The sequence below is a fragment of the Acidimicrobiia bacterium genome (genome assembly GCA_029210695.1).
Taxonomy (GTDB): Bacteria; Actinomycetota; Acidimicrobiia; order Spongiisociales; family JAHEDJ01; genus JAHEDJ01.
Genome location: JARGFH010000020.1, coordinates 1 through 56,313, shown reverse-complemented (window position 1 = coordinate 56,313; position 56,313 = coordinate 1). Strand labels below are relative to the sequence as shown.

The following is a 56,313-nucleotide window of genomic DNA, read 5'->3' as shown; positions in this document are numbered from 1 at the left end:
TGCCGGTCGGACCACCCGTCTGCGATTCGCTCTTCGACGACGTCCATCATCGCCCTGGCAGTTTCGGACGGTGAATCGGCGATAGCGACGCCCTGGCAGACCGGGCACTTGACCCGACTGCCGATAGACCGGGCTCGATCTTCATCCGTACGGTCGCCCTGGACGAGACCGACCACGACAACGACCGCCAGGCCGATGGTCACCACGGCCGCCACGATTTTGCGGATCGAATCAGACACGGGTGTCGTCCGGCACGATCGACCGCTCGGGCTTCTTGACTGCGAATCCCCAGACTCCGGCCGCAGCCGCCAGGAACCCACCCACCCAGATCAACCAGATGAACGGGAACCAGTAGACCTCGAGGACCACGGTGGAAGGATCGATACTGCGGAGTGAGAGGTAGAGATCGCCGGTGAACATTGTGTCGACCTCCGGGGTGGCGATGGACTCGCGGGTGTTCCCGTACTGGTTGAGGCGTGGCTGGTACTTGCCGACGACCGACCCCTCCCGGGTCACGGTGATGTCTGCACCGGTGACAAACCGGCCGGGTTCCTGCCGGCTGAACGCCTCCTCATAGGTCACCTCGAATCCGGCGAAGTTGACGGTGTCGCCGGCGTCGATAGAAATCGTGGCCGTCTCCGACAAATTCGCAGAGAAGGCGATGCCCAGCGCCAGGATTGCGACACCCAGGTGGGAGATCTGCCCGCCCCAGTAGTGCGGGTCGCCACGCATGATCCGTACGGCAGCCTGTCTCCGTCCAATGCCGAGCTTGCCTGCCCGGATCCCGGCCGAGTTGTAGAGGTTGTGGATGATCACACCCATGACGAATACCGCGGTCAGGACACCGAGCAGCAGGAACGAATTCCCGTAGCCGAACACGACGGCCAGCGCCGCGGCACCGAGGGCCACCCGGAAAGGCCAGCGAATCCGCTCCCAGACGACTCGGGCACTCGCCGCCCGGTAGGGCGAGACCGGTCCGATCCCCATCGCCAGCAACAAGAGGAAGGACAGCGGGATCGCCATGCGATCGAAGAATGGACGTCCGACGCCCACCGTCGAGTTGGAGAACGCCTCGACGAAGAGCGGGTAGAGCGTCCCGGTCAGCACCATGAACGCGAACACCGTCAGGAGAAGGTTGTTGAACAAGAACACCCCTTCCCGGCTGCTGAGCGAATCGAGCCGGGGCGAAGAGGCGATGGTGTGGGCGCGGGTGGCGAAGAGCCCGAGCGATCCCAGCAGCACGACCACCAGGAAGATCAACAGGGCCGGCCCGATGGCGGATTGAGAGAAGCTGTGGACCGAGACGATCACTCCGGAGCGGGTCAAGAAGGTACCGAGAATCGTGAGGGCGAAGGTGGTGATCACGAGGACGAAGTTCCACGATTGCAGCATCCCGCGCCTGGCCTGTACGACCGACGAGTGCAAGAAGGCCGTCGCTACCAGCCACGGCATGAAGGAGGCATTCTCAACCGGATCCCACGCCCAGTAACCGCCCCAGCCGAGCACTTCATACGACCAGAGCCCACCGAGCACGATGCCGGCGGTGAGGAACATCCAGGCGAACACCGTCCAATTACGGGTCCGGGTCAGCCAGTCCGCCCCGGTCGTCCGAAGGATGAGCGCCGAGATGGCAAACGCAAAGGGGACGCTCAGCCCGACATAGCCGACGTAGAGCGTTGGGGGATGCAGCGCCATGAGCCAGTGGTTCTGGAGCAGTGCGTTGGCACCGCGCCCTTCGATCGGGGAGGAGATCACGTTGGCGAGAATCGCGTTCTCGCCGGTCACGCAACCGACCCCGTCGCTGAACGTTTGTACGCAGCGGGCGAAGGGGTCGGAGATCGTGGCCATCAGCCCGAAGAAGTAGAGGGAGATGAGACCCATGATCGCCAGAGCACCGGCTGCGAGCCGGTCGCCGGTTTGGCTACGGAAGAACCGCGCGTACACGGCGAATGTGAAGCCGGCCAGAACCAGGCCCCACAACACGATCGATCCCTCCAGGGATGCCCATCCCGAAGCGAACTTGAAGAGAAACGGGGTGGTGGATGACGAGTTGTTGGCGATGTACTTGATCGAGAAGTCGTCGGTGAGGAGCCCGAGTTCCAGGAAGAATATTGCGCCGACGGCTCCGGACAAGAACAGGATGACGGGCAACCCCAGATACCCCTTGTTCGCCCGCTCCGGATCTCGCATGGCGATGAAACCCCGCACGGTGATACCGAGCGCTCCCACCACTGCGGCGAGGATCGAGAGATATCCGAGGGTCGCGTTCATTGTGCTGTGCCTTCCTCCATGGGGATCACCGTTTGAATGAGCCGTTTCAGCGGCGATTCAGGGTCGGTCCCCCGTTTCTCATTCCAGAGGATACGGGTATATCGGAAACACACCAACAGCGCAAAGTCCTCGCGCACCGGTGTCCTTGGGCCCTGCCTGGTGGAAACCAGCTCATGGAAACCTAGGAAGGTGATGAACGGGAGGCAGCAGGTGGTGGCAACCCGGGCGCGCGTTTCGGCGCCGGGGGCTGCGGGCGTACACTCGTCTGTCATGTCCACACCTCCCACAGTGCAGCTGCACGGCGTCGCCGTTCGATACGGCCGGGTTCCGGTATTGAAAGGCGTGGAACTGGCGGTGCCGTCCGGAGAAGCAGCCGGGATCGTCGGGCCGAATGGTTCCGGCAAGTCGACGCTGCTGCGGGTGCTGGCCACTTTGCTGCGACCGACGGAGGGGTCGGTGGCGGTGTTCGGTACCGAGATGGGCGAATCGACCGCTTATGCGATCCGGCGCCGGATCGCCCTCATCGGCCATCAGCCGGCGCTCTACCCGCAGTTGACCCTGCGTGAGAACCTCTCCTTCGTCGCCCGGTTGTCGGGTCATACAGACGAGCGGGTGGATGAGATGCTCGACGTGGTCGGGCTGGGTGGGGCGAAACACCGGCGGGCGGAGCAGTCGTCGCATGGGATGCAGCGACGCGTGGAGTTCGCCAGGGTGATTCTGACCAGGCCGGATCTACTGCTGCTCGACGAGGCCCACGCCGGACTAGATCGGGAAGCCGCGCAGCTGGTCGACGCCGTGGTCGACAACGTCCGTTCGCGCGGCGGCGCCGCCGTCTTCGTTTCGCACGAACTCGACCGCATGTTGCCGCTGGTGCAATCGACCTATGAGCTGACCGGTGGGACCGTGATCGCGGGGAGGTCACGATGAGCGGTCCATCGTTCTGGGGTCAGGCATACGAGATCGTTCTGAAGGATCTGCGGGTCGAGGGCCGAACCGGCGAGGTCCTGAACATCACCATCCCGTTTGGAGCGGTTGCACTGCTCCTCATTCCGCTGGCAATTGGAACCGACCGGCCCCTCATCGCCTCGATCGGACCCGGAATGTTCTGGGTCGTGACCCTGCTGTTCGGGATGCTGGTCACCTTTCGACAGTCGGCCACGGAAAGCGCGGCCAATCGCGAGATGATGGTGTTGCTCGGCGTTGACCCGGCCGCGCAGTTCGCAGGCAGGGTGGTGGCGAGCTTCCTCCTGTTGCTCGTGTTCGAAGGAGTGCTCGCTCCCGCCACCATCATCCTCTACAACCCGGACCCGGTAGACGGGTGGGCGATCCTGATCCTGGTCCTTGTGCTGATGGCCGTCGGCCTGGCGCTCATCGGCACGCTCGCCTCCGGTATCACCGCCGGTCTGCGCTCTCGCAACACGCTGGCACCGCTGCTGGTGGCACCACTGGCTCTCCCGTTGCTCGTCGGAGCATCACAGACGTATGAAGCGTTGGCGCAGAAGTCAAGTATCCTCACTCCCATCCTTCTGCTACTTGCCGTGGTACTCGGGCTGGCAGTGGTAGGTGTGCTGACCGCCCGATTTCTCGAGGAGGCCTCACGTTGAATAGACATCGAATACTCGGGTTGACCGCCCTGGCGGCGGTTCTGGTCGGCTTCTACTTCGGTGGCCAGGCGCCGCTCGATCAGTTGCAGGGCGAATACACCCGCATCATGTACGTCCACGTTCCTTCTGCGTGGCTTGCCTACCTCTCGTTTCTCGTGACGTTCGGCGCCTCGATCCTGTGGCTGGCGAGACGCAAGCCCGTTTACGATCGAATTGCCGAGTCGAGCGTTTCGGTCGGTGTGTTCTTTACCGCACTGGCGCTCATGACCGGCATGATCTGGGGTTACCCGGTGTGGGGGACGTTCTGGGACTGGGGCGACGCCCGCATGATGACGACCGCCCTCATGTTCTTTGTCTACCTCGGGTACCTGGCCTTGCGCCGCAGCATTCCCGACCCGGCCATGCGGGCGACGAGATCCGCGGTGCTGGGCATCGTCGCCTTCTTCCTCGTGCCGCTGTCGTACGTTTCGGTGATCATCGTGCGCACGCTGCACCAGGGGATCACGGTGGTGCGACCGGACTCTCCGATCGATGGGGAGATCCTGCTGGCGTTGCTCAGCAACGTCGGAGCCTTCACTGTGGTCTATCTCGCTTTCATGAGCGTCAAGACGGCCATTGCCAGGGGCGAGGAAGAACTCGAAGAACAGTCCGCCGCCGCTGATGCCACCCCCGCCGGTGCCGCTATCACGGCTCCCAATCTCGAGAAGGTGCGTGATGTCTAACGGATGGGTCGTTGTTGCCTACACAGTGGTGTACGGCTTCATGATCGGATATGCGGCGTTTTTGACGGTGCGCTTGCGTAGCGTCCGCCGCCGGGTGGAGGGCTGACATGACTCGATATCGCTGGTTCGTACTACCCGCCATCGGAGCGATCGTCGTGATCATCGGATGGATGGTGTTTCTCAGCCTCGGCGAGAACCTCGTCTACTACTTGACGCCCAACGAGGCGGTCGAGCAGAGGGCCCAATTCCCCGATGGTGAGCGGTTCCGACTCGGCGGTCAGGTCGAAGCCGGGACGCTGGTGGCCACCGCCGACGGAGTGGAGTTCACGGTGTCGGACGGCGCCCATGAAGTGCACGTCGTGCACGAGGGAGCTCCGCCGGAGCTGTTCCGCGAGGGCGTCGGTGCGATCGTCGAGGGCGCCTGGGACGGTGACGTATTCCGCAGCGACCAACTGGTCGTCAAACACGACGAGCAGTATCAAGCACCTGAGGACGAAGGCCACCCCTACGAGGTCCCGACGGACGCGTAGCGAGTCGCGGGTCGCGGGTCGCGGGTGGCCCCCTCTGCCTCGAGAGGGTCGCGAGTCGCGGGTCGCGTGTCGCGAGTGCCCATTGGGGGGTGGCGGGTCGTTTGATGTGTTCTCTCCTCACGGAGTGGGGGGAGTCCTGGAGGGAGCGGAGCGACTGGAGGGGAGGGGGGCTGTGCGTCGCGAGTGCCCTTCTGCCTCGAGCGGGTCGCGGGTCGCGTGTGGCGGGTGGCCCCTCTGCCTCGTGGATTCGGCATCTCCCCCGTTTCGGCGGGGGAGAAACGCGTTGGGGGTCGCGGGTTTGGGTTGACGTGTTCTCCCCTCACGGAGAGAGGGTCGCGTGTCGCGAGCTTCAGCGGGGGAGAAACGCGTGAGGGGGCGACTAGTAACTCGCGACTAGGAACTCGCGACTAGTTCCCCGGTTCCACGACTGCTCGCCAGTCCGGGTTGTCCGGGGCGTCTTCTTCCAGCGAGCGCAAGTAGGTCGCGATGCCCGTGATTTGCTCCAGGGTCAGTGGACCGCCGAAGTCGATCGAGTAGGCGCCCATCTGGGAGCCCGGGACGCCGACCGAGACGAGGCTGATGATCTGGGCGTCGGTGGCGGCTTCGAGGAACTGCTTCGAGTTCAACGACGGACCGATTTGTCCGTCCAGCCCGTTTTCGCCGTGGCAGGCGGCGCACTGGCCGACGAACAGTTCCTCGCCCTGCGCAGCCAGCTCCTCCGTCAGTAGCTGACGCGCCTCCTCACGGTTGGTGGGTTCCAGCAGCCGGTAGGCCGGGAAGGCCAGCACCAGGACGACCATCAGGGCCAGTCCGGCTTGCATCCACTTGACGGTCGATTGCTCGAGTTCCTGATCAACCGGTCGCTCACCCATGCGAGCTGTCCTCACACGATGGCCCTCGTACGGGTTCGTTGAGGGTCTCCACACCGATCGCCGGTCCGGATATCAGTGTTCCGGTGTCGACGTAGACGATGCCGTCGATCGTCTCGAACTCGTAGCGGTCCATTCCGCGCGGGGTCGGTCCTGAGCGGTACTCGCCCGCCCGGTTGAAGACCGATCCGTGGCACGGGCACTCGAATTGTCCGGACGAATCGCACCACGGCACCCGGCAACCGAGGTGCGGACACTTCTCGGAGAGGGCTACGACCTCACCGTCGATCCTGGTGAGGTAGGTTCTGGCGGCGCGGATGGATTCGACGGTGGCGTCCGGCACCGTGTCGGCTGCCTTTGTCTTGATGATCCCACCGAACCCTCCGGTGATCCGGGGCTGCAGGATGTCCCAGGTGGTCCAGCCCCCGGCGACGCCGATGAGGGCCGCTCCCCACTTCCAGGCCCTGGACAGGAATTCTCTCCGACCGATTCCGTTGCTCATAACTCTCCGTACCACTCTTGCCAGGGCCACACCCAACCCCAGTTGGGGCCGCGGAAGGCGAATCCGATAATCGTCAGGATTATCCACACGACCATGAAGATCGTGAAGGTCGCCACCGCCACCTTGCGGAAACGTGGCTCGATCGTAGAAGTCCTGTCGACGTATGGAAGCGCGAAGAGCCCGAGGACGATGGCGCCCGGAACCAGCACACCGGCCACCAGCGGGTGGAACAACGCCAGCAGTTCCTGGAGCGCCGCGAAATACCAGGGGGCTTTCTCCGGGTTCGGCGTCAGTGTGGGGTTGGCGATCTCACGTAGCGGGGCATCGAAGAAGATGGCGAGAACCAGAACGACGGCGATGACCACCAGCGCCGCCACGGCGTGGCGGACGAGCAGATGCGGCCAGACCATGACCGGCTCCTGCTCGCTCAGAACCTTGCGGTCGCCGCCGGGTGGCTTGCCGGGAACAACCCCGAGCACCCGTTGTCCGGCGATGATCTCAGGATTCTCCTGATCGGGTCTAGGCGTCGACATCAACACCCTCCTTCGCCGCGTCGAGCATGCTGTCTTTGCGCCATCTCCACAAATGGATCGTGATGAGGAGGACGACGGCCGTGGGTAGCACGGCGACATGCAGAACGTAGAACCGCAGCAGCGTCGACGATGCAACTACCGGCCCACCCAGCATCATCTCCTTGACGGTGTCTCCGATCAGCGGGACGAAGGCGGCCATCTCGGTGCCGACCGTGACAGCCCAGTAGGCGAGCTGGTCCCAGGGGAGCAGGTAGCCGGTGAAGGAAAGGAGCAGCGTGAGCACGAGGAGGATGACGCCGACACCCCAGTTGAATTCACGCGGTTTCTTGTAGGCGCCCCGGTAAAACACCCTTGCCATGTGCGCGGCGACGACCAGCACCATGAGGTGAGCCGACCAGCGGTGGACGTTACGGATGTACTGGCCGAAAGCCACCCGGGTCTGCAGGTTGAGGATGTCGCCGTAGGCCTGGGCAGGCGACGGGACGTAGAAGAACATCAGGTAGATGCCCGACACTAGAAGAGATCCGAACAGGACCAGCGACGCCACACCGAGATACCAGGAGTAGCGGAACGTGATCTCCTTTCGGCGCACCTTCACCGGATAGATGTGCAGGAAGAAGTTCGCCCAGTGTCCGGCCGCCTGATCGCGTTCAGTGGTTCGGTCGGTGGCACGCCAGATCGAACGACCAATGATGCTCTCGCGGATTCGTTGTCCCAACGTCATACCCGTGCTCCCAAGGTCGGCACTCCCACTCCGGTCCATAGCCCCATCGACAACGCATCCGTCGGGCATCGCTCTATGCACAGCGCGCAGCGGATGCAGCTCTGCTCGTTCAACATTAATGCCGTGCCACCCGCCTCGTCCGGGTGAATGTCCTCAGAAGGCACCAGCGAGATCAGGTCGAGCGGGCAGACGTCGGCGCACAGCGCGCACAGCACACAGATGTCCGTGTCGAGGAGGATGTTGGCGAAGCAGCGCAGACACCTCTGTGCCTCACACCTGGCCTCTTCGATGGTGAACCCTGTTTCGACTTCTGCCAGACCGATGCGCCGGTCGGTCGGCAGCGTGGGTACGGCGACCCGGGGGACCCGGTCGTAGACGTCGTCGAGACGGTGGAATTGGTCAAGCTGCACCATGGTTCCGGCATCTTGCTCGGCGAAGCTGCCACCGAATGCCTCGTGGATCTCACGGGCCGCGATCCGGCCGTCTGCTATCGCGTCGATGAGGGTGCGCGGGCCTCTGGCCGCGTCGCCACCGGCCCATACCATCGGAAGTGAAGTCGCCAGGCTGTCGTCACCCACCTGGATGGTCTTGCGAGGACTGAGCTCCGGACCATTCGCCCCCAGCGCCTCAACGTCGATGGCCTGGCCGATCGCCATGATGATTGTGTCGGCCTCTAGCGTCACTCGATCGGCGTCATCGAATTCAGGAGAGAAGCGGCCGTTCTCGTCGAATACGCGCGTGACCCCGATCGTCTCTATGCCGGTGACCTTGCCATCTGCGGTGAGGATCCGGGCGGGGCCGCGGCGGTTGACGAACTTGATGTCCTCGTGCTCCGCTTCTTCGACCTCGAACTCCGAGGCCGGCATTTCGTGTTTGGCCTCCAGGGACATGATGGTGATGTCCTGGGCGCCCGTCCGCGCAGCCGTTCGGGCAACGTCGAGGGCTTCGGTCATTGAAGAGCGCCCGTCCTCTTCGTCGTATTCAGCGTGGCGGCGGGCAATCTCATCGTATGTTGCAGCTCGCAGGGCGGTCCTGGCGGCATCCATCGCCACGTCGCCGCCACCGATCACGACGACCTTCTGGCCGACCTCGGTAGCAAAACCCTGGTTGGCGTTGATGAGATACTCGATCGCCTTCAAGACCCCGTCTGCGTCGTGGCCTTCGAGGTCGAGGCCGCGCCCCAGGGTCGCCCCAATAGCCACGAATACCGCATCGTGGCGTCGGCGGGCGTCGTCGAGTGTGATGCCTTCGCCGAGTTTCGTGTTCAAACGCACCTCAACACCCAGATCGGTGATGGCTTTGATCTCCGCCGCCAGAAGGGATCGATCCAGGCGGTACTCGGGGATCCCGAGCAGCATCATGCCGCCGAGTTGCCCGGTGGCTTCATACAGGGTGACGGCGTAGCCGAGACGGCGGAGGTCGTGGGCGGCAGCCAGGCCGGCCGGGCCCCCTCCGACGATACCGACGCTCTGTGGTCGCGACTCGAGTGGGGGAGCGGCGACCTGCTTGTAGGTGTCCATGCCCGCTTCCACACCGAATTGATCGGTGACGAACCGCTTGAGTGCCCGAATGGCAATGGGCTTGTCGATTTCGCCGCGGCGACAAGCGTCCTCGCAGGGAGCCGCACAAACCCGTCCGCAGACGGACGCAAACGGATTGGGGAGGCGAGCAGTCAGGTAGGCCAGTTCATCCTGTCCGTCTGCGATGGCGGCGACGTACATGCCGGCATTCGTGTTGACAGGACAGGCGGCGAGACAGGGGATGTTCTCGTCGAAGAAATGAAGTTTCTCCATACCAGATGCTCCGTCGTCGACACCCTACTGCGCCAGTCCCCGCACGCGGCCGGGGTGCGAAGGAGAGTAGCAAACCGACCCGACGGGACGTTTATTCGCCCCGGGCCGAACGGCTCGTACTTTGGGTCAAAGTGTCAGATTCCCGAAGACGGGCCATCGAGGTATCGCCAGTTCCTGTGCTCCGTGTGGCTGGCGATCGGCAATTGGACAACTGGCAATTGGCAATTGGCTCCCCAACCTCAGCAGCGTGAGATACCCAATGCCCAGCCCTCGAGAACCAGAACCTAAAACCTAGAACCCAGAACCTCTTTTTTTCCAGAACCTCTTCTACTCCTTGGCTCCACTGTTTACCCAGTAGATCAGGATGGCGATCTGTTCTTCGGGCAGGGGAGTCCCCGGCGGCATGAGGGCGCCATTGCGAAGCAGTCGCTGGATCATCGTGCTCTTATCGGCATCGCCCGGTACCACGGCCGGGCCGCTTCTTCCGCTGTTGATCGTTGAGCTGTAGGTGGATGCGTCCCACCCGCCGGCTGACCCGTGGCACGAAGCACAACTGGCCTGCAGAATCGGGAGCACATCCTTCGTCCAGGTGTAGTCGCCGGTTGCCTGTTCGTCGCCGACCGTCACCTCGGTGGTTGCTCCTCCGGCGATCCACTGTTCGATCAATGTGATCTGGGCATCCGGCAGCGCTCCGCCGGGTGGCATCAAGTTACCCTCGCCGAGGAGGCGCTGCATCAGGATACTCCCGTCGGGATCGCCGGGCACGACGGCCGCACCGCTGTCCCCGCTCTCGATGACCGACTCCATGGTGGCGGCATCCCACCCTCCGGACGTTCCGTGACAACCGGCGCACGATGCCTGGAATATCGGTGCAATGTCGCGTGCGTAGACGATCGTCTCAATCGCTCCGCGTCCGCCCAGCGAGCGGATGTGGTCGACGAGTCCCTGGATCTGATCGGCGGTGAGGACCTCGCCCCAGGCGATCATAGAAGTGGCAGCATGGCCGAGGTCGATGGCCTCGTGGAGTTGCTCATCCGTGAAGGAATCCTGGAAGTCTGCCGAGACCAATGAGGGTCCGACCAAGCCCGGTCCGCCCGCACCGTCCATGCCGTGGCATTGAGCGCAGAAAGCGGTGTACACCTGTGTACTCCCTCCTGCGACCGGCCCGCGGACGAGATCCGGCGGGAACTCTACCGGTGGGTCTGCCTGCCACGAACGGAGGAAGGCCACCAGGGCTTCGACCTCGTCCTCGGTGAGCGGTCCGCCCTCGCTCTCGAGGAACGGCGACATGCCCTGATCGGGTTGTCCCCTCGAGATGATCGCCCGCAGCGTGAGATCGTCGCGAGTCTCCAGATACAACGCTGTGCTGATCGGGGCGATGATATTGACCGGATCCGAGGGGTTCGGCCCGCCTTCCCCGAAATCGCCGTGGCAGGACGAACACAATCGGCCGAACAGTTGCTGACCGATGAGGATCGGGGTGCCGCGACTGGCTTCGAGGGTGTAGGTGGTGAGTGCGGTGAGTTGTTCCTCTGTGAGGACATCTCCCCACAGGGGCATCGAGCGGTGTTCTGCGCCGTCGGCGATGATGTTGTAGGCGGTCTCGATGTCGGGAGCGCTCGGCACGCGAACACCGTGACAGCTCGAGCAGTGCTGTGCAAACAGTTGCTCGCCTTGGGGAGCTGCAGATGGTTCGTAGACAAACAGGGCCAGTTCGGTGATCTGGTCTTCCGGCAGGACGTCCCGCCATTGGGTCATGTCGAGGTGGTTGCCGCCCTGGCGGATGATGGCCTCGAGTTCGTCTCGCCCGCCGTCCCAACTGATCGAGTTTCCGTGGCACTCCGAGCAATAGAGCGTATAGAGGCGCTGCCCGTCCGGAGCGAGTAGGAAGTTGAGGAGCGCGGTGCGGTCCGGACCAAAGAGGAACTCGGACCATTCGGGGATGTCGAGGCCGGTGTGGGGCGCATAGCCCGTGCCCAGGTTCAGGGCGTTCTGGAGTTCGAATGGGCTGGCGGCGGCGAGGTCACTCGAATCATGGCACGCGGCACAGTTGGCGGTGAAGATCGCCCCGCCCTGAGGCGACACCAGGAAACCTGCCAGGGCGTCGATTTCGTCGGTGGACAGGGTGGCCGCGAAGGCGGGCATTCCCTCGTGGCCACCTGCAATCGTCTCATGCAGATTGATCCCGATCGGGACATCGATGGAAGTGCCGTGGCACACGGAGCAATTCTCGGTGAAGAGAGCGGCGGCGTTGATGGCGCCGGTCACGTCGGCCGGTGCCGGGGTTTCCCGGATGGACTGGACGGTGAGAAACCCCATGGCTACCACGGCGACGCCGGTTGATGCCATCACCCAGTTGCGGCTACGGAAGTGTCGGAGCTTGGTCCTGTCCAGGTACGGCATGGCGAAGAGAACGGCGAATCCGAGGGCGGGCAGGAGGATGACGCCGACGAACTCGAGGTTGCCGGGGAAATACTTGAGCAGTTGGAAGAGCCAGAGGAAGTACCACTCGGGTCGAGGGGTGTATTCGGAATCCGATGGGTCGGCGCGTTCGTCCAGGGGCGCGCCACCGAAGTAGGCGAGACCGATTAGGACGATGAGGACGATGAGGGCAACCAGGACGTCCTTGAACACCGCATCCGGAAAGAACGGAATCCCTTTCTTCTTGTCCTTGGCGTACTCCTCTAGGTACTCGGCGCGATCCTCCGGTTTCATGCCTCGACCTCCACATCGGGCTCTTCAGCCGCCTCTTCAGCAGTGGGAGGTGCGCTGATACCGATCCGGACGACGAGGAACATATGGATCCCCAGGAGTATCAAGAGCACCGAGGGGAGCACCCATACATGAGTCCCGTAGAACCGGGTCAGGGTCACCGCCGACAGTTCTTCACCGCCGCGGGCGATCCGGAGGAGCCAGTCGCCGATGACGGGTGTGACCTCCAGCATTCGGGTACCAACGGTCGTGGCCCAGTAGGCCTTCTGATCCCACGGCAGCAGGTACCCGGTGAAACCGAAGGCCATCGTGACGGCGAGGAGGCCGAGTCCCGTGAACCAGGTGATCTCGCGGGGGAACTTGTAGGCGCCGTGGAAAACTACACGCAGCATGTGGAGTCCGGCCAGGACGACCATGGCGCTGGCCCCCCAGTGATGCAGACCTCTGATGAGCCAGCCGGCCGTGATTTCGTTCGTTATGAAGGCAACGCTGTTGTAGGCATCCTGCGGACTCGGCACGTAGTAGATGGTGAGAAGGATGCCGGTCAGAATCTGGTTCACCGTGACCAGGAGCGTGGCGCTACCCAGCGTGTACAACCAGTTGACCTTGGGGATATTGCGGAGGGCCAGCGCCTTCCATATCGGCTTCCATCCCATCCGCTCCTCGAACCAGGCGCTGACCTTCTCGATCATGCTTCGATCTTTCCCACAACGAAGAGCTGGCCGTCCTCAACGGAAAGCTCGTATTGGTCGAGAGCCCTGGGAGGTGGACCTGACACAACGGTGCCCGTCTTCGAGAAGACGGCGTTGTGGCACGGACAGAAGAACTCCTCCTCGTCGTCGACCCAACGCACCCGGCATCCCAGGTGTGTACAGACGTTGGACATGGCCGTGAAGTTGCGGCCGTCGTCGGTGGAGACGTAGAAGGCCAGCTCCTCGGCTTGTGTGACCCACCCGGTCTTGCGCTCAATGGTTGCTTTGAAGAGGGTGGGTTCCCCGATGGGGACTTTGCTGATCGGTCCGAGTGGGATTGCCTCGACGCCGAGACCACCGCGAGCTTTGGCGGGAGAAATGAGGTAGGCGACGGTCGGTATTCCCATCAGGGCGCCGATCCCACCGACGATCGAGGCGGTGGCGCGACTCAAAAACGTCCGACGGCTCATTCCTGCCACAGCGGCTCCCGATGTAGTTGAGTTGTTCCTCTCCGCCCCTCACCGTATTGCCACAGGTCACGGCGGTACAGGGTCCAACGGCCCTTGAAGTTGGGACTCCGGACCGTCGCCGATCATAGATCGAGCGGGCCGGCGAGGAGGTCGATTGCGAGGGAATCAAGGGAATGCCGGAGTACCGGCCCGTCTCGACCATCGATATTGGCGAGCTCAGGAATGAGGGTGTGCGGCTCCAATCCCAGGGCTCTTCGCGCAGAGCGGAGGATGTCCTCGTCCTGCCCGGGTGCGACTCGGTTGATGACAACGTATGGAATCGGCCCCTCCCAGTCGCGGACGAAGTGAGCGGCTCTGATGAGACTCATGGGGGAGGCGTTGCATACGACGATGGCCGCGTCGCTGGTGGCCAGGATCGTGTGATCCGGCCTCCACGGCCCGATATCTGCAACGGTGACCGGGAATGCGGCCAGGACGGCGTCGAGGAGTTCGGCGATTCCGGGTTTGACTGAGAGGTCGGTCCGGAGTGGGACGGGTCCACCGATCGCCGTCAGGTTCCGGCCGGCGGTGCGTGCCACGAGTCGATCCGTCGTGCGGATGGTGTCGACCGTGTCGATGAGGCTTGAGCCCGGTTCCAACCCCAGCCGGAAGGTGATTCCTGGGGCTTCGGTGTCGAGGTCGACGATGGCGGTCGAGGTGCGTTCGGCGATGGCGTGCGCGACGGAGACGGCGATTTCCGTTCGACCGGGAGCCCCTCTTGGGCCGGTGACCGAGATGAGCCGACCCCTGCTGACGGCTGCCAGGGTCTGAGCCGCCACTGATGAAGCCGTAGCCAGCAGGTCCTCCGGGGTGGTTGTGTCCGGCAATGCGACGTCGACGCCGCCACGACGAAGGAGTTCGTGTCCCGGTCCGTCGCCGGTTGGATAGATGCCGATGACGTGCGTTCCGCTCCGACGTATCGAACGGATGCGATTGGACGTTATCCACGAGGTTTCGGATCCAACCACCACGATGTCGAGGGGTGCGGCCCGCTCCAGGTCTTGTGGTTCATATGCCCTGCGCACGATCCGCACGATCGGGTCGCGTCTGGCTGCATCGACCAGCCTCGGCTCCCATTCCCGCGCCGAGAGGACCGTGGCCATACGTGGGCGGTTCATTCGGCGTTCTCGGATTTCATTCGGCGTCTTCGGATTTCATTCGGCGTTCTCGGATTTCATTCGGCGTTCTCGGATTTCATTCGGCGTCTTCGGATTTCATTCGGCGTCTTCGGATTTCATTCGGCGTCTTCGGATTTCATTCGGCGTCTTCGAATCCCGCCGCGACGATCTGGTGCAGGAGGACGAAACGGCTCCGATCACCTGTGAGTAGCACGACATGATCAGAACCAACGGCATGCACGAGGCCGGCGGGGGAGCGGCCGTCAAGGCACCAAAGGGTTGTGTGTTCTCGACGGTCTTCAGCGTCGATCAGGCGGTCTCTCAGCGAACGTCGGCGTAACCACGTTGCCCGGGCGGCCGCCTGTTCGGCCTCGACAACTCGTTCCCATTGCCGGCGAAGGTGCCGAGATACTTCGATGAGGTCGGGATGTCTCAACGGATCCATGTTGCGTATCCTTGGTCTAGTAGCGATAGAATACGATATTCAACAGTGCATGTGAGGCGATGAGTGAAGGTGAGTTTTCGCGAAGTCGACGCTGCTTGCCGGGGAGTCGCCTGCGGGAATACGCTTGGCGCCATGGATCGCATTGAGGTTGCTATTGCCAAAGAGTGGCTGTCGGTCGCCGATATCTGTGACTACATGGACGTGTCGACCTTCGTCGTGACCAGTGTGCTGCGTTCCGGCCGTCTTCCTGCCGTCAAGTTCGGGAGGGAATGGCGGGTGGCGCGCGTCGACTTCGAGAATTGGATCAATGAGTCGAGGGTCGCCGGTCGTGAGTCGCGAGTCACGAGTGCGAGCGGTGGCGAGACGCCTGCGGCTGTGTCGCCGGTGGACGAGTTCCGGTGGGACCCGATCTCGCCGGCGTAACCGGCGACCCGCGACCCGCGACTTCTCCACTAGCGTCGCGGTATGGAAACGTGGAATGTGATCGTGTGGAACGACGAGGTCAATCTGACCGCCTACGTTGCCTATGTGTTCAGGCGCCTTCTCAATCTGACCAGGAGCGATGCCACTTCGCTGATGCTCGACATCCACCGGCGCGGGAGGGCCACCGTGGCCGCCGGTGCACGCGAGCACGTTGAACTGACCTGCTTCCGGCTGCGGTTCCATGGCCTCGACGCAACGCTGGAGCGGGCATGAGTGAACCCTTTGCGCCGTGTGCGGGTGGGGTCCGGATGACGCTGGCCCCCTGGGAAGTCGAGTTGCTGTCACTCGTCCCGGCCTTGCTCGATTCCGTCGGCAAGTTCGACCCGGATCCGGCAGCCGCCCGCCTGTCTTTGCGGGCGTATCCATTGGATGACGAAGCCGACGCCGAGTTCTGCCGGCTTCTGGCGAGCGAACTGCAGCACGGTCGGGCGGCCGATCGATCCGCCTTCGCACTGACTGTGGAAGGAGGCGTCGAAGGCGTTGTGCTTTCCACCGCGGAGGCGGAGGCGTGGTTGCGGGTTTTGACCGAAGCGCGTCTCGTGCAAGCAGCGCGAGCAGAGCTACCCGGCGGTGTCGAGCAGGAATCGGACCAGGCGCTCTTCGACTATTTGTCGTGGCTGCAGGGTTCGCTGGTGGAGATTCTCGACGAGGTGTTGCCCTGACCACCATCCGCATTCACGACATCGCGCACGGAGGGGAGGCCGTCGGCCGCCTCGACGGAAAGGCTGTATTTGTGGACGGTGCTTTTCCAGGGGAAGTCGTCGACGTCGAAATCCTCGAAGAGCGCAACTCCTGGTCGCGAGCCGCACTTGTATCGATCGTGGAGCCTTCCGGAGATCGAATAGTCCCGGCCTGCCGGCACTTCGGTCGCTGCGGTGGGTGTCAGTGGCAGTATGCCGCCCGTGAGATCCAGGCGGTGTGGAAACGCGATGTTGTCATCGGTCAGCTGCGCCACCTCGGGAAGATCGACGATCCCGACGTTCGCCAGACGGTGACTCCCGGTCCGGCATTCGCCTATCGAAATCGAATGGACTTCCGCGTTCAGCAAGGTCGACCCGCTCTGCACCGTCGGCGCAGCCGCGAACTCGAGATGCTGGACGGGTGCCCGCTGCTGGCCGAACCACTCCGCGCCATGCTCGATGAAATGGGCGACCTCAGTCCGATGCATCGGGTCACTCTTCGGGCCGGGATCAACACGGGTGATCGGTTGGCAGTGGTGTCGGGTCCCGTCCCTGAGGCTGCACACCAGTGGTCGTTCCCGGTGTGCAGGGTCAGGCGGGGTCGCCCCGAACCGATTGGCGGCGCTCCCTTTCTCAGAGAGACGATTGGTGATACGACGTTCCGGGTCACGGCTTCCGCCTTTTTCCAGAACAACACTGCCGGGGCGGAAGTCCTGGTCGACCTGGTTGGTGCTGCCCTCGACGTTGCGCCTGCTGACACACTCCTCGATGCGTATGCCGGCGGCGGCCTTTTCAGCCTGACGGTGGGGCGGAGCGCAGGACGCGTGCTGGCGGTCGAGTCGGCAGGAATGGCCGTCGACGATCTCGTTCACAACCGCGGAACGGCCGGCATCGAGGTGGAGGTCGTGGCTTCGACGGTTGATGGAGGAATCAACCGGGGTGAGTGGACGGTGGTCGTCTGTGATCCACCCAGATCGGGTCTGGGGGCCGACGGCGTTGCCTCCATCACCAGGTCGACCCCGCGCACCATCGCATACGTTGCCTGTGATCCCGCCAGCCTGGCCCGTGATGCCCGGCTGCTCGGGGAGGTTGGCTACGACCTCGACTACGCGGTTCCGGTCGACATGTTCCCGCAGACATTCCACGTTGAAACGGTCGCCCGGTTCCAGCTGCGCTAGACACTTTCTCCGCAATGCTGTAGTGCGTTTTCGCGCTCTTGTATTGCTGGGAATCTCCTTGACCTTTTCTGCGCAATGCTGTGGTGCGTTTTCGCGCTCTTGTATTGCCGAGAAAACTGCTGTTGGCGACCGAGTGGAGGGTACGCTGGCACTGTGAAACTCGGGACTTCAGCCGGGGCGATTGTCTTCGCCCATCCGGTGGGCGTCTACTCACGTGCGAAGTTTGTCGTTGCGATGGTGCTGACGATGGTTCTCGGCCTCCCTCTGACTCCCGCGGTCGCCGCCAGCGGGACCCCGGGATCCGCGGTGATCGGCGTCTACGAGCCGGGCGGACTCTCAACAGAAGCCGAACTGGCGGTCGTCGGCGTGGCGGCAGAGCACGGTGCCCGATCGGTTGCGCTCCATCGTGGGACGATTCAGCTCACCGGCGTCTATCGATCCGGATTCGTCGTACAGGAGCCCGAGCCCGGCTACTTCATCCCCATGTCTTCGCTGGCGATCGACCCGGGCCGGTCCGCGCCGCTGATCGGCGGGGACGTCGCCGCCGCGCTGCGGGCGGGCACGGTCGTATTTGGTGAGACGTCTGCGAATCTGCGCGGCGCGCAGGTCGGCGACGATGTCGAATTCGTCGGATGGGACGGCTCGAGACAGCGGTTGGTCGTGGGCGCCATCGCCCCGGATGAGTCCATCTGGTGGAGCGAACTCGTCTTCTCAGAAGCCATCGCGGCGTCCTTTGGATTCGAGCGCAAGTCGTCGATGGCTGTATGGGGATTTCGAGCTCAGGACGAAATCGTGATCGATCTCTGGACACGCCTTCCCGACATCAGACTGAGGATTTCGAGTGGTGACGATCCGGCCGATCCGGATGGGGTCATGCCGACGGTGCTCGTGAAAGAGAAGTTCGGTGAGTTCTCCTACCGGCCCACCGGTGACGGCGACCGGGTCGTGATCGAGCAGGCATGGAAAGACGCGAACATCGTCAACGTCACCCTCCCACTACTCGGACCCTTTCGCTGCCATCGCGTCGTCGTCCCTTATCTGCGCTCCGCTATCGATGAACTCATCAATGAGGGCCTATGGGCACACATCGACCGGCAGGACTTCCAGATCGCCGGCGGCTGCTACAACCCGCGCTTGATCCGTGGGGGGGACAAGGGGGGCGCGGTCTCCCGCCACACGTGGGGCATAGCCATCGACATCAATCCGAACGACAACCCCTATGGGGGCCGGATCGGCATGGATCCTGATATCGCCGCCATCTTTCAGAAGTGGGGATTTGCCTGGGGTGGCGGCTGGACCTACACGGACGGCGGTCACTTCGAGTGGAACCACGTCCCCGATCATCTCCTCGAGGACTGATCCGGGTGAACCTCGCACGGAGCCTCGAGGTGGCCCGGCGGTGGGAATCCGAAGGGAAGGCCGTGGCGGCCGCCACTCTCGTTCGCGTTCAGGGTCCGGCGCCCCGTCCGCTCGGCAGCAGATTCCTGGTGTCGTCCGCCGGGGACATGGAAGGCTCCGTCTCGGGAGGGTGCGTCGAGAACGACGTGTTCCTACATGCCGAGCAAGTGCTCGAGAGCGGCCAAAGCAAGCTCGTCGGCTACGGCATATCGGATGAGGCTGCGTTCGAGGTCGGGTTGTCCTGTGGCGGCGTTATCGATGTGTTCATCGAGCGGTTTCGAATCGACGAGGTCGGGCGATTTGTTGCTTCTCAGCGGTCCGGGGCGCTCGCCTCCGTCGTCGACGGGCCCGGTGCAGGAACACGGGGTGTTTTTGACCACGAACTCGGCCTGATCGCAGCGGACCTCCCCGCGGAAGTTGTGGAGGCGATCCTGCCCGCGGTCCGGATCGTGATGGACACCGAGCATCCCACGATCACGTCGGTGGCCGGGAGTGAAGTGTTCGTCGAACCCGTTGCTCCACCGCCGAGGTTGGTGATCTTCGGTGCAGTCGAAATCGGCCAGGCTCTGAGTGCGCTGGCAGCCCGCGTCGGTTTCTCAGTGATTGTGTGTGACCCGCGTTCGGCGTTCACGACTCCAGATCGGTTCCCCGACGCCGGGCAAATCATCACCGCCTGGCCCGAGGAAGCCGTTGATCAACTGGCCTTTGATGACCGTACGTTCGTGGTGGTGCTGTCGCACGATCCCAAATACGAGGATCCTGTGGTCCGGGCTGCACTCGCCCGGGGGGTTCGATATCTGGGCGCGATGGGAAGCCGCAAGACCCACGCCAAGCGACTGGAACGCCTGGCCGGTGAGGGAATCCCGCCTGCAACGCTGGCAAGAATCCACGGGCCAATCGGACTCGATCTCGGGGCCAACGGCGCACGAGAAACGGCTGTGGAGATTCTGGCTGAAATGGTCCTCGTCCGGCACGCCACCGGCACGGCCGGATCGTCGAGCCTGCCATCAGCCGGCTGATTCCGGGTGGTTGCGCCGGCCGTATAGTGGTGCCTCGTCACACCTGAAGGATTCGATGTCGGTCGCCGCGCTCATTCTCGCTGCAGGCTCTTCCACCCGTCTGGGGTCGTCCAAGCAATTGCTTCCATGGGGCGAAGGAACGTTGCTCGGACACGTCATTGAGCGCACGCGATCGTTTGGATTCGATGAGATCTGGGTTGTGATCGGTCACGAAGCCGAGGCGGTGCTCGATGGTGTCGACTTTGGCGATTCGGCTGTGGTGATCAACGAGGAGTACGAGGAAGGCATGGCCTCGTCGCTTCGGGTGGGTCTGGACTCCCTGTTGAGGGATTCGCGAGCCGACAAGGTCTTGATTGCGATGGGCGACCAGCCCGAGATTCGCGCAGACGTTGTCGCAGAGATGCTCACCGTGCTCAAACGAGAGAAACGGCCGGCCATTGTTCCCAGGTACCGGTACACGTGGTCGAACCCGGTCATCGTCGACCGCTCACTGTGGACCCGCCTGATGAGCCTCGAAGGCGACACCGGAGCTCAACGGCTCCTGCAGGCCCACCCGGAATGGGTGCGCGAGGTCTGGGTCGAGCACATGCCGCCCCGCGACGTCGACACCCAGGACGACGTTGCTGAGCTCCAACCACGCAAGTGACGAGCAAGGTGGCAGGCGAACTCGGTAGGCTGGCCGACGAGAGTAACCCCCGCTGCGGCGGGGAGCTGACTCGATGAGATATCGGGAGAGGAGCGGGAGTGCCGTCAATCGACGCCGTTGAGGGGATCGCTCAGCGCACTGCTACGAAGCTGAGGAAGAACGGGATAAGAACAACCGAAGCGCTCATGAAGCGAGCTGCAGATCGCAACGGGCGCAAGGCATTGGCTGCCGCCACCGGTTTTTCCGAGAAGCAGATCCTCGAATGGATCAACCGCGCCGACTTGATGCGATGTAAAGGGATCGGAGGCGAGTACTCCGATCTGCTCGAGGCTGCCGGTGTCGACACCATCAAGGAACTTCGCCGCCGAAATGCAGCCTCTCTCACGAACAAGATGGTCGAGATCAACGAGAAGAAGAAGCTCGTTCGGCGGCTGCCCACCGAATCGATGGTGTCACGCTGGATCGAGTTCGCCAAAGACCTCGATCCGCTGGTCAAGCATTGAAATCGGGCCCCCGGCCGTCTGAAACCGGACCGGCCATCGGCGCCCAAACGAGTTGAGGGCCCCTGAGGGGCCCTCAACTATGTTCAAGCCGAGATGGTCTGCTACTTGGCTGCAGTTGCCTTGGCAGCCGGCTTCTTGGCGACGGGCTTCTTGGCTGCAGTTGCCTTGACGGTCGGCTTCTTGGCCGCAGCTGCCGGCTTCTTGGCGGCAGGTTTCGTGGCTGGAGCCTTCTTGGCAGCAGGCTTCCTGGCGGGAGCCGTCTTGGCAGCCGGCTTGCGCGCGGCGGCGGTCTTGGCGGCCGGCTTCTTCTCGACCTCGATCACCGGCTTCTCGATCGTCTCACCGGGTGAGAACGACTCGCGCCAGGAGGTGAGGATGTCCTCGAGTTGGTCCCGCAGCTTGCCGACGCGCTCCTGGATCTCGTCGAGATCGACCCGGGCACTCAGGTCTTCAACGACCTTCTGCTCGGAGATCTTGCCGATGAGCTTCTCTCCTTCGTCGGCCCAGAGGTCGAACTCCTTGCGAGCATCATCGGTGAGCTTCTCGCTGACGTCGCCAAACCGTTCGGTCAGCTTGTCCGAGAGATCCTTAAGTGCATCACCGGTCCGCTTCAAACCGACCAGCGGGGCGCCGACGGCGGCGTAGAACGCCTTCTTCGTTTCGATCATGGTGTCTCCTTATTGTCCGGCTCGATCCCACCGGCCTCGATGAGAGTCCGGTAGAGGTCGAGCAATACTTGTTTGTGGCGGATGCTCAACGTCGGGTCTGCCTCGACCGCCTCGACAACCGTCGGGGGTGCGAAGCCTTCGTCGAGCAATCCTGCCCTCACGTACATCGATTCCGCCTGGATCGACAACTCCCGTGCGAGCGACTTCAGGATTTCGGCGGAAGGTTTCCGTAGTCCTCGTTCGATCTGACTGAGGTAGGGATTCGAAATCCCCGCCCGGTCGGCCAGTCTTCGAAGTGACATCTTGGAACGTTCACGTTGCTGGCGGATGAACGCCCCGAGCTCGCCTATGCCCGAGTTCTCTTCCTGTTTCTCACTCACATTAGCAATATAACGCAGACCGCTAACTATTGCAAGCGCCCAGGTTCGACGAGACCCTACCCGGCCGTGAATTGCATCCGAAGCGGTTCAGAAGACCGAACCGCGGTCCTCCAGCATGTCATCGAGCGCACGCTGAATGACCTCACGAGTCTGCTCGGCTATCTCGAGAACGGTGAGCCGATCGGTCGGGGCGCCGGGGTCGGGCATCTCGATGGGCTCGAGGAACCTGATCCGCCACTTGACCGGCAGAGGAATCGGGTTGAGAAATACACCGATCTCCTCTACCCGCTGCTGTGGGAAGAACAACTTGAACAACTGAGCCAGGCGGCGAGAGCTGAAGAGTGCGGGGTGGACATCTTCAGATCCGACGATGGCGACCGGGATGATCGGAGCTCCAGCTTCGATAGCCAGCGCGGCGAACCCTCCCCGGCCGAACCTGCGGAGCTGGTATGCCTCGGCGTGCGGTTTCTGGAAGGCCGGAACTCCCTCAGGAAAGGCACCGAGCAGATAGCCGTGGTTGAGTACCCAGCGGGCGTCCTCTTTACTGGCAAAGGCCGCCCCTGCCTTTCGGTAGAGGTGTGAAAGGAACGGAACGAGGTTGAGGATCTCGGTCCCGACCACGCGTACCCGCCTGGGGAGCGCGGCCTCGTTGACGACGGCGAGTTGCAGCATCATCCCGTCGTAGGGGATGAAGGCGCCGGCGTGGTTGCTGACCAGGACTCCTGCTCCCTTGGTCGGCACGTTCTCGATTCCTTCGACTTCCACCCTGAAGTATTCGAAGTAGAGGAAATTGGCGATGTGCCAGATCATCTCGGAGACGACGGGGTCGAGCCCGAGGGCATCGTTGTCGTATGAAGCAAGTAGGAGATGGCGGATCAGGGCGGGCCAGGTATCTGCCCCGAGATGGCCGGCGGCCGGCACCGCCAGGTCGGATATGTCCACGCCCCCATGGAGTGCACAACGTTCCTGTTCGGCAATGGCCGGGAGGCCACAGGAGAAACCCTCGATAGTCCGGAGCGTGCACGATCTGCGCGGGTCGACCATCCATTCGAATCGATGGCCGGCGGAAATCCGTCGGCGGCGTGCATCGGACAGGTCCGGGAGTGACGGCATCGATGCCCGCACAGTCTCTGACTGCTTGGGCGGGGGCTGCAGTACCGGTTGGAGCGCAGCAATCAGCTGTTCTTTCGTCATCGTCGAGCGCCCGCGGATCTCTGCGGCGCGGGCGAATGCTCTGAGTTCGTCGCGGCTCAAACGTCCGAGCAGACCGGAGATTGAGTCGCTCACGACGATGTCCCGGGACTGCGGACGCGTCCATAGCCCGCCAGGACGGCTTGCCGAGCGGTGAGCTTTGGCCTCCACCCGAACGAATCTTTCATCAGTGTCGTGTCCATGACGCGGCCGTTTCGAAGGTAATCCTCGAGGTTGCCGGGGAATGGATTGCCGAGTGCGCGGAGCGCCCGCATAGCTGCCCGATGCTGCGGTGCGGGGAGCGGTTGGGCGATACGACGGCCCAACCTGAGGATGCGGCTGAGATAGAGCTGACCATCCGCGGCGATATTGAAGGTCCCGGGAACCGGCCGGGCCACCGCATGCAGGATGGCCGAGACTGCGTCCTCTTCGAAGATGACCTGCATCCGCGGGTCATACCCCAGGAGGGTTGGTACTACTGGCAGTTGGAGGTATCGACTGATCGGATTCCCGATCTCCGCTCCGAGGATGGGGGCGAAGCGCAGCGTCGTGAATGTCACATCGGGAAGGTCGCCGGCGACCTCGGCGAGGAGCTCCTCGATATCACGGATGCTTCTGGTGTGGGCGCTGGCCGTGCGTCTCGGCTCGGTTGACTCGGTCACGATGGACGGTTGCCTTGGCCCCGATCCGTAGAACGCGGAGTCAGACTTCATGACGACCGTCTCGACGGTTGTGCATCGCTGCAGGGCGCCGAACAATCCATGTGCGCCCATGACCACGCGGCTGTGCGATTTCTCTCGCCCGAGGATCGCCGCCCTATCGACTGCTTGCAGATGAACCAACGCCTGTGGCCGGGCGTCCAGGAAGAAGTGAGCGAACTCGAGTTCGTCGATGGCCAGCTCGTGCATCGGCGAGTCGAACTCGACGCTCGGACGCAACTCGTCAACTGCGATGACCTCGACATCGGGTTGCCCCTCGAGCCTTTGAATGAGGCGGCCGCCCGTCCACGTCGCCGCTCCCGTTACCATGATCCGCCTCATGCGCTGAAGTGTACGTGTCCGGACGACGTGTTCATTCGGTCGTTACCATGCCGCAGATGCGAGCGCTCTTACTCGAGTCACCTCCCGACCTACCGGCCGATTGGCTGCAGGAGTTGACCGACGAATTCATTGAAGACCCCCAGTGCCGGATGGCACTGTTCGGTGGCGATGAAACCGGTGCTGTGTTGTTCAGCCTGTGGGATCCAGGCGTTGTCGATGAAGTGGCTGAGGGGCTCCGGGCGGCGCTGCCGGATCGAGCGACCATCCGGACCCTGGCACTGGCCGACGGCGGGTTCGGCGATCCCGCAGGTGATGAAACGCTGCGACAATGAGCGCCATGATCATCGTCATGAAGAAAGACGCGACCCCTGCCGACATCGCCCACGTCGTCGAGCGTTTGGAGAGCATCGACTCGCAGGCCCACATCTCTGAGGGTCGACTGAGGACTGTCATCGGAGCACTCGGCGATCGCGTCCTCATCCAGCAGCTCCCCTGGGAAGCGATGTCCGGTGTCGAGCGAGCCGTCCCCGTTCTCAAACCTTTCAAATTCGTGAGCCGGGATTTCCAGGAGGAAGACACGGTGATCGATGTGCGCGGCGTCGCAATCGGTGGCGGGACCTTCACTGCGATTGCAGGCCCGTGTGCGGTTGAGAGCCGCGACCTCCTGTTCAGGGCCGCCGAGGCTGTGAAGAAGGCAGGGGCGACGGTCCTGCGCGGCGATGCGTTCAAACCCCGCACTTCGCCGTACTCGTTTCAGGGCCTCGGCGAAGCCGGACTCGAGATGCTGGCCGAAGCCCGTGAAGAATTCGACATGCCGTTCGTGGCAGAAATACTCGACCCGCGCGACATCGAGCTGTTGTCCTCATATGCCGACATCCTCCGGGTTGGGACCCGCAACATGGCCAACTACACGCTGCTCACCGAGGTGGGACGGCAAGCCAGGCCGGTGATGCTCAAACGAGGGTTCACCGCCACGATCGAGGAATGGTTGAACGCCGCCGAGTACATCTACAAGGAGGGCAACCACGAGATCATCATGGTCGAGCGCGGCATTCGGACCTTCGAGACCGCGGCGCGCAACACCCTGGACATCACGGCGGTGCCGATTCTGAAGAGTCTTTCTCATCTCCCTGTGATCGTCGATCCGTCCCACGCAGCCGGTCATCGCTATCTCGTCGCTCCACTCTCGAAGGTGGCGGTGGCGGCCGGCGCCGACGGGTTCATGGTCGATGTTCATCCCGATCCAGAACTCGCCAAAGTCGATGGAGCCCAGGCCCTGCTGCCCGAAGAGTTCGCCGAGTTGATGGTGTCGATCCGCAAGCTGGTTGCGGCGGTCGGTCTCCAGGGGTGACGGTTCGATCGGCGGCCGTGGTCGGAACGGGTTTGATCGGTGCTTCAATCGGCCTGGCGCTGCGGCAAATCGGATGGAAGGTGACGGGTTGGGACCCGGACGACTCAGCGCTCACCACCGCACTCGAGGTAGGTGCGCTCGATGCCTCCGCCCGATCGATGGTTGCTGCGATCCAGGGTGCTGGCTTGATCGTGCTGGCCGGTCCACCTCGCGCCGTCATTACCACTATCGGCGACCTCTCCACAGATGCGCTCGTGATCGACGTTGCCGGCGTGAAGGACCCGATCTGCCGGGTGGCGAACCATCTCGATCATTTCGTCGGTACCCACCCGATGGCCGGTCGCGAACAGTCGGGTCCGGGTGCCGCTTCGGGTGCCTTGTTTCGTGGGGCAAGCTGGGTCGTCGTCGAGGACGGTGCCGGCTCCGACGATCTCAGCCGGGTGGAGGATCTCATTGTGTCGTTGGGCGCAAATCCGGTTCGCATGTCTGCCGCCGATCACGATCTGGCCGTGGCGATCGTCAGTCACCTCCCGCAGGTTCTAGCCGCCACCTTGCTCGGCGAGGCCGAGCGCCATACCGAGGCTCTTCCCCTGGCCGCCGGTAGCTTCCGCGACTTGACTCGGGTGGCATTGTCAGATCCGGCGCTGTGGTCGGAGTTGCTGGGAGAGAACCGATCGGCGGTGGTTTCCGAACTCCGGAGCTTTGCGCACCGCCTCGACGGCATCGCAGACGATGTGGAGTCGGAGTCGAGCGTCATGCAATTCCTCGAGCGAGCGAGGGACTTGCGCCGGACACTTGCTCCGCCGGTCATGGCGGTCCGGGTGATTCTCGAAGACCATCCCGGCGAACTCGCCGCGGTCGGTCGCGCCCTCGCCCTCAGCTCCGTTGATGTGCGTGACCTCCAACTTCGCCACGGACCGCAAGGCGGTGGAGGTGTCTTGACGCTTTCTGTTCGCCCCGGCGAAGCGGAAGCTCTGAGCGATGCTCTGTCCGCAGAGGGCTTCAAGCTGGCCGATTGACACCAAGTACCTAGTACCTGGAGCCAGTTCTGGGTTCTAGGTTATGAGGTTCGGCAGGCCCGATCGCCATCCGACATAGCCCTGACGGGCGGTTCGAAGGGCAACGCGGTTCGTTACCACTTGCACTGCATCAGCCGCAGCAGGCTCGCCGCTCCGATCAGGATCCCGTGCTCGATCGCGTCTTCGTTGATGTCGAATGCGGCGGAGTGCAGGTCGACCTTCTCGTCATGGCCCGCGGAACCGAGTCGCAGCAACGCTCCGGGGACGAGATCGAGGAAGCGAGCGAAATCCTCAGCGCCGAGGCTGGCATGCGTGGCCGCGATGGCCTGAGTCCCGAGTACTTCGTGAATGGCGAACTCGACCTCGGACAGCACGCTGGCGTCGTTGATCACCGGTGGTATTCCTCGTTGGTAGTGCACATCGGCGGTGGCGTGGACCGGTGCCACGATCTCCCGCACAAGCGTCTGCACCCGATCCGGCATTGAATCCCAGGTGTCCCTGTCCAGGATGCGAACGGTTCCCGTCATTGTCACGGTGGTTGGTATGACGTTGTCGGCCTTACCTCCGTGGATCGTCCCGAACACGAGCGACATCGGCGTCCTGGCATCGAGCGTTCGGTTGAGGAGGGTCGGCAGTTCGGTGACGACCCGTCCGGCGGCGTATACGGCGTCGACCGTCTCATGAGGTCGGGCGGTATGACCGCCTGGTCCGCTGATTGTGATCTCGAAGCGATCAGACGAACTGGTGATGGCTCCAATCTTGAGGCCTACCTTTCCGGCGGCCAGCGTCGGGTCCATATGAAAGGCAATCAGCGCAGAGACGTCTTCGACCACGCCCTCGCGCACCATGTCGAAAGCACCACCCGGGAAAATCTCCTCAGCAGGCTGGAATATGAATCGGACCCTCCCCGGCAACTTCCCGTACTCCGAAAGTACGAGGGCAATGCCGAGGCCAATGGCGGTGTGGCCGTCGTGTCCGCACGCATGCATCACGCCGGGGTTGGTCGAGGCAAACGAAAGCCCTGTCGCCTCGCTGATCGGCAACGCGTCGAGATCTGCACGGAACCCGACCATGGTGCCGTCTTCTCCAAGATCAGCCGTCAGACCGGTGTGCCCGAGTCGAACTCGAGGCCGGATACCGATGTCGCGGAGGGTCGCATCGACCAACGCGGTCGTTTCGTGCTCTGCATTCCCCAGTTCGGGATTCGCGTGGATTTTCCTGCGGAGATCAATGGCGGTCGGCGCGATCGCGCGGACGATCTTCTGGAGTCGCTTCACATCGGTATTCATCGCTGCCTTCCTGACCGCGCCGACGGGGTGACAGAACCGGCGGGGGCACAATGGTATCGGCTTCGTGATCGGCCCGCGTCGCCGGACTCAATCCTCATAGAAACGTCGTTCGAAGACCCGACGGGCCCGGCGTGTCACCCGGCGGTAGTCCTCACGCAGCTTGCCGACCGAGCCTCCTCGATAGCCGAGTGACAAAGCAAGGCGGGCAAGCTCGGTCGGGTCGGTCGGCAGCGAGCCGATGTCCCGGCCCGTCTGGATGTAGAGGCGGTTGCGGATCTTCGTGCAGAACTGGTGGGCGGCTGTGAGGCTGTCGCCTTCCTGAGCACTCAGCAGATCGGCGTCGACGGCGCCGGCGATAGCCACGAGCGTCGCCGGGGCGCGCAGTGCCGGCACCAACGCTCCGCCGCGCATCTGCAGCAGTTGGACGAGAAACTCGATATCGACGAGACCTCCTCTGCCCAATTTGAAATGGAAATCGGGATCCTCACCTGGAGGTATCCGCTCGGCTTCGATGCGAGCCTTCATTGTTCGGATCTCGCGGACGGCCTCCGATGAGAGGTGATCCGGAAATGCGAATACGCCTGCCATGGCAACGAAACGTTCGCCCAGTTCAGGGTCGCCGCCGGCACAACGCGCCCTAATGAGCGCCTGATGTTCCCAGACCGCCGACCAGCGTTCGTAATATTGCCGGTATCCGTCCAGTGTGCGGGCGAGTGGACCGTCCTTGCCCTCTGGTCGCAGCCCCGGATCGATTCTGAAGGCAATGCCCTCCTGGGTCACCTTTCCCAGCGCGGCGCTGAACCGGCGGGCGAGTTCATCGGCAGCTTGGCGAGCGGGCTCTCCGTGGAGATCTTCGGGGGCGTCGTAGACAAAGAGAACATCGAGATCAGATGGGTAGTCGAGCGACCGGCCCCCCCATTTGCCCATGGCAATGACTGAGAAAGAGAGCCCGGCATTTGGTGTATCCGCGAATTCGTCCCCGGCCACCTGCAAGGCGGCGGCGACGGCTCCGTCTGCCAGGTCGGCGAGCTCCCTGGCCGGCAATTGCTCCCCGCTCAAGTCGAGCAGATCCCTGGCGATGATGCGCAGCGTTGCGCTGCGCACGTATCTCCGCAATGCGTTCAATCGGCGGTCATAGGTCGGACGCAACATGACGTACTCGACTGCGTCTCTTGTCACTTCCGTTGGGTTCATGGGTCGGCGGATGCGAATGTCGTCACCGAGTTCCGGGAGGATGCGCGGGATGCGGTCGATGAACCGACCGGCCACGCGGCTTGCGCCGAGCAGATAGCAGAGTCGCTCCGCAGCTACCGGGTTGTCACGAAGTACTGCAATGAGCGGGGTGTTGTCTTTCGTGGTCGTGACCAGAACCCGGAGTTGCTCCAGACCGAGATCCGGATCCGGCGAGCGTGACAGCCACTCAAGCAACAACGGGAGCGTTTGCTGCATCAGCTTGGAACGCCTGGACAGGCCGGTGGTTAGATCCACCACTGCGCGACGCGCCCCGGCGACGTCTCTGAACCCGAGTGCCGAAAGCTGGCGAGCCGCACCTTCGGCGGTGAGGGCAACCGTCGGTGAGGCGGCAAAGGCCTCGAGTAGCGGGCGGTAGAAGAGACGCTCGTGAATGGTTCGCACCACGCTCCGGTGTGTGACCAGATCATGCTCGAATGAGGCGAGGGCCGATCCGGTGGCGCCGTCCCGGTAGGTCATCGCCTTGGCGAGACGTTCGCGCTCCGGGGTGGATTCGGGGAGCATGTGGGTTTGGCGAAGGTCCACCAGCTGGATCCGGTGCTCGAGTGTGCGCAACCACACGTATGCAGTCGCCATCGCCTCCGCGTCCGGCCGGCCGACATACCCTTCGTCGGCGAGTGTGTGAAGGGTTCTCAGCGTGTTCGGCGAACGCAAGTTGGCATCGAATCTCCCATGCACCAGTTGCAGTAGTTGCACTGCGAATTCGACGTCCCGGATTCCCCCGATTCCACGCTTGATCTCCGCTTCGTCAACCCCCTGCTCGGCGGCCCGCCCCTCGATGCGTCCCTTCATCTCCCGGACCTCTCGCACGGCCGACGGGTCGAGTGTCTCGGGATAGACAAAAGGCTCGATAGCGGCGAGGAAGGAAGCACCGAGGGCAATATCGCCGGCCGCCGGACGCGCCTTGATGAGCGCCTGGAATTCCCAGGTGCTGGCCCAGCGCTCGTAGTAGGCCCGGTACGAGTCCACGTCGCGCACCAGGGGACCGTTCTTCCCTTCGGGTCGTAGATCGGCGTCGACCCGATAGGCGGCGCCTTCGGAGGTGATCTGGGAGAGGGTCGCCATGAAGGTGGCGCAGACTCGCCCGGCGTAGTCGGCTGCTCGCCCCACATCCATGGACGGGGGATTGCTGTGAACGAACAGGACGTCGATATCCGAGGAATAGTTGAGCTCTAGGCCACCCCACTTCCCCATGGCAACGATCGCGATGGGAACAGGAGGCAGATCGGCGTAGCGCGGCGTGGTGCGCACTTCCCGATGGGCGGATTCGAGTGCGAGCGCCGCCGCCCGATCGGCCAGCTCCGCCAGCTCTCGACCGACGGCGACGAGGTCGTCGTAGCCCATGAGGTCGCGCACGGCGATTCCGAGCATCGAGGCCTGAACGAAGCGCCGCACCGCGCGGAGTGCATCGGCCTGCGTGTCGGCCAAGCCCGGCTGCGGAGGTCGGCCATCGGTGGGTCCCGGCAGCATGCTCGGCTCATTGAGTATTCGCTGGGAGAGAACGCGACTGGCCCCCGCCACTGCCACCAGCGCCAGACCGAACTGGAGGTCCGCCAGCGCCCTGGCGGCGACCCCCGGATCTCGATCGAGGATGGCAGCGATGCGCTCGAGCGCTCCCTCCGGATCGGGCCCCGAACGGACGGCCCGCAACAGGGGGACGGCCGGTTCGCAGACCACACCGTTGGTGAGCCACCCGGCCTGCGCCAGGAGCGGGACCAGTTCAGGCCAGATGCCGTATCGCGATGGTGACCTGTCGCCGTGCATTCCTGCCTTTGCGTTGGTTGACTCGTTCCTAAGCTACGCCTATGCAAAACCTTCGCGTAGCGGGTGCGCAACTCGATCTGGTAGTGGGCGACCTCCCCGGCAACGAGGAGAAGATCCTAAGTGCGATGGCGAAAGCGGAGGAACAGCACGCCGACGTGTTGGTTCTGCCTGAGCTCGCCATCACCGGCTACCCGCCGGAGGATCTGTTGTTGCGCCAGGGATTCATCGACGCCAACCTCGAAGTGCTCCACCGACTGGCATCGGCTTCTCGCCGAACGGTGACGCTGCTCGGATTCGTAGACCGGGTCGTAGTCGGGCGGATTGCCACCAGCGATGCTATCGAGCGAACGCTCGCCAATGCGGCGGGGCTTCTGTACGACGGTGCGGTACGGGGGGTGTATCACAAGGTCCTGCTGCCCGACTACGGCGTTTTCGACGAGACCCGCTACTTCATCCGGGGGGGCAATGGAGCTGCCCTGTGGGGATTGGACGGAGTTGCAGCCGGTGTATCCGTATGTGAGGACATCTGGGTTGCCGCCGGGCCTCCGGCGCACCAGGCAGCCGGCGGCGCACAGGTGTTGCTGAACATCAACGCCTCGCCCTTCCATTACGGCAAAGCCACCGAGCGCGAAGCGATGTTGCGGCAGCGCACGCTCGAGGCGGGCGTTCCGCTCGTATACGTCAATCAGGTCGGGGGGCAGGACGAGCTCGTCTTCGACGGTGCCAGTCTCGTGCTGGCCGCCGACGGGACCGTCCTCTACCGGGCGCCCCAGTTCGTCGAGCACTTCTTTGTGGTCGACGTGCCGATCTCCGAGCGGCGATCGAGTCGCGTCATCGACTCGATCTCATCCGGCCGGGCCGAACGTCGCCCACTCGAACCGCTTGCACCGGTCCCGCTACTCGACCCACCCGAGGCGGAGGTGTACGGGGCGCTTGTGGTTGGACTGCGGGACTATGTTCGCAAGAACGGTTTCCACCATGTGGTAATCGGACTCTCAGGAGGCATCGATTCGGCACTGACCGCAGCCCTCGCCGCAGACGCCCTTGGGCCGGAGCAGGTGTTGGGGATCTCAATGCCCTCTCGCTTCAGCTCCGAAGGTTCGGTTACCGACTCGCGTGACCTGGCCGAACGATTGGGGATTCGCTTTGAGGTCGTGCCGATGGACGACGTGTTCGAGGCCTATCTACAAACGCTGAAGCCGGTGTTTGCCGGTGAGCCGTTTGGAGTGGCCGAGGAGAACCTGCAGGCCCGTATCCGGGGGGCCATCCTCATGGCGGTCTCGAACAAGTTCGGAGGAATGGTCGTGGCGACCGGCAACAAGTCCGAGATGGCCGTCGGCTATGCCACTCTCTACGGGGACATGGCAGGCGGCTACGCGGTCCTGAAAGACGTCTTGAAGACCCTTGTCTATCGCTTGGCCGCATGGCGCAACACCGAGCGTGAGGTGATCCCTCCTTCCATCATCGAGAAACCGCCGTCTGCCGAGTTGCGACCCGGCCAACTGGATAGCGACAGCCTTCCCGATTACGACGAGTTGGACGGGATTCTGCGTGGATACGTCGAGGACGACCTGTCGGTGGCCGGTGTAGTTGCCCGTGGCTTCGCCCCGGACGTTGTTGCCCGAGTCGCCCGTCTGGTGGATCAGAACGAGTACAAGCGGCGGCAGGCGGCGCCGGGTGTGAAGATCACGACCAAGGCGTTCGGAAAGGACCGCAGGCTCCCGATCACGAACGGCTACCAGGGCCGTTAGCGACTTCGGACACACTGAGAATCCGCGCGGCCCCGACTGCCTCAACCAACTCCGGAGGGCCGATGACTTGCGGCCTGCTGCCTTTCTCCCACCGGCTAGCCTCTCCCGCATGCGAGTTCTGATAGACGGCAAAGAGGTCGACCCCGTCACTGCCTCTATCTCCGTGTTCGACTGGGGGGTCGTGCGAGGTGACGGCTGTTTTGAGGCTCTCCGGTCGTACGACGGCGTCGCCTTCGCCGTAGATGCTCACCTGGATCGGCTCATGAACAGCGCGGCCGTGCTCGGTATGGGGACGATGCTGCCGGATCGAAGCTTGATCGCCGATTGGGTAGAGACAGCCGCCGCCGACGGCGGGGATTGTGTGGTGCGGGTCATCGCCACCCGGGGCGGAACGGATGTACACATCGACGCCCCGCCCAGGCTGATCGTCTTTTGGGAGGAACTGCCCCTCCTCCCGTCCTCCATCACGCTCGTTGAGATATCGGCCCCCTGGCATTCCGGAGGGTTCCCCTGGAAGCTGGCAGGAGTGAAGGGCCTCTCATACGGACCGAACATGGCATCCGTGCGCATGGCGAAGTCGGCAGGATTCGACGACGCATTGCTGGTCAGTAGGGAAGGGATCATGCTCGAGGGCCCGACGAATTCGGTCGGCTGGGTCGTCGATGGAGTAGTTGAGACCCCGTCACTCGACCTTGGCATTCTCAGCTCGATCACCCGAACGGTGACCCTGGAGGTAGCGGCCGACCTGGGCATAAAAGTGCGCCAGGGCCGTTTCCCGACGGAGCGACTCGATCGCGCGCAGGAGTTCTTCGTCCTGTCGACCGTGAAAGAGGTGACGTCGGTCAGCCGGGTCGGGGAGCGCAGATTCGCCGGCGGGCCGGTCACTCGAGCGTTGGGCGCCGCGTTCAGGGAACGGGTCCTGGCAGCTACTCACTCGATCTGATCACATGGCGGTGGGCCGACCATTCCCAGCGCCCTGGCAATCATCTCTGCCATTTCTCCATTCGTAACGTACCGGGTGAGAGAGGGGCTGCAGTAGGCGAGCGGAGTGCTGCCGTCGCTCTGCTCCAACAGCGAACCGGCCAGATCCTCGACGGTCATGAGCGTATCGAGTTCGGTCGTGTTCATTTCCAGCAGGAGGGCCGCCAGCTCTCTCAGATCCTCGAAGGTGATGAGGTCGTTGGTGCAGAATGCTTTGAGCGCGCACGACGACAACGCCCGTGGCGGCCGGACGAAACCGGTCCTGCTTCTCAACCTGTCTTGCCAGGGACCTTCCGGACTTCTCGCCAGCCGCACGTCGGTGATGTCCAGGTCGGTGATGCGCTCCACCAGAGTGGCGATCTCGAGGCCGCTTATTGGCGTATCCGGGCAGAAGGCGGCCGGGTCATCGCCACATCCCGTGAGAAGACCCACCGAGGTCAGGGTCGAGATCGCCTCTGCAAACGGGCTTCCATCGTCGTCGGCGAATGGGCCGCGGAAGTCCTGGATCTCAGTCGGCCGACTTCCTGCCGAGAGGCTGGGCGCCGGGTCGACGGCAGTTCCCGACGGATCCCGCAACTCGAAATGAAGGTGTGGTTGCGAGTCTTCGGCATTGCCGGAATCGCCGACCCAGCCGATAATTTGTCCGGCCGTAACCACCGTGTCGACCGCCAGGCCGGGCGCGATGCCCCATCCGAGGCCGTCATCCGTGCCGAACGTATCGTTGTTGAGGTGGATGTACCAGGTGGTCCAGCCGTCGTCATGGCGGATGGCCAGCGCGCAGCATTCCGGAGCCACCCAGGAAACGCGGCCGTTCGCCGCCGCCACTACCGGGGTGAGAGACGCTGCCGCGACATCGTTGCCGGCGTGCTGGTGATCGGAGCGGTCCGCGCCGAACGAGGATACGGCCACAGATTTCCCGGCCACCGGGTAGACGAGGTTGTAGACGAACGGTGTGCAGGCCGGCTCAGCCGGTTCCTCGATGGGGGGAGCTTCTGCCGGGGCCTCTTCTGCCGGGGTCTCTTCTACCGGGGTCTCTTCTACCGGGGGTACATCCGTGGGCGGTTCTTCAACCGGAGGGACCTCAGCAGTTGGATCATCGGCGGGGATTGCCTCCGGTCCGTACAACTCGGGAAACAGGTCTTCCAGCGTGACCGGCGCGCAGGTCGGGAGATCCGTAGTTGCTTCCTGCGCGACGACGGGACCCGTCGATGCAGCCAATACGAGCACAACCAGCACGAATTCCCAGCAAATCCGCCTCACCTGTCAGATCTTACCCTGCCTGTTCGTCGGTTGATGGGGAACTTTGGCGATGGTCGTGTACGTTGGAGGGTCATGCGCATACGATTCCTGATCCCATTTCTCATCGCCGTCCTTGCAGGAGCAGCTTGTAGCGGGGACGACGAGAGCACGACGACGCTCGCAGATGAGGCGTCGGCGACGACCACCAGCGTCCTGAGCGGTGATACCTCCGGTGACTCGGGCGGCGTAGACACGCCTGGAAGCAACGATGGATCGACAACCACGACGTCGGAAGTAGCTGCGCTGCCGACCTACGAGGTCGTGCATCGGAGTCCCGGTGACAACGGTGATCTCCTCGTGATCGTCCTGGATGACGACGGCAGTGGTGTCACCGATCACGAGCTCGAACAGGTGATTCTCGACGTCGTCGACACGTTCGGGCCCGTCGCTGAAGCACATGTGATCGACGACCCGTCGGTGCTCGAGCTCGTGCTCGCCGACCCGGCCGATCTCACCGACGACCAGAAGGCCGACCTCGACGCCCACTATTTGCTGAAACTCGTCGACGGAACGTCGGTCTCCTTTGAGGGACCATTCCAGGATGTGCCAGGCTACGAGATCGGTTCATAGAGTTCCTCAACGACCTCCGGTTTCGCGCCGATAGGAATACAGAAGCTATCGACGCGGAGGACCGCCCTGGACATTCGAGTGATGCTCGTCGATGACGATGCAACGGCCCGAGCCGCCACCGCGAGTGTGCTGGTCGGAGCCGGTTTCGAAGTCGTCGTGGAAGCCTCCACCGGTGAGGAAGCGATCCAGCGCGCTCGCGTCATGTCCCCGACTGTGGCCGTCATCGACGTCGCACTCCCGGGCATGGGTGCTGTTACGGCGGCCAGACGGCTGCGCGACCTCTCGGCCCAACGCCTCGAGATCGTCGCGATCGCGTCGTTCGGTGATGTGGCCCATCTCGGCGAGATGGTGTCTACCGGCACTGCCGCCTATGTCGTGAAAGGCAAACCTGCGGATCTGATCGGCGCCATCCGGGCTGTCTCCAGCGGTTCCGGCCTTCTCTCGGCGGAGGCCAGCAGACCGGTGCTCGAGGAAATCAGCCGGCTCTACGAGCGTGAGCGAGAGCGGAACGAAGAGCTCGAACAGTCCGTCACGCAACTGCAAGCGCTCTCCGTTACCGACTGGCTAACCGGCCTCAAGAATCATGGATACTTCTTCGATCGACTGAGTGAGGAACTCGAGCGCGCCCGTCGCTACGACCGTCCGCTGGCCGTAGTCATGGCAGACATCGATGATTTCAAGGCGGTCAACGACAACTACGGCCACAGCACCGGCGATGCTGTGCTGCGGGGGATGGGGGAAGCTTTTCGGAGGCAGATCCGGGAGGTCGACATCGCCTGCCGCGTTGGTGGTGAGGAGTTCGGGATCATCATGCCGGAAACGGATGCCGAAGGGGCGATCCAGGCGGCAGAGCGTATCCGTCTGGCCGTTGCCGACCAGCCCATGTCTGGGGTCGGGCAGGTGACGGTCAGCCTCGGTGTTTCGGTCTTCCCACATGATGCACAGTCGCCCAAGGACATGGTCGAGGCCGCCGACCGGGCGCTGTACTCGGCCAAGCGGGCGGGAAAGAACTGCACGAGACTGAGTGGTGGAGCGCCGGCATTCGCCGGCTCCGGTCGGTCGCTCACCTCGATGACGCCGGTGGTGGGAACGTTGCTCGCCGCCTTGCGCATGCGGGCGCCGTGGCTGGCCGATCACTCGGTGCGGGTTGCGGAGCTGTCGACCCAGATTGGAACGGTGCTGGAACTGAAGGTCTTCGAGCTCGAACGGCTCAGATTGACCGGCCTGCTCCACGATGTCGGAATGCTCGCCGTTCCCGATTCGGTGTTGCTCAAGACCGAATCACTCAACGATGAGGATTGGGCGGTCATCCGTGCGCATGCGGCCAGTGGATTCGAGCTGATTGCCGATGCCGTGCACGAAGACGTCGCAGACGCCGTGTTGTGTCATCACGAACAACTAGACGGCGAGGGGTATCCACGCCGGCTGAAGGAAGCGGACATCCCGCTGTTCGCCAGAATCGTTTTGGTGGCAGATGCGTACGACGCGATGACGTCCGACCGCCCACACCGGCCGCGGATGGTGCCGGAGCAGGCATTCGCCGAGCTGCGCTCCCACGCCGGCAGCCGGTTCGATGCCAATGTCGTGCGAGCGATGATCGAGGTTGATCGACTGATGAGGAGAACTGCCGACATCGTGGAGTTCCCCGGCAAGACCGGCTAACGGCGAACCCTACAACCCGGTACTCACGAACTGAGGACCAGGGCTGCCACGGCCAGGAACCCGCCGAAACCGACTACGTCCGTGATCAAGGTCAGGAAGATGCTCGACGCTTGGGCGGGATCGAGTCCCAGCTTTCTCAAGAGCAATGGGATCCCCGATCCGGCGAAGCCCGCGATCGTCACGTTCCCGAAGGCAGCAATGCTGACGGCTAGTCCGACCGCAAAAGACGACGAGCTCGAATCAAACACACCCGCGTTGATGAGGGTCATCGCCAGTGTCCCGGCGATCACCGCCAGGATGGCGCCGTTCATCAGTCCAACGGCGAGCTGACGTCTGAGAACGGCGAGCACCTGTGTGCCGGGAACATCATCGGTGGCGAGGGCTCTGATGACTACGGCCAGGCTTTGAAACCCGCTGTTTCCGCCCAGGAGCGCAATCACCGGCATGAGTGCAGCCAGTATTGGCTCGGCTTCGATGATGCCGGTCTGTCGTTCAATCACAAAAGTAACGATGAGTGCCAGCAACAGGTTGAGGCTGAGCCAGGGGAGCCGCATTCGAACCGAGCCCAGCACGGGCGTGAAGACCGTCTCGTGGGCACCGGCACCGGTCGCCAGCGCAAAGTCTTCGGAGGCCTCCAGTTGGATTGCCTCCATTATTTCCTCATTCGGGAGCCGGCCGATCAAGCGCCCACTGTCGTCGACGACGGGGAGGCTGAAGAGGTGGTAACGCTGGGCCAGCTCTGCAGCGTCTTCGCGATCGGTGAGGGGAGTGACGCCGATGGGATTCGGGATCATCACGTCGGCGAGGCCGGCCCCCGGCCGATTGAACACCAGTTCCCTGAAGGACAAGACACCGACGAGCTTGCGGTCGTCATCGACGATGTAGACGTATGAGAGATCTTCGAGCTCTTCGTTCAGTTGCCGGATGCGCTCGATCGCCTCACCTGCCGTCATGCCGAGCGGTAGCGAGGCGAACGATGAGGTCATATGACCCCCGACGGTGTCCGTCGGATATCCGAGCAGTTGTCGGACTTCATCGGTGAAGTACGGTTCGAGCTTGGCGATGAGTTGTCTGCGCGCCTCCGGTTCGAGGCGATGAATGATGTCGACTGCCTCGTCTGCAGGCATCTCCCCGAGGACATCAGCTGCGTCCTCCGGGTCCATCTCCTCGAGGATGTCGGCGGCCAGGTCGTCCCGCATTTCCTCGAGGACGTCGGCGGCATCATCCGGATCGAGATCTGAGATGAGGTCGGTGGCCGCTTGTTCGCCCAGTTCTTCGAGGATGTCGGCGGCATCGTGCGGGTCCGCTTCCGCTAGCGCTTCCCATTCCTCATGGTGTGTATCGAGGTATTCCTCTACCTCCTCGGGGCTGCGGCGCGCGCTCAATCTGAGCCTGGTGGCGAGCTCGCGGGGACTGTGGAGACGGAGTTTCATACGCGGGCCTCATAGCCGTGGTCGATCGGGTTCAGGCTAACCGGGCAGCTGGAGGCCTCCGGCCATTAGCCCCGGGCGGGCGGGGTATCTCTCCCTGATGTGTTGGAACCCAGAACCGGTCAGGTCATCAAGCTTCGAAGGGTCGAACGGCTTCCACCGTGACGGTGAACGTTCCGCCGGGCGCCTTGTAGCTGACCTCGTCGCCGATCGCGGCACCGAGGAGAGCACTTCCGAGCGGTCCGGTGGGTGAGGCGAGCAGAAACCCGGGTACCCGGTTTTCGGTCGGCGCGACGAAGTACTCCGTCGAATCGCCTTCTGAATCGACGATCGTGACGATCGTGCCGACCTGCACAACGCCGCTGTCCTCAGCTTCACGGATCTCGGCCGTGTCGAGCAGGTGGCGCAACTGGCGAATCCGCGCTTCCATCATTCCTTGTTCGTTCTTGGCCGCGTCGTAGTCGGCATTCTCACGGATATCGCCGTGGGAGCGCGCTTCCGCGATGCGTTCTTCGATTTGTATGCGGCCCTCGGTGGTGAGGGATTCGAACTCCTCCTGGAGTTTCTTGTGCGCAGTTGGAGTGAGCCAAGTGGTCTGATCGGTCATGGCGGGGCAGGATAGCCCCGTGCAGGAGACAAACATCCGGGGTTCGGCGTTTGCGTACGCGTTTACCGCGGCGCTGCTCTTCGGCGTGAGCGGCGCGATCGCCAGCGACGCTCTCGTCGAAATCAGCGCGGCAAGGGCGGCACAGTCGAGGGCGATGGTGGCCGTAGTCGTGCTGCTTCCGTACGCGTGGTATCGGGGAAAGCTGGCTGCACGAGCCTCGTGGACCCTGTTGCTTCTGTTCGGGGCGAGTCTCACGGCGGTGAACGCGGCGTACTACGAGGCGGTCGACCGCATCGGCGTGGGGCCCGGCATGACGCTTCAGTTCCTGGCGCCGATCGTTGTGTTGTTGTGGATGAGATGGGTTGAACGAAAATTCATACGTCGGTCGACCTGGTGGGCGGCATACGTGGCGCTGATCGGGACCGGTCTCATTGCTGAGGTGTGGCGGGTATCCGACATCGACCTCATCGGGGTCGGGGCCGGGTTGGCAGCAGCGCTGACGTTCGCCGCGTATCTGATTATCGGGGAAAGGCTCGGCCAGACGATGCCGCCCTCAGGCATCATGGCCTACGGATTCGCCATTTCGGCGCTCATGTGGGCCGTGATTCAGCCGGTGTGGTCCTTTCCGACCGACCTGTCGCCGAGGGTCTGGGTCGAGTTGGCGTGGCTGGGCATCATCGGAACGGCGATTCCCTTCATGCTGGAACTCCAGGCATTGCGGCGAGCCTCCGCCGGTTTTGTGGGCGTCATCGCAACCGCCGAACCCGTTATCGGTGCCGTCGCCGCCTGGATGATGTTCGCCCAGAAGATGGCCTCTCTTCAGATTGCCGGCATGGTCCTGATCGTGGGGGCGGTGGCGTCGGTTCAGCTGAGGGGGGTAGCGGAGGTGGAGGTGCCGCTCGACGCCGGCCGGTGAGTCTCGCCTGCCCGTTCTTGCGCCAGTTCTCGGCGCGTGACGCCTGGCTCTGACGCAGGAACGAGAAGAGGATGGATTAGCGCCATTTGTCGAGGGGACTGACCATCTGGCTGATGATCTTCAGTTCCCCATCGACCTCGGTGAGGACGAACGTCATGAAGTGCTTGTAGTAGGGGTCCCGTCCCCAGCCGATCTGTCCCGGCACGGAGACGAAATAGCGATTGGCATCGGGATCCTCGATGATCAGCGGATCACCGAGTTGCTCACCGGCGAACTGCCCCAGTGAGCTTTCGAGGTCTGCCCAGTGCGCGGGGATGTCCTGCGCCGGGTAGATGGTGCCGTCTCCCTCGATGTAGGCCGCCCTGGATGTGTACAGATCGGTGTTCGCCTCGAGATCGCCCGCGTTGGCGTTGGCGAGGAAGTCGTCCAGCAGCGCCTGGACGTCGGCTTCGATGCCGGTGTCGATCACCTTGTCGAACAGTACCCAGCCGCCCAGGCCGGCCAGGGCCAGTACTGTCACAACCAGCGCGATTATCAGGCCGCGATTCGATTTGCGGAGGTGCTCGATCCGCACCTCGGGTGTTTGGCGTTCCAGTGTGTCCACGGAACCCCCCTTTCTCTTCTTGACCGTCATGGTCGCGATTACTGCTGTGGCCGCGGCGATTCCGGCGAGCGCGATCGGCCAAACGGTCGTTGCTACCGGGGCAGTTGCTGTCGGTGTTGGGTTGGCTTCTCCAATTCGAGGAACGCCTTCTCCGAGCATCCATGCTCCGACAACAACCAGGCTGATCGCGACCGTCACGAGCGTGGCGGCGGCGGCTGCGATACGCAGCGGATGCCGTACCCCCGCGTTCCACCGCTTCAGCTGATGGGTAGCCCGGGCTCCGGCTATCACGTCGTCGGCGTCGATCCGTTCGACTGTTGAATCCAAGTACGTGCGGAGTTGAACCTCGACGTCATGCATCGACCGTCACCTCCAGGGCGGCACGCAGCCTGTTCAATCCACGTTCTGCATGGGTGCGAACGGTCGAACGGGAGACCCCGAGGAACTCGGCGGCCTCGTGCTCGGTCCATTCGAGTGCATTGAGCAGTACAACCGCCACCCGCTGGTTGCGGGTGAGCGACTCGAGTGCAGCGGGTAATCCGGGTTCCACATCGTGAGCATCCGACGGCGCCACGCCCGGAAACAGAAGGCGCGGCCGCCGGTAGATCCGAGAGCGACTCTGACCGACCCGGTAGAGATATCCGGCCGGATTGTTCATGACCCGAACCTTGTCCCAGTTCTCCCAGGCATAGGTGAGAGCGTCCGCGGTTGCATCCGCGCCGACCTCTGGCCCGTAGGCGGCGGCCAGCGCATATGAGAGCCGCGGTTCCGTCTCTTTGACGAAACGAGTGAAGGCTTGCTCATCATCTGCCTGCACCTGCGACTCTCCCTTCACTACTTGAGAGCCTCGAGCGCGGCGAAATGGCGACATGACATGTTCAGCTTCTCAAGACCGGGCGAGTGCGGCCAGAGGCAAACGGCAGCCGTATTCTCAGGCCGTGCCAAACTGGCATCCTGACCCGCGACCAGCAACTCGCAACTCGCGACGAGGAAGGAGGTGACCGAGATGGACTTGAATCCGCGTCTGACCCAGTACTCGCACGGAAGCGGCTGAGCGTGCAAGCTCGGTTCTGACGAGCTGGCGCAGGTCCTGCGCCGTTTGCGAAACTCACCGGTCACCCGCCATCCGGACCTCCTGGTCGGCTTCGAAACCAGCGACGATGCTGCCGTCTTCGTCGCGCCCGGGGGAACAGCCCTGGTGCAGACGGTCGACTTCTTCACCCCGGTTGTCGATGATCCGTACGATTGGGGCCGTATTTCGGCTGCCAACGCCCTTTCCGACGTGTATGCGATGGGAGGGACTCCACTCACCGCCCTGCAACTGGTCGGCTGGCCCCGTGACACGCTGCCGTTTGACCTCCTCGAAGAGGTGATCGCCGGCGGCGCAGCCGTACTCGAACTGGCGGGATGCACGCTCGTCGGTGGTCACTCGATCGACGATCCGGAACCGAAGTACGGGTTTGCCATAACCGGGATCGTGGAGCCCGACCGCCTCGTCACCAACTCCGGTTCCCAACCCGGCGATGTGCTCGTCCTGACCAAACCGCTCGGCACCGGCATCATCGCCACGGCCATCAAGAACGGCCGGGTTGATCCCGGGGTGGAGAGGCGGGCCATCGAGGTCATGGCCGCCCTCAATGAGGGCGCTGCCCGAGCCATGACGTCGGTCGGGGTCAACGCGGCGACAGATGTCACCGGCTTCGGACTGCTCGGCCACCTACACGAGATGGTATCGGCGGCGGAAGTAGGCGCCGAGATCCACGCCGTCTCGGTACCACTGATAGAAGGGGTGCTCGACCTCGCCACGCAGGGCATCCTGCCGGGGGGGTCGAAACGGAATATGTCTGCGGTGATCGATCACGTGGATTTCGGCGATGTCGGGTCCCCACTCAGAGATGTCCTCGCAGACGCACAGACGTCGGGAGGCCTGCTGATCTCGGTCCATCCCGATCGTCTGGACTTCCTCCTCGCCGCCCTCGAGGCCGAACGGACCGAAGCGGCGGCCGTGATCGGGTCGATCGTGGCCGGAGCGGGCATCCGCCTCCTGAGCTGACGGGCCGCCCACCTAGGCTGGTCCGCAGTGCCGTCCACCGTCTCTCGTCAGATAGTGATCATCTCCATCAGTGTCGGCTTCGTGATGGCCGGACTCACCCTCGTTGCGCCGATTCTGCCTCTGTACGCGCTGGAGTTCGGAGTTTCGTACACGGCGGCAGGGGCGCTGATCACCGGATTTGCAGTCGCCCGACTTCTCTTCAGTGTGATCGGTGGGATGGCGGGTGATCGGTGGGGTGCCCGCAGAGTCACGGTACTGGGCACGACGCTTCTGGCTATCTCGAGCGTGACCGCCGCATTGGCACCCAGCTATGCAGTGCTGCTCGGGTCGCGCTTCATCGAGGGGGTCGGCTCGGCGATCTTCGCCACCACCGCCTTCCAGTATCTCTTGCAGGTCACTCCGAGGGAGCGCCTCGGCCGGGCAACGGCCGCCTATCAGACCGGCTTGCTCGTCGGCGTGGCGATCGGCCCATTCGTCGGTGGGTTCCTCGCCGAACTGGGCGACTTCCGGACCCCGTTCTGGGTCTACTCGGTCCTGGCGGGCCTCGTCGCGGTATCTGCCTGGTTCTTCATCGAGGATCTTCCGACCAGAGCCACGAGTGCCCGGCAGGTGGTATCCGCGGCCCGGCGACTTGTTCGCTCGCCTACCTATCTGGCCTTGATGCTGGTGGGATTCTCGATGATGTTCATGCGCGGAGGTGCGAGGGTTACCCTCCTACCCCTCTATGCAGAACAGTCGCTTGGATTCGGCGCAGGCGACATAGGGATCTTGCTCTCCGTCTCGGCCCTCACCAACCTCCTGATCGTCAATCCGGCCGGGCGACTCGTCGACTCGGTCGGCGGGAAGCCGGTGGCGCTGATCGGTCTTGCGACCGCCGCGCTGGCCACAGCCGGATACGGCATGTTCGAATCCTTCACCGGGTTGCTGTTCGTCTCGATGGTGTTCGGAATAACCGCAGGACTGGCCGGCATCGCCCCTCCGGCGATGGTGGGAGATCTTGCGCCGCCGGGCCTGGAAGGCTCTGCGGTCGGCGTCTACCGGATGGCCGGAGATCTCGGATTCGTAGTGGGCCCACTGGCGCTCGGCTTCATCGCCGACACCGGCGCCATCACCGCCGGCTTCTTCCTGACGGGGTCGATCATGATGGTCGCCGCCGGCGTGCTGTTCCTTGTGCCTGAGACCCGGCGAGACCCCGTCGCCAAACCGGTATCGTGAACGGCTCATGAGTGACCGACTGCCCTTTCTCGATGAACGGCTCCAGAAGATCGCCTCGGCGCTATCGATTGGTGGATTGCGTCGCCACTTGTTCCTGTGCGCAGAACAGACGACGCCGCGCTGTTCGACGTACGAGGAGTCGTCGAGCGTGTGGGAGTACGCGAAGCGGCGCATGAAGGACCTGGAGTTGGCGAGTGCGCCGCCGCCGTGGCGGGGGTCGATCGGCGAACCGCCCCCGGGCGGGATGACCGACGGGGAGGCCGTCGCGCTGAGGACCAAGGTCGACTGCTTCCGCATCTGTGAGCAAGGACCCATTGCCCTCGTCTATCCGGATGGCGTCTGGTACCGGTCGGTCACCACCGAGGTGATGGAACGGATCATCCAGGAGCACCTGATCGAAGGCCGGCCTGTTGAGGAGTACGTGTTCGCCCGTGACGCGCTGGGCGCACAACAATGATGCGCTGGATGAAGCGGCTCTTCCTGGCATGGGTTGCCTGGCGGCTGCTCGGCCCGGAACCGGAACCGAAGGCGGCCGAAGCGCAAGAACACCCCTTCCGCCTGCCCGGGCGGTCTGTGTTCGTCGGAGACAATGAGTTCTTCGTTCGGGAGGCCGGCAACCCGGAAGCTCCGCCGCTGGTGCTTGTCCACGGCTGGGGGGATCACGGTCTCGTGGTGTGGTGGAAGTTGATCGGCAGGCTCGCCAAGAACTACCGGGTGATCGTGCCGGACGGCCGGAACACCGGGAAGTCGGATCTTCTGCGTGCCCGTTATGAAATCGCCGACCTCGCCGACGATCTGGCCGGCATCATGACCGCGCTGGAAATCGACCGGGCCTCCATCGCCGGATACTCGATGGGCGGACTGGCCGCCCTCGAACTGGCCCACCGGCACCCGCAGCGAGTCGACAAGCTCATCCTGGCCGGCACGTCTGCCGGGCCGGCTCGTTCGGCGGCCGAGCGGATCGTAGGAGGGGTAGTGATCGTGCTGGCTCGGGCTTTCGATCGCCTCAGCCGGTCCGAAGGTACCCGGGCGAGAACCGGTTACCTATCGAACGTCGGGGCTGTGCTTCCCAAGCACCTGCGCTGGGCCCACTGGCAGCTACAGAACCGGGACCCCGACCTCTACTGGCAGGCAGGTTCAGCCGTCAACCGCTTCGATGCCCGCCCGTGGATCGGCAAACTGGAACAACCGGCCCTGGTGATCATCAACACCGAGGATCAATTGATGTTTCCCGAAGTCCAGTACGAACTGGCCTCACTTCTGCGCCATCCAGAGGTGGTGGAACTGGTCGGAGCTCGCCATGAAGCTCCCCTCACGCACGCCGGTCACATGATCAGAGCTATTGAGGCCTTCCTCGGGCGCGGCAGGGGCTAGATACGGCCTATTTGAGGCTGAACGGCGGATATTCGTCGGTAACCAGCAGGAACGCGTACGCATCCACTCGCAGTCCCCATCGGCCAACGCCCACCAGATAATCGAAGAGCGGGCGGGGATAGCGTCCGGTGAAGAGGATGGCGAACCAGGCAATGATCCAGACGATGATCCCGATGGCAACTAGCGCGGCGAGCACTATGTAGTGGGGGATGGCCAGCAGCCACTTCACGAGTGGCAGCCAGCGATTGAGGTCTCGCTCCACGTCTGGGTAATCGATCTCGAGGTGCACCGCTTGCTCGTCAACGGTCGAAGGATACTGATCGGTGAGCAAGAAGAAATAGGCACTGACCCGCGCTCCGAAGCGGGTCAGCTCTCGGGCGAAGTCGAACCACCAGCGTGGGTACCGCATCCGGAACACGATCATCAGCATCGTGGCCAGCGCCAGGCCACCGGTTATCCCCATGCCGGTCTTCTGGATCTGCTCACCGGTCTCGGCCACCGTTTCGTTCCCGGTTGCCGTGAGCAGAGAAAGGATGATGGCGATCGGGATGATCCAGATCAGCCGAAAGAACGTCGTGAACCTGTCGAGCGTTTCGGGGTAGTCGATATCCAGGCGAGCTGCGAAGGGCTCGGAAGACGTGACCATGGTCTACCTCCTCAAGGTGTGACGCGATTCACCCTACGCTCTCCGGCGGGGGAGTTTCAGGACGTGTGTCAAACCCTCTCGAGCAACGGGACGGCGCCGGGGGATCCGATGGCGATGCCCCCGGCCAGCTGTGATAGTGATCACAGGCGATCCATGATCACCCAGTTCAGAACCCGACGCTCGGTCTCCGGAACTCGGGTCGAAGCCGTCCGTGCGTCGGCCCTGGCAGCCCTATGGAGTCGAGCCGGCGCAGCCCTTCTTGACGGCGAGGGCGATGATGGCGCCTATGACGAGGAGGATGAGTAGCTTCTTCACAGCGACGGCCTTTCTGTTAACACCATGGTACGCCGCCGGACTCCGGTTCAATACTTGGAGCGGGTGTCGCGCCCGCGAGCGCTGGAGATGGCCCGTTCGATCCGATCGAAGATCGACTCGTGAACACGATTGACATCGGGCAGGCGAATTGCGTCGAGGGCACGCCTGAGCCCGTTGCGCACGCGACCGGCCCACAGTCTGGCCGTGGTGACGGCGATGCCACCGAACACAGCGAGGGCCACGGCCGCGCCGCCGAGTGCCGCCCAACCGGCGCCCATGATGCCGAGTACCAGCGCCAGCACAACCGACAATCCGACGCCGGCTGCCAGGAGACCCTTGGCGGTCTTCCCGATGATGCTGGTGTCGGCTTCGAGTGTGACTAGATGCTTGCCGGGTTCGACGCTGTGAACGTGGTTGGTCACCGGTCCGACCGCCCGCAAAGCTCCGCTGCCCTTGCCCAGGTGGAGTCCCATACGAATCGAGGCGACCGGCGAGGGATCCTTCTCCCATACGATTCCGTGTCCATGCAGGCGCCGCTTCTGGAGGCCCTCGTGCTTCTCGAGCCAGGTGTCGATCGTGTTGGTGACCTCGGCTAGGTCACCAACGACCATGGTGCGCTCCTTCATGCGCACCGGGGCCAGGAACCGATCGAGAGGTGTCATTTCGACTTGCTCGGAGGCGGTGGCCTCCTCGAAGAGAGCCCGGCGGACGTGGGCAGGGTCGATGCCGATCTCCCCGGCGATGCGCTCGATGTGTTCTGGACTGAGGGTGTCCGGGCCGTGCTCATCGTCGAACTGGAGCTGGATCGCTCGCCGCAACACCCGCTCGACCGAATCCATGCCCAGGGAATCGAGGCGCTCGGCCAGGCCTGAGGCGCCGTCTTCTCGGTCGGGCCGTCGCTGGGATTCGTACTCACGCATGAGTCAAGTATGGCGCATCTCCCGGGCGGGCGGGCCGTGGACCATCAGCCAGGTGCCCTGCGCGAGCGCCGAATCCCACGATTGCTTATTGCCTATCGCCTATCGCCCACGGCTCTCAAGGCTTCAGCGTCAGCGTTCCCTCCGCATCCGCTTCGATCGCATCGCGATCCCAATGCATCGGGTGGAGGTCGTTGACCACCCATGCCTCTGCCATATCGATGTAATGGGGGTGGTAGATGTGCCCGGATTGCCCGGTCGGGTGGATTGTTCGTGACCGCTCGAAGTTGGACAGGTCGACGATCATCCGCATTGATGGCAGTGCGACGACTTCATAACCGTCGGCGGCGTCCCAGGTCGTGGCATTGACGATCGATCCGCCTCCGCCCACCGCGTAAGGTCCACGATTGAACAGCCATTCCAGGGGAGGAATCCCCGACTCTCCAAATGTCGCGTTGCGGAAGGTCGCCTCGTGCAGATCACCCCATCGCCATTCGGCCGGGTCGTCTCCGAGTTCGTCGCGCAACTCGTTCATCGCAGCGATGATGGCGAACTCGAGGATCTCATCCCGACCTTCAATATCTGAGGTGGAGGCGATATCCCACCATGCATTGGTTGGTTGCTGAAGCAGGCCGTTGACAACTTCGAACCAGCGACTCCCACCATCTGGCCAGAATCGCTCCGGCATCTCATCGTGGAAGGTGAGCCGGAGCAGGTGTCTCCATACCGTGGCATACAAGGCAGCCCCCGGGAGGTCTGCGCCTTGCTGGTAGGCGTCGCCGGTTGCCCAATCGTTGAGGATGTGTTGTGCATCTCCAACGAGTGGCTTGTCGGTCGGGACCGCCAGCAGTGCCGGGATCACCTCTTCCGCACCGAGGTTGCGGTTGTCGCGCTGCAAATCTGCGATGAATGCAATGTCGACCTGAGTCGCGTCGGTCAGCACATCGACGATTCGATCACCCCGATAGCCGTAGTCGAGGTCGTACGCCAGATAAAACGGGTAGGAGCCGTCGGCGATCTGCTGGTTGGCACTGTGCAGGAAACCCTCCGGCGGGTTCAACACGGTCGGCATGCTCTCGAACGGGATGAATCCGGTCCACTCGGTCGCTCCATCCCAGCCGGCCGCCGGCCATCGGCCGTCCCCGGCCGAGCGAATGGGGACCTGCCCTGAACTCTGGTAGCCGATGTTGCCGTCGATGTCGGCATACACGAAATTCTGTCCGGCGATGTCCCAGCGACTCACTGCCTCGCGAAACTCCTCCCAGTTGGCGGCCTGGTTGATGCTCAACACCGCTTGCACGAGCCTGGATGGTTCGAGGGCCGTCCACTTGAGCGCGACCGCATAGTTGATGGGTACCTCGATACCAGCCTCGCTGCCGAAGTCCTCCAGAGGTCCGTACCGGTCCGAGATGATCGGTCCGTGCCGCGTTGATTTGACCTGGATCTCTTTCGGTGTCGTTCCGGCGATTCCGATCGTCTCTGTGCGTATCTCGAGGTCGACCCATTCTCCGTTGGCTTCGTACTGGTCGGGGTTTTCCGGGTTGAGGCGTTCGATGTAGAGATCCTGGGTGTCGGCGGCGAGGTTGGTGACACCCCAGGCGATCCGGTCGTTGTGGCCGATGATGACGCCCGGGACACCGGCGAACGAAAAGCCGGTGACGTCGAAGGGGCAGGCCCCGTCGCAATGAAGACCAACTTCATACCAGATGGACGGCATTTGAATGCCGAGGTGAGGGTCGTTGGCGAGGATCGGCAAACCGGTGGACGTCTTCGAGCCGGCCACTACCCAGTTGTTCGAGCCTACCTCTGCACCGGATGGACCGATCAGGGCATCGAGGGTTTCGATCCAGGTTGCCGCCGGACCCAGTAGGGCGGCCAGATTGGCGTTCGTGAGCCCGGCGACGGGATCGGCAGTCGCAGGATCTCCGCCGGCATACGGTGACGATTCCGGAAGAACGTAGGGCCGATCCGACGAATACGGCGGGTACAACTCGTCGACGCGGCTGCGCGGCAAGGTGCCCGCCAGTACCGCCCTGGCGATCTCGGAGCCCATGTTGGCACCGAGATCCCACGACATCATTCTCGCCCACGACAACGTATCGATTGGTTCCCACGGTTCGGGTTCGTAGCCACGATTCTGAAGGACCAGAGTTGCGTATTCGAACGACAACCTGGTGCCGGCGTGGTCGGCGAGGTAGGCATTGACGCCTTCGGCGTAGGCCTCGAGGATCTCCTTTGCCTCATCATCTAGGGCAGCGAACTCCAACTCGGACAGGCGAGTGAACCCCAGTGACCGGAGGAAAGTGTCGCTTTCGACCTGCGATTTTCCGAATAGCTCGGCGAGACGCCCCTGTCCGATGTGACGCCAGAAGTCCATCTGCCAGAAGCGATCCTGGGCGTGGACGTACCCTTGCGCCACGAAGAGGTCGTGGGTGGTCGAGGCGTAGACGTGTGGGATGCCGTTTGTGTCCCGGATGATGTCCACCGGGGCATCGAGGCCGGCGACACGGACGTCGCCTTCGATTACAGGGTACGAACGCCGCACGAGGTAGAGACCGAAGACCCCGACGACGAGGCCGACAATCAACAGGAAGGTGATCAAGCGAAATAGGGTACGACCGATGGCACGCATAGGGGCAGGCTAGACGGAAGGATCCGTGTCTTGTTCTGAGGTAGCCACCGTCGCCGCCAGTGAGGTGATGGCGCCGAGATCCGGGATCGGATCGCCCCTCTCGAGCCCCACCGTTAGAGAGGCTGCCGCTACGGCCATACGCAGCGTGTGTGCCGGCTCCCATCGAGACCCTGTGCCGTACGCCACCATGGCGGCGAGAGTGTCACCGGCCCCGGTCGGGTCGATCGCCTCGACCTCGGGTGGGCGCACCGCATGCAGCTCGTTTCCCGCTCGATACCAGGCCGCCGCCTCCCGCCCGCTGGTGAGTACTACGTCCGGCCCGGATCGAGACAGGGCCAGCGCGTCTTCCACTGCGTGCTCATGGCTCGACCACACGCATACCTGAAGCGGGGCTGCCGCCCGGCCCGTCACATCGATGCCAACTGCCGGGACACCTGCATCTGCTGCATCGGCGATCACCGCCGCCCCCGCGCCGGCAGAGTACGCGTCCACCAGGGCCACCGACCTTCCCTTCCACACGTCGGTAGACACCTCCTGCCACCTGGCTGTTCTGTAGCCACTCGAGATGATGGTTCGTTCGCCGTCGGGACCCACGAGCACGATGCAGTGTGGCGTTTGCGTTGTGTGGGACAGGTCGATCATCGAGATATCGACACCTCGGGCGGCCAGGTCGTCGATCAGCCACCTCCCCAGTGGATCGTCTCCGAGTGTGTTGCCCAGTACGGAGGCGTTGGCTCCCCATGCAGCCAGTGCCACTGCCGGATTGGCGCCGCCTCCCCCGTAAGTCATGCGGGACGTCAAAGAGCGAAGATCGTCTCCAGGCTCGGGAAAGCGACCGAGCCGGTGCACGAGATCCGGGTTGAGTGATCCGTAGCAGAGTGCGGAGAGCATGGGGACGTACAACGTACCAGGTGCCCGCGACCCGCGACCCGCGACTCCACTATCATCCCGGCTCCATGAGCGAGTTGTTGTCCGCGGTTGCGGCCACCCTGGGGGCACCTGAAGCGTTGATCCAGCGTTCGGTCGACGCACGGGCTGCTGCACAGGGCATTGATGCCGAGCAGGTTTTGGAAGCTTGGGCAAGTGGATCTGCTTTCAGCGTCGCCGCACCGGAGGCACCCAAAGCTGCCCCGGCCGTAGTGCCGGAATCCGCCGTTCCCGCACCCGTCGATGCAGTTGAAGACGACGGAGACGAGGTTTCAGAGCCCGCAACCGCGGCCCCCGCTGAAGCTCTCCAACCAGTCGCAACTGCACTGCCCGCCTTTGAGCCGGCGCCGCTCGGGAGCCGGTTGAGGCTTCCCGCCGCGCTGGGTGCAGGCGCTGGTGGCTTTTTCGGCCTCATTACTGCCGGGCTGGCGGCGGTCTTCCTCGTGGACAATGCCGCTGCTGTGGAACAGGGAACGGGTTTCCGAGCCGTTGTGCAGGTCGAGATACTCCCAATCGTGATCGCGACCGCGCTGCTGGCGGCGGTATTCGGGGGGTTTCTCGGCATTCTCGGACGGCGCGGCCCTGCCTTCTTTCGCCCCGAGTTGGCGGTAGTAGGTGGATCGGGTATCTGGTTCGGCGCATTGATTGGACTGGCGCTGGGCGCGATCGGTGGGGGAGTTCTCGCCGGAGCCCTGGGGATGGAGACGATCGACGAAGGCATCGTGGCGATCCCCGTCGTGACGGCTCTGTGGTGGCTCGTGATCGGCGGTGCCGGGCTGGGGGCCGGCACAGCCGTGCTGGCGCATGTGACGGCAGTACCGGCCGGTTTCTCAGCTGGGGAGTCGGCAGATTCGGGTGAGGTACGGACGAGGCTCACCCAGTCGATGCTGCTGCCATTGGTCTCGGTCCTCGTGCTGGCCGGAGTGATCGCGTTGATCGCTACCTTGTTCCTGCTGTTTCATGAGGCGGCGTCCGCGCTGGCCATTGTCATCTCAGCGGGGATCTTGCTCTTTGCGTTTCTGGGCGGCTATCGCCCGAGCATCAAGCTCCGGTATACCGAGGTTGTCGCGGCACTGGCTGGCATTGCGACTGTGGTCGTTGCCATTGTCCTGGTGGTCGTCGTCCGCGGCGAGTAGTCCGGCGTCTCGACCCCTGGCTTTTCTTGCCGGTGGGTGGCGGCGGTAGGCCCGGAACTGCAACCTGGAGCTTGCGACCGGGTGCCCTTGCTCAGCCGCCGAAGGCGGCGAGCACGCCGAAGGTGCCGAGAACGACCGTGTACAACATGACAGCCCCGACGAATCCCACCGTGAAGAAGCGGGCAATCAAGCTCTTCTCGTAGCGGACGTGCATGTAGAAGGCGACGACGATCACGAACTTGAGGGCGGCCAGAACGATCAGCGTCGGGTAGACGATCCCCGACGAGACCCCGGCTTGTTCGATGTAGTAGAGGCCCACTTCGACGCCGGTGAGCACCGCCAGAATCACAGCTATCTGCACATACTGCTTCGGGCTGGGGTGCGGCTTGGTTGGTGCGTGGGTGGTCATGCGGAGATCCCTACTTGATCAGATAGACGACCGTGAAGATCACGATCCAAATGATGTCGACAAAGTGCCAGTAGAGGGCGACGCTCTCTAGGTTGAGCCCGGTCGCGGTCGAGAGCCGTCCTTTGCGAAAAGAGGTGCCGGCGAGCGTGAGCAGCATGATGACGCCAATCAGTACGTGCATGCCGTGGAAGCCGGTGAGCGTGAAGAACGCGGAGGCGGCGGGGTTGGTGGAGAGCGTCATCGGTGGATCGTGAAGAACGAACTCGGTGAACTCGAACGCTTGTCCGGACAGGAACACCATGCCGAGGAGGGCCGTTGCGACAATCCAGGTACGCGTCGCACGTTGATCGTCCCGGTGGATGGCATGGTCGGCGAGCACCATCGTCAGCGAACTCATCAACAGCACGAACGAACTGACCGAAGTGAACGGAATGTCGAACATTTCCGACGGATACGGCTCCGGATATCCGACCCTGCCCTTGAACAGCAGGTAGTTGGAGATGAGTGCACCGAAGAACATGAACTCGCTCGAAAGGAAGATCCACATAGCGAGCTTCCTGGTCTCGATCCCGGTGCTCTCGTGAAGCTGCTCATCGTGAGCGATGTCGCTCATGCGTGCACCTCCTCGTGATCTTCTTCAAGGGGTTCGAGTGACCAGCCGATCATCGACGACAACAGCAGAATCACGCCGAAGGCGAGCAGCGGGAGGCCCCATCCTCTCGTGTGGTAGACCACGCCGTATCCGATGGCGAGGAACGCGGCGCCCGCCAGGAACGGGAAATATGACGGCGAGGGGAGGTGGATCGGCGAGGGCGGGTTCACGCCCTGATCGTGGAACTGCGCGATTGTGGCATCGGCCTCGGCCTTTCGGACGGGGCGTCCCTCTTCGTTCTCGTCGTACTTGCGGTGCCACCAATCGTCGAGAGCCTGCACTTCGGGATTCACCCCGAAGTTCCACTCCGGGGTCGGGTTGGGGATACTCCACTCGATAGTGCGGGCGTCCCAGGGATCCATGCCGGACTCGACGCCCTTTCGCTTCGACCTGACCCAGTTGATCATGAACACGAGGATCGAGAGCGCGATTGTGTAGGCGCCGACGGTCACGACCATGTTCCAGGTCCCAAAGTTGTATTCCTCTGGATACTTCCACGTGCGCCGGACCATTCCCTGGAGTCCGAGCCAGTGCATGGGTCCGAATGTGAGGTTCATCCCGATGAACATGAGCCAGAAGTGCAGCTTGCCGAGCTTCTCGGACAGCATGCGGCCGGTGAGCTTCGGGAACCAGTAGTAGAGGCCGGCGAAGATGCCGAAGATTGCGCCGCCGAACAGCACGTAGTGGAAGTGCGCAACGATGTAGTAGGTGTCGGTCTGCTGCCAGTCGGCGGGGACGATCGAGTGAGTGACGCCCGACAGGCCGCCGATGACGAACAGGGCCACGAAGCCGAGCGAGAACAGCATCGGGGTGGTGAATTTGATCTTCCCCATCCACATGGTTCCCATCCAGTTGAAGATCTTGATGCCGGTCGGCACCGCGATCGTCATTGTTGCCAGCCCGAATGCGGCTTGGGCGACCGGCGTGATCCCCGAGGCGAACATGTGGTGGGCCCATACACCGAACCCGAGGAACCCGATGGCGGCGCCGGCGAACACCACGGCGGGATAGCCGAAGAGGGGCTTGCGGGAGAACACCGGCAAGGTCTCGGACACGATCCCCATCGCCGGGAGAATGAGGATGTAGACCTCCGGATGACCGAACAACCAGAAGAGGTGCTGCCAGAGGATGGCATCGCCACCCTGGAATGTGTCGAAGAAAAGGGTTCCCAACTGGCGATCGAATGTGACCATGAACAGAGCCACGGCAATGATGGGCAGCGAGAAGAGCAGCAGGAACGCCACAACCAGAGTCATCCAGACGAACACCGGCATCCGCAGCAACTTCATACCTTTGGCGCGCATGTTGAAGATCGTGGCTATGAAGTTCACCGCGGAGATCAGCGAAGCCAGACCGAGTATCTGGAGTCCGATGGCTCCGAAGTCGAGCACCGTTCCTGTTGAGAAACGCGGACCGGCGTTGGGCTGGTACATGAACCACCCGCCGTTGATCGTGCTGCCCAGCCATGAGGCGTCGGTGGCACCACCCGGGAGGTTGCCACCCGCCGGCGGTCCCGTTGTCCCGAACAAGAAGGAGGAGTACAGGAAGATGCCACCGAAGATGAAGATCCAGAAGCTGAGGGCGTTCAAGCGGGGGAAGGCAACGTCTCTGGCGCCGATCATCAGCGGCATCATGTAGTTGAAGAAGGCGGCGCCGACCGGCATGACGAAAAGGAAGATCATCGTGGTGCCGTGCATCGTGAACATCGCGTTGTACTCGTTCGCATCGAGGACGGTGCCGTTGGGTCCCGCCAACTGCAGCCGGAGAATCAGCGCTTCGAGGCCGCCCAGGATGAAGAAGAAGAAGGCCGAGTACCCGTACATGATGCCGATCTTCTTGTGATCGACCGTTGTGAGCCAGCTCATCCATCCGGAGGTCTGCTTCGGCCGGCGGAAGATGGTTGAGGCGGGAGCCGCGGTGCTCGCCATTAGTTCCCCTTGGTCGGGTCGAGCCCTTGGAGGAATGCCACGAGCACGTCGATCTCATCCGAGGTCAGGTTGAGGTTCGGCATGAACGATCCTGGTTTGATGGTGGGTGGATCGGCCAGCCATTCTGCAATGTGCTCGGCGGTGCGGTCGAGTGAGGCGCCCGCAAAGACATTGCGGTAGGGATCGGCGAAGTGGGTCAAATTCGGCCCCACCGGCTTGTCGATTTGGTTCACACCCTCGATCACGTGGCACGTGCTGCAAATCCCGTTGAATTCGGCGAGGCCCGCTGCAGCAGGGGTTCCATCGGCCGGAAGCGTGGCCGGTTGCTGCATCCTGGCTACCCACGCCTCGTAGTCGGTCTGACCGACCGCTCTGACCCTGGCCCGCATGAGGGCGTGGGACAGTCCACAGAACTCTCCGCATTGGCCCCAGTACTCGCCGGGTTGGTCGGCCTCGAGGGTGAGCAACGTCTGCTGCCCCGGCACCAGATAGCGCTTGCCGTTGAGTTTCGGAATCCAGAAGTTGTGCAGGACGTCTTCGGAGGTCATGTTGAGACAGACTTGTTTGCCGGCCGGGATGACCATGACGTTGGCCGTTGTGATGCCCTCCTCCGGGTACCGGTACTCGAACCACCATTGATGGCCGATGACGTCGACCTCCATGGCGTCGGCATCGCATTCGGTGAGGTCGAAAATTGCCTGGACGGTGGGTACTGCGAGGCCCGCCAGGAGAATGATCGGAATGGCGGTCCAGAGCACCTCGAGCTTGGCGTTGCCGTGGATCTGCTTTGGATCAGCCTGGCCTCGATCTCGATAGCGGATCATCGCGAAGGTCATGCCGCCCAGAACGATGGCGAGGATCACTCCGGCAATCCAGAAAACCGGGGTCCCGAGTTCGTCGATTCGACGCGCCGCAGGTCCCTGCGGGTCGAGCGAGTCGAGCGGTGAGCCTTCGATGCAGGAAGCGAGAAGCAAGGGCAACGCGGTCAACAGCGCCAACTCGACCGACCGTCTTGACCTTGACCGCACTTGCCTTGCCTCCCCCGAGTCCCGTTCATCACCGTGCTAGCGGTGGCGACACTCTAAACGTCGTGACTCACTGACTGCAAGGTAAGGACTTTATCCTCTAGCGCAACTGATTTCCCGCCAACCGACGGGTTTTCCCGCAACTCAGCTACAGGCCATAGGCAATAGCCATGAGCCCGCCGGCGCCCATTTCCTACTGGGCCAATTGCTAATTGCGTATTGCCAACGGCCTACTGCTCACGGCCCACTGCTCACGGCCCACTGAGCCCTCCCGCGTCGGCTGTATTCCGGGCAAGACCCAACGTGTCGCCCGCCAGCGGGATGGGACCACCTTGAGATGAGTTTCGCCAGGGGGATGGGACCACCTGCTCGCCAGTGAT

The 56,313-nt window shown here is 63.2% G+C and carries 57 protein-coding genes and 1 pseudogene (1 of these 58 only partly in view); 26 read left to right on the top strand and 32 right to left on the bottom strand.

Going from position 1 to position 56,313, the window contains the following annotated elements:
* The 3 genes in view from P1T08_08420 to P1T08_08410 are tightly spaced (each overlapping or abutting the next) and all read right to left on the bottom strand, a layout consistent with a single transcriptional unit that may run on beyond the window.
* A protein-coding gene (locus tag P1T08_08420; GenBank protein ID MDF1596106.1) for a cytochrome c-type biogenesis protein CcmH crosses the window boundary here: on the bottom strand, positions 1-239 show its 5' portion. Its footprint begins 175 nt before the window's first position; 239 of the gene's 414 nt are visible here — the first part of the coding sequence; its start codon is at positions 237-239; the stop codon falls past the left edge of the window.
* Entirely contained in the window at positions 232-2,271 is a 2,040-nt protein-coding gene (locus tag P1T08_08415) for a heme lyase CcmF/NrfE family subunit (protein ID MDF1596105.1), read from the bottom strand. Before P1T08_08415 ends, P1T08_08420 begins: the two co-directional genes overlap by 8 nt.
* Positions 2,268-2,543, bottom strand: a complete 276-nt coding sequence (locus tag P1T08_08410; GenBank protein ID MDF1596104.1) for a hypothetical protein — start codon at positions 2,541-2,543, stop codon at positions 2,268-2,270. The genes P1T08_08415 and P1T08_08410 overlap by 4 nt, the downstream gene beginning before the upstream one ends.
* On the opposite strand from P1T08_08410, the gene ccmA reads away from it, so the two are divergent.
* The 4 genes from ccmA to P1T08_08390 all read left to right on the top strand — a co-directional run bounded on the left by ccmA (position 2,542) and on the right by P1T08_08390 (position 5,127).
* Entirely contained in the window at positions 2,542-3,198 is a 657-nt protein-coding gene (gene ccmA / locus P1T08_08405) for a heme ABC exporter ATP-binding protein CcmA (protein MDF1596103.1), read from the top strand. The genes P1T08_08410 and ccmA overlap by 2 nt on opposite strands.
* Positions 3,195-3,875: a heme exporter protein CcmB gene (locus P1T08_08400; protein MDF1596102.1), complete on the top strand. Its 681-nt coding sequence runs from the start codon at positions 3,195-3,197 to the stop codon at positions 3,873-3,875. The genes ccmA and P1T08_08400 overlap by 4 nt, the downstream gene beginning before the upstream one ends.
* Complete coding sequence (gene ccsA, locus P1T08_08395; protein ID MDF1596101.1) at positions 3,872-4,597, top strand: cytochrome c biogenesis protein CcsA; 726 nt, start codon at positions 3,872-3,874, stop codon at positions 4,595-4,597. Before P1T08_08400 ends, ccsA begins: the two co-directional genes overlap by 4 nt.
* 107 nt (positions 4,598-4,704) lie before the next feature.
* The gene (locus P1T08_08390; GenBank protein MDF1596100.1) at positions 4,705-5,127 is read left to right on the top strand and encodes a cytochrome c maturation protein CcmE; all 423 of its coding nucleotides are present in this window, start codon (positions 4,705-4,707) and stop codon (positions 5,125-5,127) included.
* A gap of 407 nt (positions 5,128-5,534) precedes the next feature.
* On the opposite strand, the gene P1T08_08385 is transcribed toward P1T08_08390, so the two are convergent.
* From P1T08_08385 to P1T08_08340, 10 genes are all read right to left on the bottom strand, one after another.
* Complete coding sequence (locus P1T08_08385) at positions 5,535-5,999, bottom strand: cytochrome c (GenBank protein ID MDF1596099.1); 465 nt, start codon at positions 5,997-5,999, stop codon at positions 5,535-5,537.
* Positions 5,992-6,498, bottom strand: coding sequence for a Rieske 2Fe-2S domain-containing protein (locus P1T08_08380; protein MDF1596098.1), 507 nt, complete (start codon positions 6,496-6,498; stop codon positions 5,992-5,994). Before P1T08_08380 ends, P1T08_08385 begins: the two co-directional genes overlap by 8 nt.
* A complete protein-coding gene (locus tag P1T08_08375; protein MDF1596097.1) occupies positions 6,495-7,031 on the bottom strand; it encodes a menaquinol oxidoreductase in 537 nt (178 codons plus the stop codon). Before P1T08_08375 ends, P1T08_08380 begins: the two co-directional genes overlap by 4 nt.
* Positions 7,018-7,755, bottom strand: a complete 738-nt coding sequence (locus P1T08_08370) for a cytochrome b N-terminal domain-containing protein (GenBank protein ID MDF1596096.1) — start codon at positions 7,753-7,755, stop codon at positions 7,018-7,020. Before P1T08_08370 ends, P1T08_08375 begins: the two co-directional genes overlap by 14 nt.
* Complete coding sequence (locus P1T08_08365) at positions 7,752-9,548, bottom strand: FAD-dependent oxidoreductase (protein ID MDF1596095.1); 1,797 nt, start codon at positions 9,546-9,548, stop codon at positions 7,752-7,754. The genes P1T08_08370 and P1T08_08365 overlap by 4 nt, the downstream gene beginning before the upstream one ends.
* A gap of 327 nt (positions 9,549-9,875) precedes the next feature.
* Entirely contained in the window at positions 9,876-12,263 is a 2,388-nt protein-coding gene (locus P1T08_08360; protein ID MDF1596094.1) for a c-type cytochrome, read from the bottom strand.
* Entirely contained in the window at positions 12,260-12,952 is a 693-nt protein-coding gene (locus P1T08_08355; protein MDF1596093.1) for a cytochrome b N-terminal domain-containing protein, read from the bottom strand. Before P1T08_08355 ends, P1T08_08360 begins: the two co-directional genes overlap by 4 nt.
* Positions 12,949-13,422: a ubiquinol-cytochrome c reductase iron-sulfur subunit gene (locus P1T08_08350; GenBank protein MDF1596092.1), complete on the bottom strand. Its 474-nt coding sequence runs from the start codon at positions 13,420-13,422 to the stop codon at positions 12,949-12,951. Before P1T08_08350 ends, P1T08_08355 begins: the two co-directional genes overlap by 4 nt.
* A 122-nt stretch (positions 13,423-13,544) precedes the next feature.
* Positions 13,545-14,579 carry a hypothetical protein gene (locus P1T08_08345; GenBank protein ID MDF1596091.1) on the bottom strand — a complete coding sequence of 345 codons (1,035 nt, stop codon included), beginning with the start codon at positions 14,577-14,579 and terminating at the stop codon, positions 13,545-13,547.
* A gap of 136 nt (positions 14,580-14,715) precedes the next feature.
* Positions 14,716-15,024, bottom strand: coding sequence for a hypothetical protein (locus tag P1T08_08340; protein MDF1596090.1), 309 nt, complete (start codon positions 15,022-15,024; stop codon positions 14,716-14,718).
* Positions 15,025-15,156: 132 nt separating this feature from the next.
* Between P1T08_08340 and P1T08_08335 the strand changes: the two genes are divergently transcribed.
* The 8 genes from P1T08_08335 to P1T08_08300 all read left to right on the top strand — a co-directional run bounded on the left by P1T08_08335 (position 15,157) and on the right by P1T08_08300 (position 20,931).
* Entirely contained in the window at positions 15,157-15,447 is a 291-nt protein-coding gene (locus P1T08_08335) for a helix-turn-helix domain-containing protein (GenBank protein MDF1596089.1), read from the top strand.
* 42 nt (positions 15,448-15,489) lie between these two features.
* A complete protein-coding gene (gene clpS, locus P1T08_08330; GenBank protein MDF1596088.1) occupies positions 15,490-15,720 on the top strand; it encodes an ATP-dependent Clp protease adapter ClpS in 231 nt (76 codons plus the stop codon).
* Positions 15,717-16,169, top strand: coding sequence for a DUF2017 family protein (locus tag P1T08_08325; GenBank protein ID MDF1596087.1), 453 nt, complete (start codon positions 15,717-15,719; stop codon positions 16,167-16,169). The genes clpS and P1T08_08325 overlap by 4 nt, the downstream gene beginning before the upstream one ends.
* Positions 16,121-17,365 (top strand): class I SAM-dependent RNA methyltransferase, encoded by a 1,245-nt coding sequence (locus tag P1T08_08320; GenBank protein MDF1596086.1) that lies wholly within the window; start codon positions 16,121-16,123, stop codon positions 17,363-17,365. The genes P1T08_08325 and P1T08_08320 overlap by 49 nt, the downstream gene beginning before the upstream one ends.
* Before the next feature lie 153 nt (positions 17,366-17,518).
* Entirely contained in the window at positions 17,519-18,724 is a 1,206-nt protein-coding gene (locus P1T08_08315; GenBank protein ID MDF1596085.1) for a M15 family metallopeptidase, read from the top strand.
* Between the two features lie 5 nt (positions 18,725-18,729).
* The gene (locus P1T08_08310; protein MDF1596084.1) at positions 18,730-19,782 is read left to right on the top strand and encodes an XdhC family protein; all 1,053 of its coding nucleotides are present in this window, start codon (positions 18,730-18,732) and stop codon (positions 19,780-19,782) included.
* A gap of 55 nt (positions 19,783-19,837) precedes the next feature.
* Positions 19,838-20,428, top strand: coding sequence for a nucleotidyltransferase family protein (locus P1T08_08305; protein ID MDF1596083.1), 591 nt, complete (start codon positions 19,838-19,840; stop codon positions 20,426-20,428).
* Positions 20,429-20,526: 98 nt separating this feature from the next.
* Positions 20,527-20,931 (top strand): DUF4332 domain-containing protein, encoded by a 405-nt coding sequence (locus P1T08_08300; GenBank protein ID MDF1596082.1) that lies wholly within the window; start codon positions 20,527-20,529, stop codon positions 20,929-20,931.
* Positions 20,932-21,032: 101 nt separating this feature from the next.
* Here P1T08_08300 and P1T08_08295 read toward each other — a convergent pair whose 3' ends face one another.
* The 4 genes from P1T08_08295 to P1T08_08280 all read right to left on the bottom strand — a co-directional run bounded on the left by P1T08_08295 (position 21,033) and on the right by P1T08_08280 (position 24,210).
* Positions 21,033-21,599 (bottom strand): hypothetical protein, encoded by a 567-nt coding sequence (locus P1T08_08295; GenBank protein ID MDF1596081.1) that lies wholly within the window; start codon positions 21,597-21,599, stop codon positions 21,033-21,035.
* Positions 21,596-21,979: a helix-turn-helix domain-containing protein gene (locus tag P1T08_08290; protein MDF1596080.1), complete on the bottom strand. Its 384-nt coding sequence runs from the start codon at positions 21,977-21,979 to the stop codon at positions 21,596-21,598. The genes P1T08_08295 and P1T08_08290 overlap by 4 nt, the downstream gene beginning before the upstream one ends.
* Before the next feature lie 87 nt (positions 21,980-22,066).
* Complete coding sequence (locus P1T08_08285; GenBank protein ID MDF1596079.1) at positions 22,067-23,266, bottom strand: 1-acyl-sn-glycerol-3-phosphate acyltransferase; 1,200 nt, start codon at positions 23,264-23,266, stop codon at positions 22,067-22,069.
* A complete protein-coding gene (locus P1T08_08280; GenBank protein ID MDF1596078.1) occupies positions 23,263-24,210 on the bottom strand; it encodes an NAD-dependent epimerase/dehydratase family protein in 948 nt (315 codons plus the stop codon). The genes P1T08_08285 and P1T08_08280 overlap by 4 nt, the downstream gene beginning before the upstream one ends.
* A 56-nt stretch (positions 24,211-24,266) precedes the next feature.
* Here P1T08_08280 and P1T08_08275 point away from each other — a divergent pair, with 56 nt between their 5' ends.
* Genes P1T08_08275 through P1T08_08265 form a run of 3 tightly spaced genes read left to right on the top strand, consistent with a single transcriptional unit; the run spans position 24,267 to position 26,580 of the window.
* The gene (locus tag P1T08_08275; protein ID MDF1596077.1) at positions 24,267-24,542 is read left to right on the top strand and encodes a hypothetical protein; all 276 of its coding nucleotides are present in this window, start codon (positions 24,267-24,269) and stop codon (positions 24,540-24,542) included.
* A gap of 5 nt (positions 24,543-24,547) precedes the next feature.
* Positions 24,548-25,561, top strand: a complete 1,014-nt coding sequence (aroF, locus tag P1T08_08270) for a 3-deoxy-7-phosphoheptulonate synthase (GenBank protein ID MDF1596076.1) — start codon at positions 24,548-24,550, stop codon at positions 25,559-25,561.
* Positions 25,558-26,580 (top strand): prephenate dehydrogenase/arogenate dehydrogenase family protein, encoded by a 1,023-nt coding sequence (locus P1T08_08265; GenBank protein MDF1596075.1) that lies wholly within the window; start codon positions 25,558-25,560, stop codon positions 26,578-26,580. The genes aroF and P1T08_08265 overlap by 4 nt, the downstream gene beginning before the upstream one ends.
* Before the next feature lie 113 nt (positions 26,581-26,693).
* Here the strand turns inward: P1T08_08265 and P1T08_08260 are convergent, their stop codons facing one another.
* A complete protein-coding gene (locus tag P1T08_08260) occupies positions 26,694-27,869 on the bottom strand; it encodes an amidohydrolase (GenBank protein ID MDF1596074.1) in 1,176 nt (391 codons plus the stop codon).
* A gap of 87 nt (positions 27,870-27,956) precedes the next feature.
* On the bottom strand, positions 27,957-30,884 hold the full coding sequence (locus P1T08_08255) for a bifunctional [glutamine synthetase] adenylyltransferase/[glutamine synthetase]-adenylyl-L-tyrosine phosphorylase (GenBank protein ID MDF1596073.1): 2,928 nt from the start codon (positions 30,882-30,884) through the stop codon (positions 27,957-27,959).
* Between the two features lie 41 nt (positions 30,885-30,925).
* On the opposite strand from P1T08_08255, the gene P1T08_08250 reads away from it, so the two are divergent.
* Both P1T08_08250 and P1T08_08245 read left to right on the top strand, forming a co-directional pair.
* Complete coding sequence (locus P1T08_08250) at positions 30,926-32,635, top strand: NAD+ synthase (GenBank protein ID MDF1596072.1); 1,710 nt, start codon at positions 30,926-30,928, stop codon at positions 32,633-32,635.
* A gap of 109 nt (positions 32,636-32,744) precedes the next feature.
* Complete coding sequence (locus P1T08_08245; GenBank protein MDF1596071.1) at positions 32,745-33,578, top strand: aminotransferase class IV; 834 nt, start codon at positions 32,745-32,747, stop codon at positions 33,576-33,578.
* Here P1T08_08245 and P1T08_08240 read toward each other — a convergent pair.
* Entirely contained in the window at positions 33,566-34,876 is a 1,311-nt protein-coding gene (locus P1T08_08240) for a peptidoglycan DD-metalloendopeptidase family protein (protein ID MDF1596070.1), read from the bottom strand. The two genes, P1T08_08245 and P1T08_08240, sit on opposite strands and share 13 nt — an antisense overlap.
* Positions 34,877-34,948: 72 nt before the next feature.
* Between P1T08_08240 and P1T08_08235 the strand changes: the two genes are divergently transcribed.
* Positions 34,949-35,485 (top strand): hypothetical protein, encoded by a 537-nt coding sequence (locus P1T08_08235; protein MDF1596069.1) that lies wholly within the window; start codon positions 34,949-34,951, stop codon positions 35,483-35,485.
* Positions 35,486-35,566: 81 nt separating this feature from the next.
* The gene (locus P1T08_08230) at positions 35,567-37,147 is read left to right on the top strand and encodes a diguanylate cyclase (GenBank protein MDF1596068.1); all 1,581 of its coding nucleotides are present in this window, start codon (positions 35,567-35,569) and stop codon (positions 37,145-37,147) included.
* A gap of 23 nt (positions 37,148-37,170) precedes the next feature.
* Here P1T08_08230 and mgtE read toward each other — a convergent pair whose 3' ends face one another.
* Together mgtE and P1T08_08220 are read right to left on the bottom strand one after the other, a co-directional pair.
* Positions 37,171-38,580: a magnesium transporter gene (gene mgtE, locus P1T08_08225; GenBank protein MDF1596067.1), complete on the bottom strand. Its 1,410-nt coding sequence runs from the start codon at positions 38,578-38,580 to the stop codon at positions 37,171-37,173.
* A 127-nt stretch (positions 38,581-38,707) separates the two neighbouring features.
* On the bottom strand, positions 38,708-39,184 hold the full coding sequence (locus P1T08_08220; protein MDF1596066.1) for a transcription elongation factor GreA: 477 nt from the start codon (positions 39,182-39,184) through the stop codon (positions 38,708-38,710).
* A 19-nt stretch (positions 39,185-39,203) separates the two neighbouring features.
* Here P1T08_08220 and P1T08_08215 point away from each other — a divergent pair, with 19 nt between their 5' ends.
* On the top strand, positions 39,204-40,100 hold the full coding sequence (locus tag P1T08_08215; GenBank protein MDF1596065.1) for an EamA family transporter: 897 nt from the start codon (positions 39,204-39,206) through the stop codon (positions 40,098-40,100).
* A gap of 76 nt (positions 40,101-40,176) precedes the next feature.
* On the opposite strand, the gene P1T08_08210 is transcribed toward P1T08_08215, so the two are convergent.
* The gene (locus P1T08_08210) at positions 40,177-41,064 is read right to left on the bottom strand and encodes a hypothetical protein (GenBank protein ID MDF1596064.1); all 888 of its coding nucleotides are present in this window, start codon (positions 41,062-41,064) and stop codon (positions 40,177-40,179) included.
* A complete protein-coding gene (locus P1T08_08205) occupies positions 41,057-41,521 on the bottom strand; it encodes a sigma factor-like helix-turn-helix DNA-binding protein (protein MDF1596063.1) in 465 nt (154 codons plus the stop codon). The genes P1T08_08210 and P1T08_08205 overlap by 8 nt, the downstream gene beginning before the upstream one ends.
* Before the next feature lie 252 nt (positions 41,522-41,773).
* Between P1T08_08205 and selD the strand changes: the two are divergent.
* The 4 genes and pseudogenes from selD to P1T08_08185 all read left to right on the top strand — a co-directional run bounded on the left by selD (position 41,774) and on the right by P1T08_08185 (position 45,346).
* Positions 41,774-42,757 (top strand): annotated as a pseudogene (gene selD, locus P1T08_08200) (selenide, water dikinase SelD).
* A gap of 27 nt (positions 42,758-42,784) precedes the next feature.
* Entirely contained in the window at positions 42,785-43,972 is a 1,188-nt protein-coding gene (locus P1T08_08195) for an MFS transporter (protein ID MDF1596062.1), read from the top strand.
* A 7-nt stretch (positions 43,973-43,979) separates the two neighbouring features.
* The gene (locus P1T08_08190) at positions 43,980-44,429 is read left to right on the top strand and encodes a hypothetical protein (protein MDF1596061.1); all 450 of its coding nucleotides are present in this window, start codon (positions 43,980-43,982) and stop codon (positions 44,427-44,429) included.
* An 8-nt stretch (positions 44,430-44,437) separates the two neighbouring features.
* Positions 44,438-45,346, top strand: a complete 909-nt coding sequence (locus tag P1T08_08185; protein MDF1596060.1) for an alpha/beta hydrolase — start codon at positions 44,438-44,440, stop codon at positions 45,344-45,346.
* A 7-nt stretch (positions 45,347-45,353) separates the two neighbouring features.
* Here P1T08_08185 and P1T08_08180 read toward each other — a convergent pair whose 3' ends face one another.
* Positions 45,354-45,992, bottom strand: coding sequence for a DUF4389 domain-containing protein (locus P1T08_08180; GenBank protein ID MDF1596059.1), 639 nt, complete (start codon positions 45,990-45,992; stop codon positions 45,354-45,356).
* A 153-nt stretch (positions 45,993-46,145) separates the two neighbouring features.
* Here P1T08_08180 and P1T08_08175 point away from each other — a divergent pair, with 153 nt between their 5' ends.
* Entirely contained in the window at positions 46,146-46,298 is a 153-nt protein-coding gene (locus P1T08_08175) for a hypothetical protein (GenBank protein ID MDF1596058.1), read from the top strand.
* Positions 46,299-46,354: 56 nt separating this feature from the next.
* Here P1T08_08175 and P1T08_08170 read toward each other — a convergent pair whose 3' ends face one another.
* The 3 genes from P1T08_08170 to P1T08_08160 all read right to left on the bottom strand — a co-directional run bounded on the left by P1T08_08170 (position 46,355) and on the right by P1T08_08160 (position 50,747).
* Entirely contained in the window at positions 46,355-47,227 is an 873-nt protein-coding gene (locus P1T08_08170) for a hypothetical protein (protein MDF1596057.1), read from the bottom strand.
* A 115-nt stretch (positions 47,228-47,342) separates the two neighbouring features.
* The gene (locus P1T08_08165; protein ID MDF1596056.1) at positions 47,343-49,826 is read right to left on the bottom strand and encodes a penicillin acylase family protein; all 2,484 of its coding nucleotides are present in this window, start codon (positions 49,824-49,826) and stop codon (positions 47,343-47,345) included.
* Between the two features lie 39 nt (positions 49,827-49,865).
* On the bottom strand, positions 49,866-50,747 hold the full coding sequence (locus tag P1T08_08160; GenBank protein MDF1596055.1) for a PfkB family carbohydrate kinase: 882 nt from the start codon (positions 50,745-50,747) through the stop codon (positions 49,866-49,868).
* Positions 50,748-50,812: 65 nt separating this feature from the next.
* Between P1T08_08160 and P1T08_08155 the strand changes: the two genes are divergently transcribed.
* Positions 50,813-51,919: a hypothetical protein gene (locus P1T08_08155; protein ID MDF1596054.1), complete on the top strand. Its 1,107-nt coding sequence runs from the start codon at positions 50,813-50,815 to the stop codon at positions 51,917-51,919.
* 91 nt (positions 51,920-52,010) lie between these two features.
* On the opposite strand, the gene P1T08_08150 is transcribed toward P1T08_08155, so the two are convergent.
* Genes P1T08_08150 through coxB form a run of 4 tightly spaced genes read right to left on the bottom strand, consistent with a single transcriptional unit; the run spans position 52,011 to position 55,897 of the window.
* Positions 52,011-52,328 carry a cytochrome C oxidase subunit IV family protein gene (locus P1T08_08150; GenBank protein MDF1596053.1) on the bottom strand — a complete coding sequence of 106 codons (318 nt, stop codon included), beginning with the start codon at positions 52,326-52,328 and terminating at the stop codon, positions 52,011-52,013.
* 10 nt (positions 52,329-52,338) lie between these two features.
* On the bottom strand, positions 52,339-52,941 hold the full coding sequence (locus P1T08_08145) for a heme-copper oxidase subunit III (protein MDF1596052.1): 603 nt from the start codon (positions 52,939-52,941) through the stop codon (positions 52,339-52,341).
* Positions 52,938-54,908, bottom strand: a complete 1,971-nt coding sequence (gene ctaD / locus P1T08_08140; GenBank protein MDF1596051.1) for a cytochrome c oxidase subunit I — start codon at positions 54,906-54,908, stop codon at positions 52,938-52,940. Before ctaD ends, P1T08_08145 begins: the two co-directional genes overlap by 4 nt.
* Positions 54,908-55,897, bottom strand: coding sequence for a cytochrome c oxidase subunit II (gene coxB / locus P1T08_08135; protein ID MDF1596050.1), 990 nt, complete (start codon positions 55,895-55,897; stop codon positions 54,908-54,910). The genes ctaD and coxB overlap by 1 nt, the downstream gene beginning before the upstream one ends.
* Positions 55,898-56,313: the final 416 nt, after the last annotated feature.

Bases quoted from the DNA above. Each gene is read 5' to 3' on its own strand.
- P1T08_08230 (MDF1596068.1), top strand. From the start codon at position 35,567: ATGCTCGTCGATGACGATGCAACGGCCCGAGCCGCCACCGCGAGTGTG.
- P1T08_08305 (MDF1596083.1), top strand. From the start codon at position 19,838: ATGTCGGTCGCCGCGCTCATTCTCGCTGCAGGCTCTTCCACCCGTCTG.
- P1T08_08150 (MDF1596053.1), bottom strand. From the start codon at position 52,328: ATGACCACCCACGCACCAACCAAGCCGCACCCCAGCCCGAAGCAGTAT.
- ctaD (MDF1596051.1), bottom strand. From the start codon at position 54,908: ATGGCGAGCACCGCGGCTCCCGCCTCAACCATCTTCCGCCGGCCGAAG.
- P1T08_08180 (MDF1596059.1), bottom strand. From the start codon at position 45,992: ATGGTCACGTCTTCCGAGCCCTTCGCAGCTCGCCTGGATATCGACTAC.
- P1T08_08190 (MDF1596061.1), top strand. From the start codon at position 43,980: ATGAGTGACCGACTGCCCTTTCTCGATGAACGGCTCCAGAAGATCGCC.
- P1T08_08390 (MDF1596100.1), top strand. From the start codon at position 4,705: ATGACTCGATATCGCTGGTTCGTACTACCCGCCATCGGAGCGATCGTC.
- P1T08_08275 (MDF1596077.1), top strand. From the start codon at position 24,267: ATGCGAGCGCTCTTACTCGAGTCACCTCCCGACCTACCGGCCGATTGG.
- P1T08_08245 (MDF1596071.1), top strand. From the start codon at position 32,745: ATGCGAGTTCTGATAGACGGCAAAGAGGTCGACCCCGTCACTGCCTCT.
- P1T08_08410 (MDF1596104.1), bottom strand. From the start codon at position 2,543: ATGACAGACGAGTGTACGCCCGCAGCCCCCGGCGCCGAAACGCGCGCC.
- aroF (MDF1596076.1), top strand. From the start codon at position 24,548: ATGATCATCGTCATGAAGAAAGACGCGACCCCTGCCGACATCGCCCAC.
- P1T08_08380 (MDF1596098.1), bottom strand. From the start codon at position 6,498: ATGAGCAACGGAATCGGTCGGAGAGAATTCCTGTCCAGGGCCTGGAAG.
- P1T08_08340 (MDF1596090.1), bottom strand. From the start codon at position 15,024: ATGGATCCGTTGAGACATCCCGACCTCATCGAAGTATCTCGGCACCTT.
- P1T08_08350 (MDF1596092.1), bottom strand. From the start codon at position 13,422: ATGAGCCGTCGGACGTTTTTGAGTCGCGCCACCGCCTCGATCGTCGGT.
- P1T08_08145 (MDF1596052.1), bottom strand. From the start codon at position 52,941: ATGAGCGACATCGCTCACGATGAGCAGCTTCACGAGAGCACCGGGATC.
- P1T08_08360 (MDF1596094.1), bottom strand. From the start codon at position 12,263: ATGAAACCGGAGGATCGCGCCGAGTACCTAGAGGAGTACGCCAAGGAC.
- P1T08_08280 (MDF1596078.1), bottom strand. From the start codon at position 24,210: ATGAGGCGGATCATGGTAACGGGAGCGGCGACGTGGACGGGCGGCCGC.
- clpS (MDF1596088.1), top strand. From the start codon at position 15,490: ATGGAAACGTGGAATGTGATCGTGTGGAACGACGAGGTCAATCTGACC.
- P1T08_08355 (MDF1596093.1), bottom strand. From the start codon at position 12,952: ATGATCGAGAAGGTCAGCGCCTGGTTCGAGGAGCGGATGGGATGGAAG.
- P1T08_08170 (MDF1596057.1), bottom strand. From the start codon at position 47,227: ATGCGTGAGTACGAATCCCAGCGACGGCCCGACCGAGAAGACGGCGCC.
- P1T08_08235 (MDF1596069.1), top strand. From the start codon at position 34,949: ATGCGCATACGATTCCTGATCCCATTTCTCATCGCCGTCCTTGCAGGA.
- P1T08_08260 (MDF1596074.1), bottom strand. From the start codon at position 27,869: ATGAATACCGATGTGAAGCGACTCCAGAAGATCGTCCGCGCGATCGCG.
- ccmA (MDF1596103.1), top strand. From the start codon at position 2,542: ATGTCCACACCTCCCACAGTGCAGCTGCACGGCGTCGCCGTTCGATAC.
- mgtE (MDF1596067.1), bottom strand. From the start codon at position 38,580: ATGAAACTCCGTCTCCACAGTCCCCGCGAGCTCGCCACCAGGCTCAGA.
- P1T08_08400 (MDF1596102.1), top strand. From the start codon at position 3,195: ATGAGCGGTCCATCGTTCTGGGGTCAGGCATACGAGATCGTTCTGAAG.
- P1T08_08375 (MDF1596097.1), bottom strand. From the start codon at position 7,031: ATGTCGACGCCTAGACCCGATCAGGAGAATCCTGAGATCATCGCCGGA.
- P1T08_08220 (MDF1596066.1), bottom strand. From the start codon at position 39,184: ATGACCGATCAGACCACTTGGCTCACTCCAACTGCGCACAAGAAACTC.
- P1T08_08345 (MDF1596091.1), bottom strand. From the start codon at position 14,579: ATGAACCGCCCACGTATGGCCACGGTCCTCTCGGCGCGGGAATGGGAG.
- P1T08_08210 (MDF1596064.1), bottom strand. From the start codon at position 41,064: ATGCATGACGTCGAGGTTCAACTCCGCACGTACTTGGATTCAACAGTC.
- P1T08_08370 (MDF1596096.1), bottom strand. From the start codon at position 7,755: ATGACGTTGGGACAACGAATCCGCGAGAGCATCATTGGTCGTTCGATC.
- P1T08_08415 (MDF1596105.1), bottom strand. From the start codon at position 2,271: ATGAACGCGACCCTCGGATATCTCTCGATCCTCGCCGCAGTGGTGGGA.
- P1T08_08160 (MDF1596055.1), bottom strand. From the start codon at position 50,747: ATGCTCTCCGCACTCTGCTACGGATCACTCAACCCGGATCTCGTGCAC.
- P1T08_08325 (MDF1596087.1), top strand. From the start codon at position 15,717: ATGAGTGAACCCTTTGCGCCGTGTGCGGGTGGGGTCCGGATGACGCTG.
- P1T08_08365 (MDF1596095.1), bottom strand. From the start codon at position 9,548: ATGGAGAAACTTCATTTCTTCGACGAGAACATCCCCTGTCTCGCCGCC.
- P1T08_08335 (MDF1596089.1), top strand. From the start codon at position 15,157: ATGGATCGCATTGAGGTTGCTATTGCCAAAGAGTGGCTGTCGGTCGCC.
- P1T08_08175 (MDF1596058.1), top strand. From the start codon at position 46,146: ATGATCACCCAGTTCAGAACCCGACGCTCGGTCTCCGGAACTCGGGTC.
- P1T08_08250 (MDF1596072.1), top strand. From the start codon at position 30,926: ATGCAAAACCTTCGCGTAGCGGGTGCGCAACTCGATCTGGTAGTGGGC.
- P1T08_08295 (MDF1596081.1), bottom strand. From the start codon at position 21,599: ATGATCGAAACGAAGAAGGCGTTCTACGCCGCCGTCGGCGCCCCGCTG.
- P1T08_08255 (MDF1596073.1), bottom strand. From the start codon at position 30,884: ATGCACGGCGACAGGTCACCATCGCGATACGGCATCTGGCCTGAACTG.
- P1T08_08385 (MDF1596099.1), bottom strand. From the start codon at position 5,999: ATGGGTGAGCGACCGGTTGATCAGGAACTCGAGCAATCGACCGTCAAG.
- P1T08_08155 (MDF1596054.1), top strand. From the start codon at position 50,813: ATGAGCGAGTTGTTGTCCGCGGTTGCGGCCACCCTGGGGGCACCTGAA.
- P1T08_08185 (MDF1596060.1), top strand. From the start codon at position 44,438: ATGAAGCGGCTCTTCCTGGCATGGGTTGCCTGGCGGCTGCTCGGCCCG.